Below are 54,818 nucleotides of genomic sequence, written 5' to 3' on the forward strand. Positions count from 1 at the left end.
TCGAGTCGTAACCCAACATCACTGAGCTCGCAGAACCACCGTGTGACGCAGAGCGTCACGACCTGCATACCGACGCAGAGCGTCGGCACGATAGTCAGGGGCGAAAAGGTGCCCTGAGCCGTAAACAACCATCACTGCCACCGCAGAACCGCCCTGCAACGCAGAGCGTCACGAACTGCATGCCGACGCGGAGCGTCAGCACGATAGTCGTAATCGAGATGGCCCGTTTCAGGGCCGCTTCGCAGCCATCGCAGCCGTCGTAACCTCCTGAAGCTCCCGCGCCCTCCGGGCAGAAGCCCGCAAAACGGGCGCTTCAGCCATTTACGTATAACGTGCTAGACCCGAATATCCTGCGGCCCACGGATCTGCGCTTCGATCCGTGTACCGGTCAGGCGCTCTTCGTTAGAAAAGCCATCGTAGCTGGACAGGTCGCCAAAGCGGATACCGGTAAGCTGTTCGATCTGCGCGACGCTACGTTGCCATGTTCTAAGCGGGCCGAAAATGATGTCCAGCTTACCCAGCTCGCTAGTCTGATCAATCATATAGGCACTGGCCGACGGCTTGCCGTCATCACCGAGAAACGCCACAACCTTCCAGAATGCCGACGGAATCCGGATATTCCGGTAACTACGGTCGTCGTCGCGCAACACCGGCCCGGTAAACACGGTCACCCGCGATTTCCAGCGTCGCGTGTTCTCGAGGATGTAATCCTCAAGTTCCAGCCAGGTTTTCTGATTGAACGCACCCATCTGCGGCGAGCAGTTAGTGAAATGAAATGTGTCGCTGTTGGCCACCTCGGCTTCCTTGCCCCAGTTAGGGTCCTGACGCCTGACCAGATGACCGCGGTCGAGCAGATTGTCGGCGTACACACTTTCACCAATCTGCGCCTCGGCAGGCAGGCGACCGTCGAATGACCAGGAATCCTTGCTGCGTTTGACCTCAACGCTGCTGGCACCGTCGATGTTGACGCCGACATACAGCGCCAGGCGTCGGCTGCGCGACATGGTGATGGAAAAATGCGTGTAATCGAGGCGATCGCCAGCGTTGTCCAGCGGATACACATCCGGCGCCAGTTCTTCGTCCACAGCGGGCCATGGCACAATGAAATCACCGAGGAAGTTGTCGGCGTAGCCCTTGCGCTTTTTCAAGTCACTTGCCGGCGTGGTACGTGGTGCGGCAAGCGCCTGGGGCGCGAGCAGAGCGCTTGTGGCGGTCAGAGGTTTGAGGTCGGCAAGACGGGGACGATAAGCCAGGTCGGCGGTTAACTTCTTGTCAGGCACTGTACTTACTCCTTCGGTAGGCTTGAGTTTTGTTACAGTTCACCATAGACGCGTTACAGGCTGGCGTCAGGGAGGACAAATGCACAGGCTCATACGCTAAAGCTTTGGCCTCAACAGACGTTAACCATCGCAAGTGAATCACCTTCCACCCCCAGGAGCAGCTGAATGCAGACGTTAAAGGCTTTGTACGAGTCAGTCGAAAAACAGTTTTTCGACACACTGACCAAGAAGCTCTCAAGCCTTTTCCTGCTGGTTGTGGTCAGCGCACTGCTGTATTGGGTGGCCTTGAACATCCGTGGCGAAATCATGCTGCAATTGCGCGGCACGCCCATGGACGCTGCCGCTCTGGGCCAGATCCAGAGCCGGCTCGACGTGCTGAGCAACGCGATTCTGCTGAGCACGCTGTTCACGCTGGTCATGGTCAGCTTCATGGTCTGGTACTTTCGTCACTTGATCGTGCGCCCGGTCCTTTCCATGACCCGTGCACTCGAGGAAGTCGCCAGCGGCGAGGGTGACCTGTCCAAGGATTTGCCGTTGCTCACCCATGACGAGATTCGCGTGCTAGCCAGCACCTGCAATCGCTTTCTGGCCAAGCAGCGCGAGGTCATCAGCAGCATTCAGGGGCTGACCGTGCAGATCGCCGTCGAGTCGGCGCGGTCGCTTAAAAACATCAGCGGTTCCAGTGACAGCGCCACCGATCAGGCGCGTTTCGCCCGAGAGGTCATGGACCAGAGCAACATGGCCGTGGGTAGTATCGAGGGCGTGTCGCAGCAGACTCAGGGCATCTCCAGCACCACCGCGCAGAACCTGAGCATGGCCCGTGACTCATACGCCGAACTGCTGGAAGTGACCGGTAACATCAGCCAGATATCCAGCAGTCTCAACGAATTCGGCACACTGGTATCGGGGCTGAATCAACGCTCCTCCAGCATCAAGTCCATCGTTGGGCTGATTCAGCAGATTTCGGCACAGACTAACCTGTTGGCGCTCAATGCGGCCATCGAGGCAGCGCGGGCCGGGGAGAGCGGTCGTGGTTTTGCCGTGGTGGCGGACGAGGTGCGTACCCTGGCTCAGAATGTAAGCCGTGCGACTGAGGACATTTCCCGTAACATCGACGCGATGCTCGAGGAGGTCAGTTCCACTCACCAGCAGACCATTCAGATCAGCCACAGCGCCCGGGAAACCCAGATGGTGGTAGAACGCGCTTCTGGTCACTTCGAAAGCATGATCGGCGACTTTGAGTCCACTAACGACAAACTGGCCGACATCGCTGAGCATATCCAGCAGTTTGCCTCCACCAACACGGGCATCAACGAGCGGGTCACACGTATCTACTCCGACAGCCAGGCCATCGACCAGCGCATGCAGCATTCCGCAACGGCGACCCGCGATCTGTCCGGTGTCGCCGAGCAAGTGCAGGCACTGCTTGGGCGCTTTGTGCTCGGCCATGGTGAGCTGGACGCGGCGATCACCCGGGCCAGCCAGTGCCGGGACATTCTGCAGGTACGTCTGGCTGAGCTGCACAAGCAGGGCGTCAACCTTTTCGACCAGAGCTACAAGCTGATTCCAGGCACAGACCCCAAACAATACACCACCCATTACAGCGAGCGTTTTGCGCAAGTTTGCCAGGAAGAATGTGACAAGTTGACCAAAGGGACGCGGGGCGGGAAGGTGACGTTCATCGTCGACAGCAAGGGTTATTGCCCGGTCAACAACAGCTGGGTGTCGCAGAAACCGACCGGCAATCGCGAAATCGACCTGCCAGTCTGCCGTAACAAACGCATGTTCTCCGACCCGATCGGCTTGCGCGCGGCAGGTAACAAGCAGCGTTTCCTGTTACAGACTTACTTGCGTGACACCGGCGAGATCATGACCGAAATCGATGTGCCGTTCTTTTTCGAGGGGCGCCACTGGGGCAACCTGCGGATGGGGTTCGATGCGGCGCTGTTGTTAGGCAAGTAACTGATTCGCTTGTGGGAGCGAGCAAGCTCGCTCCCACAAGGGACCCTGCCAGTGACGCTCCGTGTCACAGATATGCGTCACTGATGCGGCCTGATCACGCACCCGGGCTTGCGCGAGGCGCAGCTATGCAGCAGTGATTAGCCCAGCAGATGTTGCGAGATGTACCTGGATATCTGGACAACCGACGTTTTACCGGTGAATTCGAATTTCACCTTGCCGATCGCCGAAAAGTAAATTTCCAGCTCGGAGTCCAGGTCGAAGGTGCCTGAAGTTTCAACCGACCAGGCCACGATGTTTTTGTACGGCAGGGAAGTGAAGTCTTTCTTGCTGCCGGTCAAACCCTGCACGTTGACCGAAATAATGCGCTTGGTGGTAAACACCACGCCGTCGCGCATGGACTTGTAAGAGTCAATCACTTCTTCGTTATCCAGCAACAGATCCTTGACCCGGTCGGCATACTCGTCATTCTGTTTGAGTTTGAAGAAGCCCTTGTTATTGAAATCAATCATTTGTCTATCCTTGAGTGTTCGTTTTGGAAGGGGTACGGAGCGTGCGCCTGGTGGCGGCTCAGGATAGCATTGGCCGTGGCGCTTTATTCTGCAGTGATGCAGGAGGATTGCGCCGGACGGACTTGAAACAACTGAACGTTCACGCAGGCAAAGGCTCAATTTCTACAAGGCGCTGATTTCCAGATCGCCCGCGGAGGTGTGACTTTGAACATTCAAGACCTGACAAAGCATGTGAAAGACGGCAAGGTTCGCGAACTCGATCTGTTCTCCATGGAAGGCGGATCCTACGTGCTCCACGCTTTAGTGGACGGCAAGTCTGTACCGATAGAAGATTCGACCGGCAAGACCCTGCACATTGCCTCGGTAGAAGAGGCACGCAAGGTGCTGTCTTCGGTACCGGACGTGAAACTGTTCATGGCCCAGGCCGTGGCTCACGACGAGATGGTCGGGCTGGACAGCGTTCAGCCCGAATCCTCGCGTCACGAGATTCTGCTGCGTTCGAGCCTGTGATCGCGAGGTCAGTCGCTACGTCTGACCGCGATGCATTTGATCTCCAGCAGCAGGCCGGGATGGGCCAGTTCGGCGACACCTATGCAGGTCCAGGCACATTGCCCGCGCGGGAAGATGCGGTTCTTCACTTCGCGGAATACCGGCATGTGTTCGCGCATGGCGACGTGATAGGTGGTCATGTCGACAATATCGTCGAATGTACAGCCGCCTTCAGCCAGTACGGTGCGCAGGTTTTCCCAGCAGGCTACGAACTGCGCCTCCGGGTTGAGGATGACCTCCATGTCCCGTGTGCGTCCCACTTGGCCGGCGCAATAGAGCGTGTCACCCACCCTGACGGCAGGCGCATAGCCTGCGCGGTCCATGATCGACTGCAGGGTGGGCGGGACGATGATTTCGCGATCTGACATGTGTAGCACCTGTGTGTAACGTTCAAGTCTGTAATTTCCAGGCGTGTAGCATTTGAAACGTGCAACAGCGCCTTTTGTCCTGCGGGTCAATTACCGCAATTGTTCAGTTTTTGACGGCGGGTTTGGCCGCACGACGCGGTTTCTTCACCGTACCGCCCGCAGAAGCAGCAGCTGCCGTAGTGCTGCGCTTGGCGGTCTTGCGTTTTTTCTTCCAGGGCGGCGCAACGCCTGCCGGGCTGGCCGGGCCGCTGATGGTCATGCGCATGCCGACGCAGCGACTGACCTGTTTGCTCATCCATGCCGCCTGTTTGGCGACGAATTCTTCAAGGCTCATCTCGCCGCTCTGCACCATGTCCAGTGCCTGTTCCCAGATCGCTGTAGTGCCAGGGTCAGCGATGGCGCGAGGCACCGCGTCGATCAGGCTGAAGGCTGCCGGTGTGGCGCACAGTGCCTTACCTTGCTTGGTCAGATAGCCCCGATCCAGCAGACCCTGAATGATCCCGGCGCGAGTGGCTTCGGTGCCGATGCCGGTGGTGTCCTTGAGCTTTTGCTTGAGCAGCGGGTCTTCCACCAGTTTGGCGACGTTCTTCATCGCTTTGATCAGGTCGCCTTCGGTGAACGGCTTGGGCGGCTGGGTCCAGAGGTCCTTGAGCATGACTTCGGCCACACCGCACTCGCAGCCTTGAAACAACGTGGGCAGGGGCTGCGGTGCAGGCGCTTCGCGACCTTTGGCAGGGGCGAGGGCTTCGGGCATGGCGCGTTTCCAGCCCGGCTCGACGATCTGCTTGCCTACCGCGCGCAAGGCATGGCCTGCGCAATCGAAGTCGGCCTGGGTTCGGTCGTATTCATGATTGGGCAGAAACTGCGCCAGATAGCGCGCCCTGATCAGGGTATAGACCGCCCGGGGTTTGCCGGTCAGGCGTTCGACGCCACGCACGGCGGCAGTAGGAATGATGCCGTGGTGAGCCGTGACTTTTGCGTCGTTCCAGGCGCGCGAACGGCGTTGCGGATCAAGGTGTGGCAACAAGCCAGCCAGCGCAGGGTCCGCCTTGCCCAGTGCGGCAATGATGCCCGCCGCTTCGCCATGCTGACTGTTCGGCAAATAGCCGCAATCACTGCGCGGGTAAGTGATGACCTTGTGGGTTTCATACAGCGACTGGGCGATATCGAGGGTTTCCTGTGCACCGAGCCCGAGCTTTTTCGAGCAGATTTCCTGCAGGGTGCCAAGGTCGAACGGCAGTGGTGCGGCCTCACGTATCCGCTCGGTGCGCAGCTTGACCAGCCTGGCGCTGGCAGCAGTGCGCATGGCCTCGGCGGCCTGTTGCGCCAGTGGCTGATTCAGGCAGCGGTCCTGATCGTCACAGGTATCCGACGGCGCTCGCCACTGGGCGATGAACGCCTGATCGTCGTGCAGCAGTTTGACGTCGATGGCCCAGAAGGGCGCCGGCACGAAGTCGGCGATGCTGCGATCCCGGTCCACTACCAGCCGCAGGGTCGGGGTTTGTACGCGGCCGACCGGCAGCACGCCCTGGTAGCCGGATTGTCGGCCCAGCAACGTGAACAGACGGCTCATGTTCATGCCGATCAGCCAGTCGGCGCGGGAGCGGCCCAGCGCCGAGTGATACAGGCTGAAAGTGTCGGCCCCCGGCTTGAGCGCCGCCAGCGCCTTGCGTATCGAGGCGTCATCGAGTGCCGACAGCCACAGCCGCTGGATCGGGCCGCGATAGCGACAGTGGTCGACCAGCTCGCGGGCGATCATTTCGCCTTCGCGGTCCGCGTCCGTGGCGATCACCAGTTCCTGAGCCTCGCCCAGCAATCGCTTGACGGCCTTGAACTGGCTGGCGGTGCGGGGTTTGACCAGCATCTTCCACTTTTCCGGGACGATGGGCAGGTCTTCGAGGACCCAGCGTTTGTAACGTGCATCGTAGGCATCCGGCGGGGCGGTTTCCAGCAAATGGCCGATGCACCAGGTCACGGTCGCATTGGCCCCCACCCAGCAGCCGTCGCCACGTCGGGTAGCGCCTAGCGCAGCCGCAATGTCCTTGGCCTGGGAAGGTTTTTCGCAAAGAAACAGCCGCATGACTACCGTCGTCGATTACCGGTGTGAGGCTGTAAGGATGAACTTTGAACGGACGCGGAGCAAGTTTTATCTGTATGGATATACAGATAAAAAGGTTTCAAGTGCTGTCATGCGGATTGCCACAGGCACGACAGCGCCGCATATCGAGGACCGTGTTTGATGCGCGATCAGCGAGTCTCGTTCAGCTCAGCAGCTCCGAGAACGCCTTGTCGGCTTCCAGTACGGCGGGCAGCCCGGCAAACAGGACGTCTAGATCGATGCCTTCCATCAGCGGTCCGCCAGATGCTTTTTGCGCCGCGGGCGTGGCACCGCCGTGGGTTTCCAGCGCGTCCGAAATGGTGATGGCCTGGGCAACGATCCGCGGTAACGGTGCATTGTCGGGGGCCTGCATCGGTTTGGCCTGATAAGCGATGGCCTGCAGAATCACGTGCGGAAACTGCCAGCGACGGGCCAGCTCAGCGCCGACTTCCGGATAGCTGAAACCCAGTTGCAGGGTTTCTCCGGCACCGCGTCCCGGTGTATTGGCCTTGGCGGCATTGTTCAGACGCTCTGCAACCTCAGGGGCGCCGGTCTGGATCAGCAGCTCGCCGATGTTGTGCATCACACCGCAGGTGAAAGCAACTTCCGGATCGACAGAGCTCTGCCGGGCCAGCATCCGGCAGATACCTGCAACCTGAAAACTCTTCAGCCAGAAGCCTTTCAGGTCAAAACTCTGCCCGGCCTTGAACGCGCCGGTCACCGCCGAGGCCATAACCAGCGTGCGCAGGGTGTTGAAACCCAGGCGCATGGCGGCGTCTTCGATACTGGCGGAATCCCGCGAACCACGAAATCTTGCCGAGTTGGCCAGGCGCAACACTTTAGCGGCAATCACCGGGTCCTTCTCTATATTGCGGGCAATGCTTTCCAGGTTAGAGGAGGGGTTGTCGAACTGCAGCATCAGGTCCTGAGCCACTTTGGGAATGCTTGGGAGACTATGCAAATCGTGAAAAAGCTTTTCGATACTCAGCATGGCATGGCCATCCTCTGCAGGGCGGGGATGATTTCACCATAGCCAGTTTTTTAGGCTCTGCACGTTTTGCAATCGTTTGTGGGACAGGTATCTCACGCGTCACAAAAAAAATAATCAAAGACTTGTCGGTGCCTGCCGATATGACGACACAAGCGATTCTGTAAGTGTCGATGCCTGATCCTGGTTGTTGGTTTCAGGACAGCCGTCAAGCCTGTCGACCCCGGGTGCTGAACGGCCAGTATTTTGCGCTGTTGAAAAGACAGTGCAGTTGTGACGTTTGATTGACGATCCAGAGATCGTCCTAATTGGTTTTTGCCGTGGAAGTAACCGCTATGAAAAGTCTGGGTTTCAGCAAAAAAATCCTTCTCGCCGCTGCACTGATTGTGGTCATTGCGTTCAGCGTGTTCATTGTCGTCAATGACTATCGACAACGTCAGTCGCTCAAATCCAGCGTCAAGGCCGAGTTGCAACAACTGGGAACATTGACCACGCAGAATATTCAGACGTGGCTGGAAAGTCGTATTCAATTGCTGCAGTCGATGTCGCAACAAATCGCCGTGGACGGCAAGGAATTACCGCAATTGCAGCGTGCAATTGGGCTGGCAACGTACAGCGACAACTTTCAGCTGAGTTATTTCGGCAGTACCGAAGGCGTGATGTTCTCGGTCCCGGCCGGCAACCGCCCGGCCGATTATGACCCGCGTGCGCGTGGCTGGTATAAAGCCGCGCAAAATGCGCCGGGCACCATTGTGACCGAACCGTACATTGCGGCATCGTCCGGCAAACTGGTCATGACCCTTGCCACGCCGGTCAAGATCCAGAATCAGTTTGCCGGGGTAGCCGGCGCCGATATTTCGCTGGATAACGTCACGAAAATCATTAACTCGCTGAACTTCGATGGCCACGGCTATGCGTTTCTGGTCAGTGCCGACGGCAAGATTCTGGTGCATCCGGACAGTAAACTGGTGCTCAAGAACATCAGCGAGGCCTACCCGACCAACACGCCGAAAATTGCCACGGGTGTGACCGAAATCGATTCCGGCAAACAGCCCGAAATCATTTCTTTCACTCCGGTTCAGGGCGTTTCGACTGCCAACTGGTACGTGGCGCTGGTGCTGGAGCAGGATTCTGCCTACGCGATGCTGAGCGAGTTCCGCACCTCTGCCATCACCGCAATGGTGGTTGTGGTGATGGTGATCATTCTGCTGCTGGGCCTGCTGATCCGCGTGCTGATGCAGCCGCTGCACCAGATGGGCCGTGCGATGCGCGATATTGCCGACGGTGAAGGTGACCTGACCAAGCGTCTGGCCATCACGTCACAGGATGAATTTGGTGCTTTGGCTGAGTCGTTCAACCATTTCGTCGAGCGTATTCATACCTCGATTCGCGAAGTGGCCTCGACGGCGGCGCAACTGGGCGAAGTGGCCACACGCGTGGTCAAGGTCTCCAACGCGTCGATGGGTAACTCCGACCAGCAGGCCAACCGCACCGAAAGCGTGGCCGCGGCGATCAATGAACTGGGCGCGGCGGCCCAGGAAATCGCGCAAAATGCTGCGCGCACGTCGCAGCAGTCGAGTGATGCCAGCGGCCTGGCCAGTGATGGTCAGAACGTGGTGCAGCAGACCATCAAGGCGATGAACGAGCTGTCCGGCAAGATCAGTGAGTCGTGCGTGAACATCGAAAGCCTGAATGGCAAGACGGCCAACATCGGGCAGATCCTAGAGGTGATCACCAGCATTTCCCGGCAAACCAACCTGCTGGCGCTCAACGCAGCCATCGAAGCGGCGCGTGCCGGTGAGGCCGGGCGCGGCTTTGCGGTGGTCGCGGACGAAGTACGTAATTTGGCGCATCGCACCCAGGATTCAGCACAGCAAGTGCAGAAGATGATCGAAGAGTTGCAGGTCGGTGCCCGTGAAGCGGTGACCAACATGACCGAAAGCCAGCGTCAGAGCGAGGACAGCGTCGGTATCGCCAACCTTGCCGGTGAGCGCCTGAGCAGCGTGACCCGCCGCATCGAAGAGATCAACGGCATGAACCAGTCGGTCGCGGCGGCAACCGAAGAGCAGACCTCGGTGGTCGAGTCGATCAACGTCGACATCACCCACATCAACACCCTCAACCAACTGGGCGTCGACAACCTGCGCCAAACCCTGGAAGCCTGCAACTCCCTCGAAGAACAAGCCGCCCGACTGCAACAACTGGTCGGCAGCTTCAGGATCTGATAATGCACCTCTGCGCCGCTGCCCGGATTTTGGGGCGGGCGCAGAGGTTGGTGGGATGATGCCTCGTGCCACACTTTTGTTCTGCCTTGCTTGCTAGGGTCTGTTCCCGTTTCATCGCGGCTCGTGATGAAACGGGAACAGACCCTATTCGCTGCCAACGAAGTGCTTTTCGTACGCAGTGGTACTGACGACGCAGAGTGCGACGTAAGTGACGGATCAATGTCAGGGTGAAGGAACCCGACGAAGTCGGNGCCGAGGGGCGAAAAAGTGCCCTGAGCCGTAAACAACCATCACTGAAATCGCAGAGCCGCTGTGTGACGCGGAGCGTCGGCACGATAGCAACTCCCCTCGTCGCGCCACTCCGTCCAGCGGACAAGAATCCCATGTGCGCATTGCAACAACACCCGCGACAAACTGTTATCCCCCCGTCATGTGCGGTTCATGCGGCTGCAACACCGCGGGCCCAGTCTGGCTGACAACCGAATACGACCTGTCCCGGGTCGTGCCCAGACCGAGAAGCCTCATGAACGCAGCCATTCATGTCCAGGGCCTGAACAAGACCTTTTCGCACAAAAGTGCGCTCGTCGACCTCGCGTTGTCTATACAACCGGGAGAAATGGTTGCCTTGATTGGCGCCTCCGGCTCCGGCAAGTCCACCTTGCTACGCCACCTCGCGGGCCTTGCCTGTTGTGATCGTGGCACTGGCGGACACGTTCAGGTGCTGGGCCGCGAGGTTCAGGCGGCAGGGCGTCTCAACAGCCAGGTGCGACGTCTGCGCGCCGACATCGGCTACATCTTCCAGCAGTTCAATCTGGTCAATCGCCTCAGCGTCATGGACAACGTGCTGATCGGTTGTCTGGGCCGCATGCCACGCTGGCGCGGCAGCATGGCGTTGTTCAGCCGTGAGGAAAAACAGCGCGCCATGGCCGCACTTGACCGCGTCGGGCTGGCCGACCTTGCCAGTCAACGCGCCTCGACCCTGTCGGGCGGCCAGCAACAACGTGTGGCCATTGCCCGGGCGCTGACGCAGCGCGCCGAAGTCATTCTTGCCGACGAACCGATTGCCTCGCTCGACCCCGAATCAGCCCGGCGAGTGATGGAAATTCTCGCCGATATCAACCGCCGCGACGGCAAGACGGTCGTGGTGACCTTGCATCAGGTCGATTACGCCGTGCGTTATTGCCCGCGTGCCGTCGCCCTCAAAGGCGGGCGCATTCACTACGACGGCCTCGCAAAGGACCTCAGCAAGCAGTTCCTCAATGAGCTGTACGGCGCAGACGAGGATGCCAGCCTGATGATCACCGAACGCAGCCGCCAGGTCCGCCAGACGTCGCGTCTGACGCTGACGCTGGCGAAAGTCTGACGATTCAACCCTTAACTGCCGTTGCATCAACCTCATTATCAGGAGAGCTAGCATGTTCAACCGTATCGGTCGCGTCCTCGCGTCTGCCGCTTTGCTGACCGCCTGTGCGTTGGGCACTGCCCACGCAGAAGAGAAAGTCATCAATTTCGGCATCATGTCCACCGAATCGTCGCAGAACCTGAAAAGTATCTGGCAGCCGTTTCTCGACGACATGAGCAAGAAAACCGGCCTCAAGGTCAACGCCACGTTCGCTTCGGACTACGCCGGTCTGATTCAGGGCATGCGCTTCAACAAGGTCGATGTGGCCTGGGTCGGCAACAAAGCCGCAATAGAAGCCGTGGATCGCTCCAACGGCGAAGTCTTCGCTCAGACCGCCGCGGCCGACGGTGCGCCGGGTTACTGGAGCCTGTTGATCGTGCGCAAGGACAGCCCGATCAATTCGGTTGAAGACATGCTCAAGAACGCTAAAAACCTCACGTTCGGCAACGGTGATCCGAACTCCACCTCGGGGTATCTGGTGCCCGGCTACTACTTATTCGCCAAAAACCACGTCGATGCGTCCACCGCGTTCAAGCGCACGCTGAACTCCAGTCATGAAGTCAACGCACTGAGCGTCGCCAAGGGCCAGCTCGATGTCGCGACTTTCAACACCGAAAGCTGGGATCGCCTGGCGGTGACTCAGCCGGACAAGGTCAAGGAACTCAAGGTGATCTGGAAGTCGCCGCTCATCCCGTCCGACCCGATGGTCTGGAACAAGGCCCTGTCGGACGACAACAAGGCCAGGATTCGTGAGTTCTTCGCCAGTTACGGCGATACCGACGAAGAGAAAACCGTGCTGAAGAACATGCAACTGGGCAAGTTCCTCACCTCCAGTGATGACCAGTTGTTGCCGATTCGCCAACTCGAACTGTTCAAGCAGCGCACTGAAGTCGCCGCCAGCACGACCCTCGATGCTCAGGAGAAAGCCACCCGTCTCAAGGACATCGACGCCAGCCTGAGCAAGTTGCAGGAACGCATGACCGAGCTGAACCCGAAAACCGCAGCCAGCGCCGCCGGCTGATCGCAGTCTCCCGACAGGAGGTCTTCATGACCACTCAAGCTGCATACTCACGCGTCGCGGGCAAGCACAACTGGCCGCGCTATCTGGGCTGGGGGCTGTTGCTGGCTGCCCTGGCCTGGGCCTGGCAGGGCGCGGAAATGAACCCGATGGCGCTGGTGCGCGACTCGTCGAACATGGCGACTTTCGCCTCGGATTTCTTCCCGCCGGACTTTCGCGAATGGCGCAGCTACCTCAAGGAAATGCTGGTAACGATTCAGATCGCCCTGTGGGGCACCGCGCTGGCGATTGTCTGCTCGATACCGCTGGGCATTCTCTGCGCCGAGAACATCACACCGTGGTGGATTCATCTGCCGCTGCGGCGCTGCATGGATGCGTTTCGCTCGATCAATGAAATGGTTTTCGCCATGCTGTTCGTGGTCGCGGTCGGTCTCGGGCCGTTCGCCGGGGTGCTGGCGCTGTGGATCAGCACCACCGGGGTGCTGGCCAAGCTGTTCGCCGAAGCCGTGGAAGCCATCGAACCCGGCCCGGTCGAAGGCGTACGCGCCACCGGGGCCAGTGCCTTGCAGGAAGTGATCTACGGCGTGATTCCCCAGGTCATGCCGCTGTGGATCTCCTATGCTCTATACCGTTTTGAATCGAACGTGCGCTCGGCAACCGTGGTGGGCATGGTCGGGGCAGGGGGGATAGGGGTGATTCTCTGGGAAAACATCCGTTCCTTTGCCTTCGTCCAGACCAGTGCCGTGCTGTTGGTCATCATCGTTGTGGTGAGCGTGATCGACATTGTGTCGCAGCGCCTGCGCAAACAATTCATCTGATCGAAGAGGGGTGTTCCGATGAACACTTTTTTTAACCATGCAGTTGTCTAGACAAATAAGCCCGATGTACCGCGAACTGGCCAACACCTTGCGTGAGGAGCTGGCCACTTATCAGCCTGGCGACTTTCTGCCAGCCGAGTTTCAACTGGCCGAGCGTTTCAGCGTCAATCGCCACACCATCCGCCGCGCTGTCGATGAGCTGGTGCGTGAGGGCAGTGTGTTGCGTCGGCAGGGCAAGGGCACTCAGGTGCTGGAACGCCCGCTGATTTATCCGATGCAGGCCGACAGCGCCTACAGCAAATCGTGGTCGGCACAGGGGCTTGGCGTGGAAGCGATTCTGCTGCGCCGTCGTGACTGTGAGGCCACTCGTGAAAATGCCCTGCACCTTGGGCTTGAAGAGCAGGCGCCGCTGATTGAGCTGCAGACCTTGCGCAAGCTGGACGGCCAGGCGGTGAGCCTGATCTTCCATCGCTACAGCGCCCGTTACAGCGAGTTGCTGGCCGATTACAAAGGCGGCTCGGTGCGCCAGTACCTGGCCGAGCGCGAGCTGCCGCTGAGCCGGGTACAAAGCCTGATCGGGGCGCGACTGCCGTCCCGTGAAGAAGCCGGCTGGCTGTTGATGCCACGGCACATGCCGGCGCTGACCGTGCTGACCGTTTCCTGCGATGCGGCGGGGCAGCCGGTGGAGCTTTCGCGCTCGGTCAGCCGCGCCGACCGCTTCCAGTATCAGGTAATGACCCCTTTAGCGACCCCGATCAAGACGACCTGACCCTGAGGTGTGCCATGCAGACAACTCCCGAAATCGCCGCGCGCCAGCACTGGTTGGGCGTATTGGCCCGCGCTCATGTCGATCAGCCGAGCCGCGAGCAGTTGAGTCGCCATGAAGCCGCGCTGCGTGATACCGAATACCAGATGATCCGCGCCCCGGAAATCGGCATGACCCTGGTGCGCGGTCGTATGGGCGGCACCGGCTCGGCGTTCAACCTGGGCGAAATGAGCGTCACGCGCTGCGTGGTGCGCCTGTCCGACGGCCGCACCGGCTACAGCTATCTGACCGGTCGTGACAAGCGCCACGCCGAACTGGCCGCCCTGGCCGACGCGCACCTGCAGGGCGCGCAACAGGCTTGGTGGCTGAGCGAGCTGATCGAACCGCTGGCGCGTGCGCAAGCCGAGCGCCGGGCACGCAAGGATGCCGAAACCGCTGCCACCAAAGTGGAATTCTTTACGCTGGTCCGAGGAGAAGACTGATGAACGCCGTTCTTCTGCAACCTGCTTTCACCGATCCTGTACTGGACGCGCAACGCAGTTTTCGTGTGGCGCTCAAGGCGCTGGCCGGCCCCGGCGTGATTCAGACCCTGCCCGCCGGGCATCAGCCGCCGGCGTTGCAGGGGCTGGACAGCGCAACCCATGCGCTGTGCCTGGCATTGCTGGACCTCGACACACCCGTCTGGCTGGCACCTGCCTTCGACACGCCAGCGATTCGCGCCAATATTGCCTTTCATTGCGGCAGCCCGATTGTTGCTGATCGCAACGCTGCGCGCTTTGCCTTGCTCGATGGGCCGACGGCTCAGAGTCTGGACGGTTTCGACATCGGCAACGACCGTTACCCGGATCAGTCCTGCACCCTGTTGATCCAGCTGCCGAGCCTTGAAAGCGGGCGGACACTGAGCTGGAGCGGTCCCGGTATCGAACGAGAAAACAGCGTGGCGTTGCCTCTGGAGAACAGCTTCTGGAGTGAGCGTGAATCGCGTAACCCGTTCCCGTGCGGGCTGGACATGTTCTTTGTGTCGGGCAATCAGCTGCTCGGCTTGCCACGCAGTACCCGCGTGAAGGAGTGTGTCTGATGTACGTTGCCGTCAAAGGTGGTGAACAGGCCATTGATAACGCTCACCGCCTGCTGGCCAACAGGCGCCGAGGCGATTCAGACATCGCCGAACTCGACGTCGAGCAGATTCGCCAGCAATTGCCGCTCGCTGTTGCCCGGGTCATGAGCGAAGGCTCGCTGTACGACCCGCAACTGGCCGCGCTGGCGATCAAACAGTCGGCAGGCGATCTGGTCGAGGCGATCTTCCTGCTGCGCGCCTACCGCACGACCCTGACGCGCTTCTGCGCGAGCCGGCCGATCGACACCTCGAACATGCAACTGAACCGGCGCTTGTCGGCCACTTTCAAGGACTTGCCCGGCGGCCAGTTGCTGGGCCCGACGTTCGACTACACCCACCGCCTGCTGGATTTCACCTTGCTGGCCGAAGGCGAGCATCCCGGCCCGACTGTCGATCCGCAGGCCACGCTGGAACCCTGCCCGCGCGTGTCGGGGTTGCTGGCCAACGAAGGGCTGATGAAGCCCGAAGTCGATGACGGCGAGCGCGTGGCGGATATCACCCGCGAGCCGCTGGAGTATCCGGCCAGTCGTGCCCAGCGCTTGCAGGCACTGGCGCGGGCAGACGAGGGTTTTCTGCTGGCGTTGGGTTACTCGACTCAGCGCGGCTATGGCCGCAATCACCCGTTCGCCGGGGAAATCCGTATCGGCGAGGTCGAGGTCTGGATCGAACCCGAAGAGCTGGGCTTTCCAATCCTGATTGGCGACATCGAAATCACCGAATGCGAGATGGTCAACCAGTTCGTCGGCTCGGCCAGCGAACCTGCGCAGTTCACGCGCGGTTACGGCCTGGCGTTTGGCAACGCGGAGCGCAAGGCGATGGGCATGGCGCTGGTGGATCGTTCATTGCGCGCCGAGGAATTCAACGAAGAAATCCGCTCGCCCGCCCAGCAGGAAGAGTTCGTGCTGGCGCACTGCGACAACGTCGAGGCCGCAGGCTTTGTCTCGCACTTGAAACTGCCGCATTACGTCGACTTCCAGTCTGAACTCGAGCTGATCCGCAAGCTGCGCAAGTCCGCACCGAATCCGGAGAGCGACCAATGAGGACTGCACCCATGAGCACCGCACCGCAACGGCCTGCACGGGATGAGGCCTACAACTTTGCTTATCTGGACGAACAGACCAAGCGCATGATTCGCCGTGCCTTGCTCAAGGCCGTCGCGATTCCCGGTTACCAGGTGCCATTCGGCGGGCGCGAAATGCCGCTGCCTTATGGTTGGGGGACGGGTGGCATGCAGCTGACCGCCACGATTCTGGGTGACGATGACGTGTTGAAAGTCATCGACCAGGGCGCTGACGACACCACCAATGCGGTGTCGATCCGGCGTTTTTTCGCGCGCACCGCAGGCGTTGCCACCACCGAGCGCACCCCGGAAGCCACGGTGATCCAGACCCGTCACCGGATCCCGGAAACACCGTTGCACGCAGATCAGATCATGGTTTATCAGGTACCGATCCCCGAGCCGCTGCGTTTCATCGAACCCTCGGAAACCGAAACCCGCACCATGCACGCGCTGGATGATTACGGCGTCATGCACGTCAAACTCTACGAAGACATCGCGACCTTCGGCCACATCGCCACCAGTTACGCCTACCCGGTGATGGTCGATGAGCGTTACGTAATGGATCCGTCGCCGATTCCGAAATTCGACAACCCCAAGCTGCACATGAGCCCGGCGCTGATGCTGTTCGGTGCCGGTCGCGAAAAACGCCTGTACGCCGTGCCGCCGTTCACTCAGGTGGTGAGCCTCGACTTTGAAGACCACCCGTTTGAAGTGCAGCGCTGGGAGCAATGCTGTGCCATCTGCGGCAGCCACGATTCCTTCCTCGACGAACTGATTCTCGATGACGCCGGGACCCAAAGCTTTGTCTGTTCCGACACCGACTACTGCGCCCAGCGCGTCAAACAGCAGGAGAACGCCCGATGATCAGTGGCCTTTCATTGAATCCCGAGGGCATGCGTCAGGCCGAACCCGCGCAGCCGCTGCTCAAGGTGCGTGGCCTGACCCGTCTGTATGGCGTGCAGAAGGGTTGTCAGGACGTCAGTTTCGACCTGTACCCCGGCGAAGTGCTGGGCATTGTCGGCGAGTCCGGGTCGGGCAAGTCCACCTTGTTGTCGCTGTTGAGTGGCCGCTGCCCGCCGGATCGCGGCAGCATCGGCTATCGCGGTAAACATGGCGACTGGCTCGACCTGTACAGCGCCAGCGAGGCGCAGCGTCGCACGCTGTTACGCACCGAATGGGGCTTTGTCGAACAGAACCCGCGTGACGGTTTGCGCATGGGCGTGTCGGCCGGGGCCAATATCGGCGAGCGTCTGATGGCCCAGGGCGTGCGCAATTATCAGCAACTGCGCGGTGCAGCGCTGGACTGGCTGACCCAGGTGGAAATCGATCCGCTGCGCATCGATGACCTGCCGCGCACCTTTTCCGGTGGCATGCAGCAGCGTTTGCAGATTGCCCGCAATCTGGTCTCCAGCCCGAGGCTGGTGTTCATGGACGAGCCCACTGGCGGGCTGGACGTGTCGGTGCAGGCGCGCTTGCTCGACCTGTTGCGCGGGCTGGTTCGCGAGCTCGATCTGGCCGTGGTGATCGTCACCCATGATCTGGCAGTCGCGCGGCTGCTGGCTGACCGGCTGATGGTCATGCGTCGCTCGGAAGTGGTGGAAAGCGGCCTCACCGATCAGATCCTCGATGATCCGCAGCACCCGTATTCGCAGCTGCTGGTGTCCTCGGTGTTGCAGCCATGAGCCGCACATCCCACATAGAAAAGGTGAAACCGATGACAACCTTGATCGAGGTTCGCGACCTGTCGAAAACCTTCACCCTGCATCAGCACAACGGCGTGGTCCTCAATGTGCTGCGCGGCCTCAATTTCTCGGTGCGCAGCGGCGAATGCCTGGTGCTCAGCGGTCAGTCCGGCGCGGGCAAAAGTACGCTGTTGCGCACCTTGTACGGCAACTATCTGCCTGCTGCGGGGAGCATTCGTGTGCAGCACGAGGGTGAATGGGTCGAGCTGGTCGGAGCGAGTCCGCGCCAGGTGCTTGAGGTACGGCGCAGGACGCTGGGCTACGTCAGCCAGTTTCTGCGCGTCATCCCGCGGGTGTCGAGCCTGGATGTGCTGATGGAGCCTGCGCTGGCAAGAGGCTGGTCCCGCGAGCAGGCGCTGGAGCGTGCGCAGCTGTTGCTGACCCGTCTGAACATTCCGCAACGCCTGTGGCCGTTGGCACCCAGCACGTTCTCCGGCGGTGAACAGCAACGCATCAACATTGCCCGGGCCTTCATGGTGCCGTGGCCGGTGCTGTTGCTCGATGAACCGACGGCTTCGCTGGACGACGCCAATCGCAACGTGGTGCTGGAGCTGGTCGATGAGGCCAAACAGGCCGGCGCTGCATTGATCGGCATCTTTCATGACCGTGACGCCCGCGAGTCGGTCGCCAACCGTCAACTGGACATGACCCCGGTGGACCTCACCACCAAGGAGTTGCTGCAATGCTGACTGAACAGATTTTCAGTAATGCCCGCGTGGTGACCGCCGAACAGGCGTTCACCGGCACGGTAGTGGTTCGCGATGGGCTGATTGCCGACGTGCAGACCGGGCGCAGCCAGTTGAGTCAGGCTCAGGATCTGCAAGGCGATTACCTGCTGCCAGGACTGGTGGAACTGCACACCGACAACCTGGAAAAGCACCTGTCGCCACGGCCGGGTGTCGATTGGCCATCGACTTCAGCGGTGATCAGTCACGACGCGCAGATTGTCGCGGCCGGCATTACCACCGTGTTCGATGCGCTGTCGATTGGCGACATCAATCCCAAGGGCAAACGCATGCAGCAACTGCCCGCAATGTTGCAGGCGATTGCCGACGCCAACGCGGCAGGCCTGACTCGCGCTGAACATTTGCTGCACTTGCGCTGCGAAGTCAGCCACCCGGACACCCTGAATGTGTTCCGTGATCTGGTGGACCAGCCGCTGGTGCAACTGGTGTCGGTGATGGACCATGCGCCCGGCCAGCGTCAGTTCGCGCTGGAGTCCAAGTACCGCGAGTACTACATGGGCAAATACCAGATGAGCCACGAAGAGATGGATCGCTTCATCGTCGATCAGGTAGCTAACTCCTGCGAATATGCTGACCGTTATCGCCGGGCGATTGTCGAGTTGTGCCTGGCGCGCGGCCTGTCGATTGCCAGCCATGACGACGCGACCATGGCGCATGTCGAGGAGTCTGCGGGCTTCGGCATGAATATCGCCGAGTTCCCGACCACGCTGGAGGCGGCTCAGGGTTGCCGGCGCCTGGGCATGAGTGTCTTGATGGGCGCGCCGAACATCGTGCGCGGCGGCTCGCACTCCGGTAACGTGGCGGCGGCATCATTGGCCAGGCAAGGGCTTCTGGACATTCTGTCCAGCGACTATTATCCCGCCAGCCTTTTGCAGGCCGCATTCATGCTGGTCGAGCAGGACAATGAATGCGAGCTGCCGCAGGCGATAAACATGGTCAGTCGCACCCCGGCGCTTGCCGCCGGGCTGGCGGATCGCGGTGAAATTCGCGTCGGTCTGCGCGCGGACCTTATTCAGGCGCGCAGTCATGGCGGCTTGCCGGTAATCGACAAGGTATGGCGACAGGGCAAGAGGGTGTTTTGATGGTTGGCAGGTTGATTTATCTGATCGGGCCGTCGGGTTCCGGCAAGGACAGCGTGCTGGATGCCGCTCGGGAAACGCTGGCGCGACGCGCTTGCCGGGTGATGCGCCGGGTGATCACCCGCTCCGCAGAAGCGGTGGGCGAGGCGGCGCAGGCGGTGACGGTCGAACAGTTCGAGCAGATGCGCGAGCGCGGCGCGTTTGCCCTGTGCTGGCAGGCCAATGGCTTGCACTACGGGATTCCCATCGAGATCGATCAATGGCTGCTGGAAGGCCATGACGTGCTGATCAATGGCTCGCGGGCGCATTTGCAGAAGGCGCAGATGCGTTATCCGAACCTGCTGGCGGTGCTGCTGACGGTCAATCAGGAAGTGTTGCGTCAGCGCCTGCTGGCACGGAATCGCGAAACCTTGGGGGAAATCGAGGAGCGCCTGGAGCGCAACGCGCGTTTTGCCGGAGACGTGCTGGCCAACGATCCGCAGGTTTTTTTCCTGGACAATTCCGGCGATTTGCAACAGACCGTTGCCACCCTGATCGGTTTACTGGACAAGCTTCACGCATGCGCCTGACGCTGCTGGGCACCGGGGATGCCCGACAAGTGCCGGTCTACGGTTGCCAGTGCGTGGCGTGTCTGGCGGCGCGCGCCGATCAGGTCTTGCGGCGTTTGCCGTGCAGCGCGTTGATCGAATGCGCCGGCCAGCGCTGGTTGATCGACAGCGGCCTGACCGATCTCACCGAACGTTTTCCGCCACACAGCCTGAGCGGCATTCTGCAAACCCACTATCACGCCGACCATGCGCAAGGCCTGCTGCATTTGCGCTGGGGCCAAGGGCTGGTGATTCCGGTCCACGGCCCGGCGGACCCGGAAGGGCTGGCCGACCTGTATAAACACCCCGGCATTCTGGATTTCAGCCAGCCGTTTGCCGCCTTCGAAACCCGTGCACTGGGCGAACTGCAGGTCACTGCGCTGCCGCTGACGCACTCCAAACCGACATTTGGCTACCTGTTCGAAGGCGATGGCCAAAGCATGGCGTACCTGACCGACACGGTCGGCTTGCCCGACGTGACCTGCGAATTCCTGCAACGCCAACCGCTGGACCTATTGGTTCTCGATTGCTCCATGCCGCCGCAGCCTCAGCCGCCGCGCAATCACAATGACCTGACCCTGGCGCTGGGAACCATCGACCAACTGCGACCGGCCAAGGCGGTGTTGACGCACATCGGCCACACGCTGGATGCCTGGTTGATGGAGTCGCCCAGACATTTGCCGGGCAATGTGGTGATCGGGCACGACGGAATGACGGTGAGTTGAGAGGTGTTACATCGCCCCCACCTCCGGCTTACCGTCCCTCGACCCGCCATAAACCGGTGGATGGGTAACGATGTGTGTCAGATCGACCGTCGAGGCCAGCAGTTTCTGCAGGTCCGGGCGCGGGCGGGACAGACGCGGATCATTCGCCGTCGCGTGTTCAAGTGCCTCGGCGCAGGCCAGCAGCTTCGCATCGCCCCGAAACCCGCCAATGACCTGTAACCCGAACGGCATGCCTTGATGGTCCGTGCCGCAGGGCAGCGACAACGCCGGATTGGTGGTCAGGGTGATGGTGTAGCACAGCGCCAGCCAGCGGTAGTAATTGTCCAGTGGCACGCCGTTGACTTCGCGCAGGTACAGCTCGCTCCAGGGGAAGGGCGACACCGGCGTGGTCGGTGCAAGGATCAGGTCGTAGTGCTCGAACTGTTTCTGGAACTCGCGAAAAATCCGGCTCTGCTCGCCATGCGCCTTGACGCAGTCTTGCAGCGACATCGCCGCGCCCATCTCGAAGTTGGCGCGGGTGTTGGGGCCCAATGCGTCCGGATCGCGGTCGTGAGCGTCCTGTAGACCGGCGACGAAGGCTTCGGCGCGCAACACGTCGAAGGTGCGGTGGGCGCTGGTCAGGTTCAGGTCGATGGCTTCGCAGGACTTGAACAGCGGTCTCAAAGCGTTGATCTTGTCGCGGAAGACTGCGCGGATATGGGTGTCCACCGCGCATGTACCAAAGTCTTCGCTGTAGCCGACCCGCAGCTGGCTGAGGTCGACTGTGCGTGGCGCGAACTCGTCATCGGCAACGGCGTAGCTCAATGGGTCGGACTGCCCCAGCCCGGCGCTGGCACGCAGTTGCAGCAGGGTGTCAGCGACATTGCGGCCCATCGGGCCGACTACGGAAATCGGCGTCCAGCCGAGTTTCTTGCGCTCGCTCGGCACCAGCCCCGGCGAAGGGCGCAGGCCGACGATGCCGCACAGCGCGGCTGGAATGCGCAGCGAGCCACCGGTGTCCGAGCCGCTGCATAACGGCACCATGTCCACCGCCAGCGCGGCGGCCGAGCCACCCGAGGAACCGCCGGCATTCAGCTCTGGGTTGAACGGGTTGCCGGTCGCGCCCCACACCACGTTGCGGGTGTTGGCGCCTGCGCCTAGTTCTGGAACATTGGTCTTGCCGACCATGATCGCCCCGGCAGCGCGCAGGCGGGCCACGAACAGGTTGTCCTGCGCGGGTATGTTGTCGCGAAACAGTTGCGATCCGTAGGTAGTGAGCACTCCGGCGGTTTCTTCCAGGTCCTTGATGCCGATCGGCAGGCCGTGCAGCAACCCCAGCGGTTTGCCTTGCAGGACTGCCTGTTCGGCGATCACAGCCTCGTCTCGGGCGCGCTCGAAGCAGGTTGCGGCGAAGGCATTTATTTTCGGATTCAGGCTTTCAACGCGCTCAATACAGGCGTCGAGCAATTCCACTGGAGAGACCTGTTTGTTGCCGATCAGCGCCCGTAATTCGGTGGCGGATTTACCGAGCAGTTCGGATGGATTTTGCATGGGGTTCCTCATAGTGGTGATAGTACTCACGCTCCACATTTACGGCTATACACGAATCTGCTTTTGATTCTGGCCGGAGGCCGTGGGAGATTCAGGAAGTTACGACGGCTGCGATGGGCGCGCGAAGCGGCCCNGCGGACAAGTCCGCTCCCACACGAGCGAAGCGTCGCCCGGTCTGCTCCCACGGCCTGCGGCCAGAATCAAAGGCAGGTGGTGACGATACATCTTCAAACATCCCCCAACGCCAGTATCGTCGCCACCAGCGCCTGGCCTCTGGGTATCAGGGTGTTCAGCTCCAGATACTCACGGTCAGTGTGTACTTTGCCGCCCACCGGGCCGAGGCCGCACAGGGTGGGGATGCCGAGGCTGGCGGTGAAGCCCGAGTCGGCGCAGCCGCCGGTGAATTCGCCTTGCACGCTGAAGCCCAGTTCCTGCGCGAGGCGCTGATAAATACTTAGCAGTTCGGTACTGTGCCGGGCTTCCATCGGCAGAAAGGTCGTGGCTTCCAGCAGCCTGGCCGATGTGCCGGGCAGTTCCTCTTCGGCGACGATGGCCTGGACGGCTGCGAAAATTTCATCCCACTGCCTGAGTTCGACAAAGCGCACATCGAGCTTGGCCGTGGCGCTGGGCGCGACGGTATTGCTGGACGTACCGCCCGAGATCAGCCCGACATTGGTGGTGATGCCTGCTGCATAATCTGTCAGCGCGTGCAGCTTGATCACCTTGTGCGCGAGAGCCTGAATTGCGCTGGCGCCTTCGGCGTGATTGACCCCGGAATGCGCCGCACGGCCGCTGACTTCGATGATCAGCGTTGCACCGCCTTTGCGGGCGCTGACCACGTTGCCGCTGGCGCGTCCCGGTTCCGGGTTGAGCACCGCGCGCGCCTGACGGGCGTATTTTTCGATGTGAACACGGGCGCTGGCGGAGCCGATTTCTTCGTCGCCGGTGTACAGGATCTGCACCGGAAACGGCAACGGGCCGAGGCGTTTCAGTGCCTTAAGGGCAAAGCAGTTGAGCACCAGTCCGCCTTTCATGTCGGCCACACCGGGGCCGTAGGCCAGCTCGCTGTCGTTTGTGTAGCCGCGTGTAGTGGTCGTGCCTTTCGGGAACACCGTGTCGCGGTGACCCAGCAGCAATACCGGTTTGCCGGGGCCGCCGTGCAGTTCGGCGAGCAGCACATCGCCGAAACCCTCGACCGGAATGCGCTCGACGCTGATCCCGTCGGCCTCCAGCTGTGCGGCGAGCAGATCGCCGACCGCATCGACCCCGGCCTTGTCGTAACTGTTGGAATCGGTATCCACCAAACGCTGCAAAAGCGACTCCATCGCCTCGTACTGCCCGCTCAGCCAGTCGGTTGCCTGCCGTTGTGCGTTATTCATTCACTCTGCTCCCGTGCCCGGTGCTCGCGGGTCAGCCGTGCGCCGTCGGTGCCCAGGTCCCAGAACAGTCCGGCCATGATTTGCAGGCTTTCTCTGACCACCGGCGCCAGCAAGTGCTCGTCGGGTGCATGCTGCGAGCACGCCGGGTATGAGTGTGGCACCCAGACTGTCGGCAGGCCCAGCACTTCAGCGAACACATCGTTGGGCAGCGAGCCACCGAGGTTGGGCAGCAGTGCTGGCTTCTTGCCCGTGGTGGTGGCCAACGACTCCAGCGCCCAGCCGACCCACGGGCTGTCCGGTGACAGGCGGGTGGCGTGCATCACGTCCATGCGCGTCTGCCGGACCTCGACCTGATTGAAACCGTGGGCGTCCAGATGAGCGCGCACCGCCGGGATAAAGGCGTTGTAGTCGCTGTCGACCACAAAACGTATGTGACACAGCGCGTGGGCCTTGCCGGGGATCGCGTGCACCGGCGCATCCGGGTTGCCGGTCTTGAAGGCGAGGATGTCGAGGGTGTTCCAGCCGAAGACCTTTTCGCTGAGCGACAGCGCCGGGTCGCCCCAATTCGGGTCGATTTCCGGATCGCCGGGGCCGCCGCCGACTTCAATATCTGCCAGCGCGGCCTTTACTGCTTCAGGAATGGCCTTAGGCATGAGCCCTGCGACTTTCACCCGACCGTGTTCATCGACCATGCTGGCAATCGCATTGGCCAGAATGATGCCGGGGTTGGACAGCAGCCCGCCCCAGTTGCCGGAATGGTGCGCGCCTTCGCGCAGGTTCACCGTCAGCTCGAAGTTGAACACTCCTCGCGAACCGAGAAACAGGGTAGGGCGCGCGGCTGCCAGACGCGGGCCGTCCGAGGCGATGAAAATATCCGCCGCAAGCTCTTCGGCATGCGCCTGGCAGAACGCATTGAGGCCGGGTGAACCGTCTTCTTCGCCCATTTCCAGCAGCAGTTTGACGTTGAAACCCAGCTTGCCTTCGCGCGCCTTGAGGGTCTGCTCAAGGGCGGTCAGGTTGATCAGGTGCTGGCCTTTGTTGTCCGGCGTGCCACGACCGTACCAGCGATCACCGCGCTCGGTCACCTTCCAGGGTGACAGGCCCGCTTGCCACTGCGCGTCGTAACCGCGCACCACGTCACCATGGCCGTAGCTGAGCAGGGTCGGCAGCGCCGGGTCTTCGATGCGCGTGGCGATCATCAACGGCCCGCGCCCGGCCACCGGGTTGTCGTGCACCTTGACGCTGAAACCCAGGCGCTCGACGTGCGGGGTGATGAATTCGTTCAGATAACGATAAAGCTCCGGCAGGCTGGCGGCCTCCTGGCTTTGGGTCGGGTACGCGACGCTGTCGCCAAGCAGGGCGAAAAAGGTGCCGTTGTCGAACTGCTCGGTGGCGTTTTCGATGGCATGTGAACGGCTACTCATGAGGGCATCAGCTCCAGGGTTTTCGAAGTGTCGCGCAAGTGGCAACGGACGGTTCCGCCTTCCATGCGCCCAGTGGCCGGATAATGTTCTTTGCACACCGCCATGCAGCCGGGGCAGCGCGGATGAAAAGCGCAGCCCGAAGGCGGCGACATGGGGTTGGGGAAGGTGCCGTGCAGGCCCAGGTCAGGAATGCCCAGGTGCGGGTCGGGGGTCAGTACCGAGTCCAGCAGCGCCTGGGTGTAGGGATGCCCCGGTCGAGCGAACAGCGATTCGCGGCTGCGTTCCTCGACGATGCGGCCCAGGTACATCACCGCCACCCGGTCGGCCAGATGTTCGATGACCGCCAGGTTGTGGCTGATCAGCAGGTAGGTCAGGCCGAACTCCTGTTTGAGGTCCTGCAACAGGTTGAGAATCTGCGCCTGCACCGACACGTCCAGCGCCGAAGTCGGTTCATCGCAGATCAACACGTCGGGGCGCATCACCAACGCCCTGGCAATCGCTACGCGCTGGCGTTGGCCGCCGGAAAGCTGGCTGGGGTAGCTGTCGATGACTCGTTTCGGCAAGCCGACCACGTCCATCATCGCTTCGACACGCTGGCGACGTTCGGCCGGGGTGCCGATGCCGTGCACGATCAGCGGCAGCGTGACGATTTCGCGCAGGGTCTTGCGCGGGTTCAGCGACGAGTAGGGGTCCTGGAAAATCGGCTGGATGCGCCGCGCCATTTCCTTGCGGTCGGTGCCTGCCAGATGCTTGCCGTTGACCAGCACGTCGCCGCTGCTGGGTGCGAGCAGGCCGAGCAGCATCTTCGCCAGGGTGCTTTTGCCGCAGCCGGACTCGCCGACCAGCCCGAGGGTTTCGCCGCGCATCAGGCGCAGCGACACGCCATCGACTGCTTTCAAGGTGGCATTGGGTTTGAAAAAGCCTCGGCTGATGCTGAATTCGCGACGGATGTCGCACAGCTCCAGCGCAATGTCCTTTTTGACGCTGGTATTCAGGGCTTGATTAGTCATGACGTCATGCCCTCCCGGTGCAACACAGGTTCGGCGCCCGCCGAGGCAAACAGGCAGCGGGTCATGTGGTTATGGCTGTGAACGGGCGGTACGTCATCGGCGCAGGCTGTAATCGCCTGCGGGCAACGGTTGCGGAAGGCGCAGCCGTGTTGTTCACCGACCAGGCTGGGCACCAGCCCCGGAATCGAACCCAGTGGCTGGCCCGGCTGAGTGCGTCCGGGGATCGGGATGCTCGCCAGCAGACCACGCGTGTACGGATGTTGCGGGTTCTCGAACAGCTCGACCGCCGGGGCGGTTTCGACGATCTGCCCGGCGTACATCACCGCCACCCGGTCGGCTATCCGCGCCACCAGCCCCAAATCGTGAGTGATGAAAATCACCGCCAGACCGAACTCTTTCTGGATGTCGCGGATCAGGCGCAGAATCTGCGCCTGAATGGTCACGTCCAGCGCAGTGGTCGGCTCGTCGGCGATGATCACGTCCGGTTCACACATCAGTGCCATGGCGATGATCACTCGCTGACGCAGTCCGCCCGACAACTGATGCGGGTACTGGCGCAGGCGCTCGCCGGCGTTGCTGATGCCGACCTTCTCGAGCATCTGCGCCGCACGTTGCAAGGCTTCCTTGCGCGACACCTTGCGGTGCCGGGTCAGCACTTCGCTGAGCTGATCGCCGATGCTGTACGCGGGGTTCAGCGAGGTCATGGGCTCCTGAAAGATCATCGCCAGACGATTGCCGCGCAGGTCGCACATCTGCCGTTCGCTCTGGGTCAGCATGTCGATGCCGTCCAGGCTCAGGGTGGTCGCGGTGCGCCGGGCTTTGCGCGGCAGCAGGTCCATGAGTGCCAGCGAAGTCAGGGATTTGCCGCAGCCCGATTCGCCGACGATGCACAGCATTTCGCCGCGCTCGACCTGAAAGTCCAGGCCGCGCACTGCGTGGAGCGTGTCTTGCCCGAGCGGGATCTCGACACGCAGGTTTTCAACATGCAACAGCGCCATGTGCGGATCTCCTCTGTCAGTTGCGCCCGTCGGGCAGAATCAGGTCGCGCAGGCCGTCACCGACCAGATTGATGCCCAGCACCAGCACCATCAGGGCGACGCCGGGAATGGCGATGACCCATGGGGAAAAGAACATGTACGGTTTGCCCTCGGCGATCATCAGTCCCCAGGACGGAATCGGTGGCTGCACGCCGACGCCAAGGAACGACAGTGCCGATTCCAGAAGGATCGCGTGGGCCATTTCCAGGGTGGCGACGACGATCAGCGCGCCGACCAGATTAGGCAGGATTTCGCTGGCCAGAATGCGCAGCGTCGAGCAACCCAGTGCCTGCGCCGAGGCGACGTATTCGGCGTCGCGAATTTGTTGCACGGCAGCTCGCACCACCACGGCGAAGCGGTCCCAGAGCAGGCAGCCGAGCAGGATGATCACGACTTTCAGCGAACCGCCGATCAACGATGCGGAAGCCAGTGCGACCATCACCACCGGCATCGCCAGGCGCGTGGTGATCAGGTAGCTGATCAGCGCGTCGGTCTTGCCGCCGAAGTAGCCTGCCAGCAGGCCCATGATGGTGCCGATGACGCCAGAGATCAGCGCTGCCGAGAAGCCGATGAACAATGAAATACGCGCACCGTAGAGCAGGCGCGACAGGTAATCGCGGCCCAGTTTGTCGGTGCCGAGCACGTAATCCCAAGTGCCGTTGGCCATCCACACGGGAGGTTTCATGCGCAGCATCACGTCTTGCGTGTAAGGGTCGTAGGGCGCCAGCCAAGGGGCGAACAGTGCGCCGAACAGGATGATCAACAGCAGCACCGCGCCGATGGCAAAGCCGCGATGGGCGAAGCTGTTGCGCAGCGTGCGCCAGACGCTGCGCGCTGGCGGCTGGTAGTCGTTGATGACCAGCGGCGATGAGGTGGTTGTGCTCATGGGGCCTCCTATTTCACGCGGATGCGCGGGTCGAGCAGTGCGTTGAGCACGTCGGCCAGCAGCGTGAGGACGATGTAGATCACCGCGATCAGCAGCACGACCGCCTGCACCACCGGAAAGTCGTCGCGGGCAATCGCGTCCCAGGCCAGCTGGCCGATGCCTTGCAGCGAGAAGACCGTTTCGATGACCACCGAACCGCCGAGCATGAAGCCGAATTCCACGGCGGCCAGTGCCACCACCGGAATCAGAGCATTGCGCAGTGCGTGTTTGAACAGCACGGTGGCCGGGCGCAGGCCCTTGGCGCGAGCGGTGCGGATGTAGTCGGAATTGAGCACGTCGAGCATGCCGGCACGGGTCAGGCGCATGATCGCTGGGGTGGCGTAATACCCCAGCGCAATGGCCGGCATGACGAAGTGCGCCCAGGTCGAGTTGCCTGACACCGGCAGCCATTTCAGAGTGACCGAGAACACCACGATCAGCATCAGCGCGAACCAGAAACTCGGCATCGCCTGGCCCAGCACCGCGATGCTCAGCGCCAGGCGGTCAACCCAGGTGTCGCGCTTCACCGCCGCCAGCACACCCAGCGGAATGGCGATCAGCAGCGCGATACTCAGGGCCATTGCACCCAGCCCGAGAGTGATCGACAGCCGCGAGGCGATCAGGTTGTAGACCGACTCCTGAAAGAAGAACGAGTCGCCAAAATCAAGGCGCACCACGTCGGCCAGCCATTCGAAATACTGCGTAACCAACGGCTTGTTGAGGCCGTACTGCACACGGATCTGTTCGATCTGCTCGCTGCTGGCTTCCGGCCCACCGATGGCCGTGGCCAGGTCGCCGGACAGGTGCAGCAGGGAAAAGCTGATCACCGACACGGTAATCGCTACGCACAGGGCAATACCCAGGCGGCGCAAGAGAAATCCGAACATGGCAAGTGACCTTGTGTTCAGGGAGTGACGGGGTGGCTGACCCGACTGCAAGGCGCGTCATGCGCCCTACAGCCAGGTTCGCCAAGCGCTTATTTCCAGCTCGACAGCACGAAACGCGGCAGCTCGTCCGGGTACGGCTTGAAGTTAAGGTCCGAGACGTAGGCGTAGTTCATCGAGTAATTGAACAACGGTGCCCAGTACGCCTGCTCGCTGATGCGCTGCAAGGCCTTGCGGTAGTTGTCCTTGCGCACTTGCGGGTCCAGCGCGTTGTCGGCGGTCTGCAGCCAGCCCTGGACTTGCGGGTCCTTGATGTTGTCGTCGGGGTTGCCCTTGAACCAGGTGCCGGCCGAGGCCGAAGTGTCTAGGATCGAGAACGAGCCCCAGGCTTGAAACGACATCGGCACCTTGCCGCCACGCTGCTGGTCACGCAGGGCGGCGTATTTCAGGTAACGCAGCTTGGCGTTGATGCCCACGGCGCGCAGGTTGCCGATGATCGCTTCGACGTAGTCGCGATCCCGGTAGGCGAAGATTTCGGTCTCGAAGCCGTTCGGGTAACCGGCTTCGGCAAGCAGCGCTTTGGCCTTGGCCGGGTCGTAGTTGTAGACCGTGGCGGCCGTGGTGTCACAGCCGAACTGGCCGGGGTAGCAGGCGACTTGCAACGGCTTGCTTTCGCCGCCGACCAGTTGCGAGGCCAGACCGTCACGATTAATCGCGTAGTTGATCGCCTGACGTACTTTCAAATGCTTCATCGGTGAATCGGCGCTGGACGTGCCGCGCGCATCCAGAATCAGAAAGCCGATGCGCATGGTCGCACCGCTGGTGACCATCAGATTGGGCATGGCCTTGAGGTTTTCCGCCTGATCGGGTGCTACGCGCCAGGTCCAGTCGATGCCGCCGGTCATCAGCTCGGCCAGGCGCGTTTCGGCGTCGGCGATCACCCGGAAGTTTATGTGACCGATCTTCGGCTGGCCCTGCGGGCTGTCCTTGAAGTAGTCGGGGTTCTTGTCCATCTTCACGCCTTCGCCGGTGGCGATGGCTGTGACCTTGTAAGGCCCGGTGCCAATCGGCTTGCGACTGAATCCGGCGATTCCGACCTGTTCGAAATACTTTTTCGGGAACATCGGTACGGCGTTGGACAGGTATTCCAGCGCAGGCGGGAAAGGCTTTTTCAGGTGCAGGCGCACGCTGTAGTCACCGAGCTTTTCGGCGCTCTTGATCCAGTCGACGTTTTGTACCGTGACCACTTTGGCGTCGGGCGACACCACGTAATTGAGGGTGAACACTACGTCATCAGCGGTGAACGGGTCGCCGTTGTGAAACTTCACGCCCTCGCGCAGCTGGAAATCGATAGTGGTGTCATCGACCTGCTTCCAGCGGGTGGCCAGCATGGGTTCGTACTGACCGCTGTCGGGGTTGCGATAGACCAGATTGTCCCAGATCAGGCGGCCGAGAATCACGCCTTCGCGCAAGTCATTGTGATAGGGGCTGATGTTTTCCGGTTCGCTGTCGGAGGCGTAGACCAGCGTGTCGTCGGCCTTGCCGGCCAGAACGGGAAAACTGCTGAACAGGCTCAATAGCGCGATGCTGCGAGCGAAACCCTTGATGCCCATGCCGTCGTCTCCCTAAGGCAAAGTGGATATATCAAAGGGCAGTGGGGCGCAAATGCGAAAGGGGGGTAGCAACGAGGCCGCGATGTTCTTTTGATTAGGTGAGGCCTCGACACGACTCTAGGCAAAGCGTATCAATGCCACAAGCACAATATTTCGAACCTTTCATTGCCGAAAAAGCAACGTAGGAGCATCGATGCAACTCTACGGCGTTCAATCCACCGCTTTGCGCTATTTTCTCGAAGTGGCGCGTTGCGGTTCAATCAGCGAGGCGTCGATCCGTCTCAATGTCGCGTCTTCGGCGGTCAGTCGACAGATCAGCAAACTGGAGCGCGAGCTTGATGCGCTGCTGTTCGAGCGTCAGGCACGTGGCATGATGCTCAGCGAGGCGGGCATTCGTCTGGCCGCTTATGCGCGCAAATCACAGCTTGAGGCCGAGCAGGTGGTGCTGGAAATCACCGAGCTGCAAGGCTTGCAGCGTGGTCATGTGCGCATCGCCTGCTCCGAGGGCTTTGCCCTGGATTTTCTGCCGCAGTGCATCGCGCGGTTTCGGCGGCAGTACCAGGGCATCCATTTCTCGATGGAGGTCTGTGCCCCGGCCCAGGCCACCGAACGGGTGCGCTCTGGCGATGCCGACCTGTGCCTGACTTTCAGCCTGACGCCGCAGAACGAAATCAAGGTCGAGCACATTCACAGCGGCGCAATCTGTGCGGTGGTCAGTTGCAACCATCCGCTGGCGTCGCGCAAGGAGGTCACCCTGGCCGAGTTGCAGCCTTACGCCATCGCTCTGACCAACACCGATACGACGCTGCGCCAGTTGTTCGATATCTGCTGTGGCGTGCAGGGCCTGATGTTCGATCCGGTGCTGACCAGCAACTACATCGGTGCGCTGCTGAGGTTTGTCAGCGAGGAGGGCGGTATCAGCCTGTCCAGCGAAATGACTCTGGACAAGCGCGCGCATGAAAAGCAGCTCAAATCCCTGTCGATCAGCGATGAGGGTATGAAGGCGCGGCGCATAGAACTGCAAAGCATGGCGGGGCGCACCCTGCCGGCGGCCGTCGCGGCGTTCCGGGATTTCCTGATCGACGAGCTGGCAAAGACCTGAAACGCTGATGGCGTCGATGCGGTGAGTTGCTAATGGCAGGTTGATGAAATTCACAGGCATGATGTTATAGTGTAACGAATTTGCGACTGCATACTGTACAGTCGTAAGCCGCCAACATCAGGCTTCGCCCACTCGGCGAGGTTCGCCAACGAGACGACTGACGCACATGAACAACCCTCTACCAGACGTTGCCCTGACGGAAGTTTCCTCGGCCCTGGTTTCACTTGACTGGGTCGGCATGCAGGGCGTCGAAGTACCCGTCAGGCTGGCCGAAGCGGGCGTCCGACACCCTGTCCATGCGCATGTCGATCTGCAAGTCGACCTGGCCGATCCGAGTGTCAAGGGTATCCATATGTCGCGGCTCTACCGGCTACTCGACAGGTATGCCGAGCACCAGATACTGAGCCCCGAGACGATGTCGGCCTTGATGGAAGCCATGGTCGAAAGTCACCTGGATTGTCATTCCAGCCGCGCCCGGCTCACCCTGACTTTCAATCTGCTGTGCCGTCGTGCGGCACTGGTCACCGAAGGGCTCAGCGGTTGGAAATCCTATCCGGTAAAGCTTGACGCAACCTGGCATGCCGGTCGTTTGTGCCTCGACGTTTCAGCCGACATTACCTATTCGTCTACCTGCCCGTGCTCGGCGGCGCTGTCTCGACAACTGCTGGAAGAGGCATTTGCCGCACGCTTTGGCCGGCAGCCGTTCGTCGACCCGATGCAGGTCGCGGCCTGGTTGCGGGAAAACGCGTCGTACGCCACGCCGCACAGCCAGCGCAGTGTGGCAACGGTGCGCGTGCGGGCGACCGAGCAGGCCAGCGAACTGGGCCTGATGGCGCTGATCGATGCGGTCGAGCAGGCGCTGGGCACGCCGGTGCAGACTGCCGTCAAGCGGGCCGACGAGCAGGCTTTCGCCCGGCTCAACGGCCAGAACCTGATGTACGTCGAGGACGCCGCACGCAAGATCCAGCAGGCGCTTGAGGGCCGCTACGCATCCTCCAGCGTCAGTGTGCGTCACTTCGAAAGCCTGCATCCCCACGATGCAGCCGCGCAGACTTCCAACTACCTGTCCTGAGGCTTCCTACCGTGATCCGTAAAAATCCGTCTGGCCATTTGCCGGTTATCGCCGAGTCTGCCTACATCGACAGCACCGCGATCATCTGCGGCAAAGTGATCATCAAGGACAACGTGTTCGTCGGCCCGTACGCGGTGATCCGCGCCGACGAAGTCGATGCCAGTGGCGACATGGAGCCGATTGTCATCGGCGCCAATTCCAATATTCAGGATGGCGTGGTCATTCACTCCAAATCCGGGGCTGCGGTGACGATCGGCGAGTTCACTTCGATTGCCCACCGCTCCATCGTGCACGGACCTTGCATGGTCGGTGATCACGTGTTCATCGGCTTCAACAGTGTGGTATTCAACTGCCAAGTCGGTAATGGCAGTGTGGTCAGGCACAACTCGGTGGTCGACGGGCGTGATTTGCCGGAGAATTTCTACGTGCCGTCCACCACCCGGATAGGGCCCGCTACCGATCTTTCGCAATTTCCGCCGGTGAGCATCTCGGCGTCGGAGTTTTCCGAAGATGTGGCACACACCAACATCGACCTGGTGCGCGGCTACAAGGCACTGCAGAACGAGTTTTGAAGCAGCGCTGCGCGCCAGTTGCAAGCGGCAAGTTACAAGCTGCAAGCTTGCGGCTTGCAGCTCTAAACAATTGGCAACCCCCAAACAATGGACCTGAATCTTTCATGACGACAGCTGTTCAACCAACCCGAGCGCCGGCCTCCCGGCTTCGCTCGATCGATGCTCTGCGCGGGCTGATCATTCTTTTCATGTTGCTGGACCATGTGCGGGAAACGTTCTTTCTGCACCGTCAGGTACTGGACCCGATGGACATCACGACCACCGAGCCGGAGCTGTTCTTCAGCCGCACTCTGGCGCATTTGTGTGCACCGCTGTTCGTGCTGCTAACCGGGCTTTCCGCCTATCTGTATGGCGAGAAATACCAGGGCAGAAGCGACGTTTCGGCGTTCCTGCTCAAGCGCGGGCTGTTTCTGATCGCGCTGGAATTCACCTTCGTGAGCTTCGCCTGGACCTTCGAGTTCCCGCCAACCGTCATCTACCTGCAAGTGATCTGGGCTATCGGCCTGAGCATGGTGGCGCTGTCGCTGATGGTATTCCTGCCGCGCTGGGCGCTGGTGGTCATCGGTGTGGTGATCATTGCCGGGCACAACCTGCTGGACTCACTGCATTTCGACGTCGAGTCTGCCATGCATATCCCGTGGGCGATTCTGCATGATCGCGGCTGGATCGAAGTGTCCGATAACCTGCGCTTCCGTACGTCCTACCCGTTGTTACCGTGGATCGGCATCATCGCGCTGGGCTACGCTGCCGGGCCTTGGTTTGTGGCGGGTTACAACGCAGCAAAGCGTCGGAAAAATCTGTGGACCTGCGGGCTGGGTGCGCTGCTGGGCTTCGTGGTGCTGCGCATGATCAACGGCTATGGCGAAAAGCCGTGGAGCGTTGGCGAGACGACCATGCAAACGGTCATGAGCTTTTTCAACATCACCAAGTACCCGCCATCGCTGCTGTTCATCAGCCTGACGCTGGGCATCGGCATGCTGATCCTGATCGGGTTCGAGCGCAGTCAGGAGAAAAGCTGGTTGCGGCCGTTGGTGGTACTCGGTTCGGCGCCGATGTTTTTCTACCTGCTGCACCTCTACGTGCTGAAGATTCTGTACCTGATCGCGCTGGCTATCTGGGGTGCGAATCAAGGCAAATACTTCGGCTTCGACCACATGTGGGGTGTCTGGCTGACGTCGGTCGCACTGGCCGTGGTGCTGTTTCCGGCGGTGCGCTGGTTCTCCGCACTCAAGGCGCGTCGCCGGGATATCAGCTGGTTGAAGTATTTGTAACTGCTGCACAGCGGCATGCCGACAGGTGTGCCGCCTCCCGCCTGATTTCAATCCCCCTGCGCACCGTAGTTCATGATTGACAGCAGTTTGATCGGCACTTGCACCAGTTGCTCGGGGCCGTGGGGGATGTCGCCGTCGAAGGTCAGGCTGTCGCCGGCCTGCATCGGGTACAGCTGATTGCCGTGCCGGTAGATCAGCTCGCCTTCCAGCAGGTGCAGAAACTCGGTGCCAGGGTGCGAGAAGGTCGGAAACTCCTCGCTGGCATCGTCCATCGTCACCATGTACGCCTCGAAACTCTTCTTCGGCCCACGGGTGTGGTTGAGCAGGTGATAGGTATGGCCTTTCTCCGTACCTCTCCGGACCACCTCCAGCCCTTCATCGGCCTTGACCAGCAGCGCGCTGCTGCCTTGCTGATCGTACTGGCTGAACAGCTTTGACATGGGCATGCCCAGCACGTCGCACAGGCGGCTGAGGTTGTCGAGGCTGGTGGACACCTGCGCGTTCTCGATCTTGCTCAACATGCCCTGACTGATCCCGGCGATACGCGCGACATCGGCCAGTTTCAACTCCTGCGCCTGGCGCTGGCGCTTGATCTGTATGCCCAGGTATTGCTCGAGCTTCAATTTGGGATGCGGTTCGTTCGGCATATTCATCGGCTGTGCACGGTTTCCGTTCAATAATTTTTATTTCGCACTGGGAATGTGCGTCCTGCCACTGCAAGCGTAGCTGGCGTTCCGGATTATTCCCTGAAGGAAACAAGCTTTCCACAAAAACAACCCATGCAGGCAGCGGGATTGCGCTCGCTGCGCATTTCGAAGTGTCTGGCATGGTGGATTGGCAAGCGCCTTGCATTCTTAATGGGAAATTAACTTTCTTTTTCGGAATATAGATCGGCGGGCGGTGAAACCGCGGTTCCTCCCTGAAACGTTTTGCCCATGCCAGGAGACAAGCTCATGTTGCCACCCGAAACACAGCGTCTGATCGAACAGCACGGCATCAAATACGTGCTGGCTCAGTTCGTAGATATTCATGGCTCGTCGAAGACCAAATCGGTCCCTGTGTCCGGCCTGGAGATGGTTGCCGAAGACGGCGCCGGTTTTGCCGGGTTTGCGATTTGTGGCATGGGCATGGAACCTCACGGCCCTGACTTCATGGCCAAGGGCGATCTGGCTTCGCTGACCCCGGTGCCGTGGCAGCCGGGCTACGGGCGGGTGGTGTGCATAGGCCATGTGGAGGGCAAACCCTGGCCTTATGACAGCCGCTACGTGCTGCAAAAGCAGGTCGAACGCCTCAGCCAGCGCGGCTGGACCCTGAACACCGGGCTGGAGCCCGAGTTCAGCCTGTTCAAGCGCGATGCCGCTGGCAGCCTGCAAATGGTCGACGCCAGCGATACCCTCGACAAACCGTGCTACGACTACAAAGGCCTCTCGCGCTCCCGGGAGTTTCTCGAGCGCCTGACCGAAGCCTTGCAGCCAGTGGGTTTCGACATTTATCAGATCGATCACGAAGACGCCAACGGTCAGTTCGAGATCAATTACACCTACAGCGACGCCATGGAGTCGGCTGACCGTTTTACCTTCTTCCGCATGGCCGCCGGCGAGATCGCCAATGATATGGGCATGATCTGCTCGTTCATGCCCAAGCCGGACCCCAAGCGTGCAGGCAACGGCATGCACTTTCATCTGTCGATTGCCAGCGCCAGCAACAAGAACCTGTTCCACGACGCCAGCGACCCGAGCGGCATGGGCCTGTCGAAGATGGCCTATCACTTCGCGGCCGGGTTGCTGGCTCATGGTCCTGCGTTGTGTGCCTTCGCCGCGCCCACGGTCAATTCCTACAAACGCCTGGTGGTAGGCAATTCGCTGTCCGGCGCGACCTGGGCACCGGCCTTCATCGCCTTTGGCGCGAACAACCGCTCGGCGATGGTACGTGTGCCGTATGGCCGCCTGGAATTTCGTCTGCCGGACGCGGGCTGCAATCCGTATCTGGTCAGCGCCGCGATCATCGCCGCAGGGCTGGACGGCATCGACCGTCAGCTGGAAATCGATCACGTCTGCAACGAGAACCTTTACAAACTGAGTCTGGAAGAAATCGCCGCACGGGGCATCAAGACCCTGCCGCAATCACTCAAGGAAGCCTGCGATGCGCTGGAAGCCGACCCGTTGTTCGCTGAAGTGCTGGGTGACGAAATTGTCCGCGAGTTTATCCGCCTCAAGCGCATGGAATGGGTGGAATACAGCCGTCACGTGAGCGACTGGGAAGTGAAGCGCTAAATCGAATTCTTTTAGCTGCAAGCTTCAGAGAGCAGCTGCAAGTTTCAAGCGGCAAGCTGCAAGAGGAAGCTGGATTGCGGCGTATTTGATTTCTCTGTCTATGCGGTTGGTTTTAGCTTGCAGCTTGCAGCTAAAAAGCTTGCCGCTCCCGAACAAGGTGAGGCTTATGTGCGGAATCGTTGGTTTGTATCTGAAAAATCCGGCGCTGGAGTCGCAGCTCGGCAAGCTGTTCGAGCCGATGCTTGAGGCCATGACGGACCGTGGACCAGACAGTGCCGGGTTTGCGATTTATGGCGATGAGGTTGCGGATGGCTGGGTCAAGCTGACCTTGCAAGCCACCACTGAACAGTATGATTTCAAGGCGCTGATAGCGGCGCTGGAGGACAAGTTGAGTGCACCGCTGGACTGGTTTCAGAATGCCAGCGCCGTAGTGCTGAAGATTCAGGCTGAAGAGGCCCCGGTGCGCGCTGCGCTGGCGGAACTGGCACCGAGCGTGCGCATCATGAGCGCCGGGCAGAGCATCGAGATTCTCAAGGGCATGGGCCTGCCGAGGGAGATCTCTACCCGCTTCGGCCTCGCGTCGATGAAGGGCAGCCACATTATTGGCCACACCCGCATGGCCACTGAAAGCGCAGTGACCATGGAGGGCAGCCATCCGTTTTCCACCGGTTCGGACCTGTGTCTGGTGCACAACGGCTCGCTGTCCAATCATTTTCGCCTGCGCCAGAACCTGCGCCGCGAAGGCATTCATTTCGAAACCGAAAACGACACTGAAGTGGCCGCGGGTTATCTGGCCTGGCGTCTGCAACAGGGCGATAGCCTCAAGCAGGCGCTCGACAAGTCGCTGGAAGACCTTGATGGCTTCTTTACCTTCGCCATCGGCACACGCAACGGGTTTGCGGTGATTCGCGATCCGATTGCCTGCAAACCGGCGATTCTTGCCGAAACTGATGATTACGTCGCCATGGCCTCGGAATATCAGGCGCTGTCCAGCCTGCCGGGGATCGAAAACGCCAGGGTCTGGGAGCCGGTCCCGGCCACCATGTACATCTGGGAGCGCGAACCAGCGCAGGGAGCACGCCCATGAAAACTGTCGATCTTTCCAGCGCCAGCGTGCGCGATCTCAATCAGGCGCTGCACGATCAGGTCAAGGACCTGCAGGATCGCGAGTGGCTGGTGACCCATCCCGATGGTGCTCATAACCTGGCGGTCGGCGTTAACGAAGCCATCTCCATCGATATTCAGGGCCACGCGGGCTACTACTGCGCGGGCATGAACCAGAAAGCCTCGATCACCGTGCACGGCAACGTCGGCGTCGGCTGCGCGGAAAACATGATGTCCGGCGCCGTGCGGGTTAAAGGCAGCGCGTCGCAGGCCGCAGGTGCCACGGCACATGGCGGTTTGCTGGTGATCGAGGGCGATGCCGGTGCCCGTTGCGGGATTTCCATGAAGGGTATCGACATCGTGGTCGGCGGCAGTATCGGCCACATGAGCTGCTTCATGGGCCAGGCCGGTCGGCTTGTCGTCTGCGGCGATGCGGGGGATGCGCTGGGCGACTCGCTGTACGAAACGCGTATCTACGTCAAAGGCAAGGTCGAGTCGCTGGGCTCCGATTGCATCGCCAAGGAGATGCGCGCAGAGCACCTGCAAGAGTTGCAAGAGCTGCTCAATCGCGCGGGCTTTAACGAGAAAGCCACGGATTTCAAGCGCTACGGCTCGGCCCGTCAGCTCTACAACTTCAAAGTCGATAACGCCTCCGCGTACTGATCCAGGAGCACTACCATGAGCGACCCCATCAGCAACAAACCTGCTCCAGTCCTGCGCGAGTCGGCCACCTTCGATCGTCTGACCATTCAGGAAATCCAGCGCGCCGCAGAAACCGGCATCTACGACATTCGTGGCGGCGGCACCAAACGCAAACTACCGCATTTCGACGACCTGTTGCTGCTTGGCGCCAGCGTCTCGCGCTACCCGCTGGAAGGCTACCGAGAGAAGTGCGGCACCGACGTGGTGCTCGGCAATCGTTTTGCCAAAAAACCTCTGCACCTGAAAATCCCGGTCACCATCGCGGGCATGAGCTTCGGTGCCTTGTCGGCTAACGCCAAGGAAGCGCTGGGCCGGGGTGCGACTATCGCGGGCACCAGCACCACCACCGGCGATGGCGGCATGACCCCGGAAGAACGCGGCCAGTCGCAGCATCTGGTCTATCAGTACCTGCCGTCGCGTTACGGTATGAACCCGGACGACCTGCGCAAGGCCGATGCCATCGAAATCGTCCTGGGGCAGGGCGCCAAACCCGGCGGTGGCGGCATGTTGCTGGGCATGAAAGTCACCGAACGCGTGGCGGGTATGCGCACCTTGCCGGTCGGCGTCGATCAGCGCTCGGCGTGCCGTCACCCGGACTGGACCGGCCCGGACGACCTGGCGATCAAGATTGCCGAAATTCGCGAAATCACCGACTGGGAAAAACCGATCTACGTGAAGATCGGTGCCAGCCGTCCTTACTACGACGTCAAGCTGGCGGTGAAAGCCGGTGCAGACGTGATCGTGCTCGACGGCATGCAGGGCGGTACGGCGGCGACTCAGGAAGTCTTCATCGAACACGTCGGCATCCCGATTCTGCCCGCCATCCCGCAAGCCGTTCAGGCGCTGCAAGAGATGGGCATGCACCGCAAGGTGCAACTGATCGTCTCCGGCGGCATTCGCAACGGTGCCGACGTCGCCAAGGCCATGGCGCTGGGCGCGGATGCGGTGGCGATCGGCACAGCGGCGTTGATCGCGCTGGGCGACAATCATCCACGTCTGGACGACGAACTGAAAAAAATCGGCTCGGCGGCCGGTTTCTACGACGACTGGCAGAACGGCCGTGACCCGGCCGGCATCACCACCCAAGACCCGGAACTGTCCAAACGTCTCGACCCCGTCGAAGGCGGGCGACGCCTGGCCAACTACCTGCGCGTACTGGTCCTCGAAGCCCAGACCATGGCCCGTGCCTGCGGCAAATCACACCTGCACAACCTCGACCCGGAAGACCTCGTGGCGCTGACCGTCGAGTCTGCGGCCATGGCGCGCGTGCCACTGGCCGGAACGTCGTGGATACCGGGTTCGGGGTATTGATCGTCATGCTAGCCGTTGTAGTGCTCCGTTATGACGCTTGTAACACTCTGTGGCGCAGCGTAACGTCATGACTTGCTCATAGTCACTGCACATAAACAAAAGCGCTTTTTTACCGCGATGTCACTGACGACGCAAATTGCGACGTAAGTGACGGNCCGCCGTGTGACGCGGAGCGCCACAAATACAAAGAGGACGCAGAGCGTCCAGAACGGCATGCCGACGCGTAGCATCGGCACGATAGTTAAACCTCAATCCAACTGACAAAGAAAAACCGCCGAGCGACGCAGAGCGTCACGAAATGCATTACCACGCGGAGCGTAATAACGATAAACAATCGAGGTCACCGTTTTCAGGGCCGCTTCGCAGCCAATCGCAGCCGTCGTGACCTCCTGAATCTCCCACGCCCTCCGGGCAGAAGCGGTATCTTCCGGACCCCTCAGACACTCTCAACACTCAACGAAACGCCGGCACCACGTGCTTGATAAACAACTCAAGCGACTTCTTTTTCTCGGCGTGCGGCAGACTGTTGTCACACCAGAAACTGAACTCGTCAACCCCCAACTCCTGGTAATAACGGATACGCGGGATGATCTCTTCCGGGGTGCCGATCATCGTGTTCTTGCGGATATTCTCCAGCTCGAACTCCGGACGATCCTTGAACTTCTCCTCCGGGCTCGGCGCCAGAAAGCCGTTAACTGGCGCCTGCTTATTGCCGAACCATGCGTCGAAGGTGCGGTAGAACTTCGCGATGGCGCTGGCACCGACTTTCCAGCCTTCAGGATTGTCCGCCGCATGCACATGCGTGTGGCGCAGTACCATCAATTGCGGGCGAGGCACTTCAGGGTTATTGACCAGAGCGGCTTCGAACTTGTTCTTCAGATCGACCACTTCCTCGTCGCCCTTCATCAACGGCGTGACCATCACGTTGCAGCCGTTCTGGACCGCGAAGTTATGCGAATCCGGGTCGCGTGCGGCAATCCACATCGGTGGGGTGTTGATCGGCTTGGGCACGCAGGTCGACGTGGGGAATTTCCAGATATCGCCATCATGCGCGTAGTCGCCTTGCCACAAGGCGCGGATCACCGGAACCATCTCACGCAGCGCCTTGCCGCCTTCAGAGGCCGGCATGCCGCCTGCCATCCGGTCGAACTCCACTTGATAGGCACCGCGCGCCAGACCCACCTCCATGCGCCCGTTGCTGATCACGTCCAGCAGTGCGCATTCACCGGCTACCCGCAGCGGGTGCCAGAACGGCGCGATGATCGTGCCTGCGCCCAGATGAATACGTGTAGTTCTGGCGGCCAGCCAAGCGAGCAGTGGCATCGGGCTGGGCGAGATGGTGTATTCCATCGCATGGTGCTCGCCGATCCAAACCGTGCTGAAACCGCCTTGCTCGGCCATCAGGGCCAGTTCGGTCAGGTCTTCGAAAAGCTGGCGATGACTGACGCTTTCATCCCAACGCTCCATGTGCACGAACAATGAAAACTTCATGACACTTACCTCGTTCAAATCGTGGCGCTTGCGCAGGTTGAACCGGCGTGCGGGTTTTGTCTGTCTGATGGTATACCGTAATATTGATGGTGCAAGTCTTTTTTGCAGACGGCCGCAAAGGATGCAACGGGCAATGGCCGGTCACGAAAAAGCGCCCGGTGCGGGCGCTTTTTGAAGGAGGGGTCAGGTAGCGGTGGCAGGTCAGCTGCAGGCTTCGGAACCAATGTAATCATCGGTGGAGTCTTGAATGATCGGCGCCATGCCTCTGACCGCATGGGCTTGTTCCATGATCTCCAGTGTCGAACCGGTGCCGACCAGATTCACCATGTGTTTTTCACAGTTATAGAGGCGCTTGGAATAGATCACACCGATCAGACCTTCCCGACGGGTCACCACCACTCGCAACTCTGCGCTGCCGCTTTTTTCCAGCAAGGCGTGCTGGCCGGCAGGGTCCTGCGGAACCGGAATGGTTTTCCCTTCGGCATGTGCCGCCAGGGTGGGAATCAACAAGGTCAAAAGACAGGCATTAAGCTTCATCGGTGCTCCTGCGGATGAATGCAGATTTTTTGGATCCGAATTTACGCCAGTCAAGTGCTTCTGAATAGCCACTATGGGCAGCCTTTCGTCGGCCTGTTTACCTTTACTGACTGTTGCCCCGGCAACAGCGGCTCGACAGCTTGCCAGCGTGCAGACAGTTGACGCGGTGAGCAGGATTTCTAACTGATTGATAGTGCTGGTTTTATCCGGATGGCACGGTTGCTGCTCTGTCGAGAATGCAAACCCGTTCGATTCCTGCGCTCGGGAGTTTCGTCGTCAGAGGAGTACTGATATGAGTCAGCCGTCCATCAAATTTGCGTACTGGGTGCCGAACGTCAGCGGGGGACTGGTCGTCAGCAAGATCGAACAGCGCACCAGCTGGACGATCGATTACAACCGCAAGCTGGCGCAGATTGCCGAACAGTCCGGATTCGAATACGCACTGACGCAGATCCGCTTCACGGCGGGCTACGGTGCCGAACACCAGCATGAATCGGTAGCGTTCAGCCACGCCTTGCTGGCCGCGACCGAAAAGCTCAAGGTCATTGCCGCGATTCTGCCGGGCCCGTGGACGCCGTCCGTAGCGGCCAAGCAACTGGCAACCATCGATCAGCTCACCGCCGGGCGCGTGGCGGTCAACATCGTCAGCGGCTGGTTCAAGGGCGAGTTCCAGGCCATTGGCGAGCCCTGGCTGGAGCACGACGAGCGTTATCGCCGCTCGGAAGAGTTCATTCGCGCCCTCAAGGGCATCTGGACCACCGATAACTTCACGTTCAAGGGCGATTTCTATCGCTTTCACGACTACACCCTCAAACCCAAACCGATTCAGCGCCCGCATCCGGAAATCTTTCAGGGCGGCAGTTCGCGAGCTGCGCGCGACATGGCGGCACGAGTGTCGGACTGGTACTTCACCAACGGCAATACCGTCGAAGGCATCAAGGCGCAGGTCGATGACATCCGCGCCAAGGCTGCTGCCAATGGCCATTCGGTAAAAGTGGGTGTCAACGCGTTCATCATTGCCCGGGATACCGAGGAAGAAGCGCGCGCCGTGCTGGCCGAGATCATCGACAAGGCCGACCCGGAAGCGGTCAACGCGTTCGGTGATGCAGCAAAGCAAGCCGGCAAAGCCAGCCCGGAAGGCGAGGGTAACTGGGCCAAATCGACTTTTCAGGATCTCGTGCAATACAACGACGGTTTCAAGACCAACCTGATCGGCACACCGCGGCAGATTGCCGAACGTATCGTCGAGCTGAAGTCAGTCGGCGTCGATCTGGTGCTGTCTGCGTTCCTGCATTTTCAGGAAGAAGTCGCTTATTTCGGCGAGCGGGTGTTGCCGCTGGTCCGTGAGCTGGAAAACGCCGCCCAACGCGAACCCGCTGTCGCCTGACCCTCCATAACACGTCCTCAATCCCTGCCTTGATCGCCGTGGGCACTTGCTGCTCACGGCCCGATTCAGAAAATCAGCTGCCGCTGTGATCCAGAGTGCCTCTGCGCGCGTACGTTGAGCCCCGAACAAGCAACTGTCATTCATAAGTGGCATTGTAATGCCACTATCTGGCGTGCATTCTTCCATACCGCTGGGTGCTCGACATTCAGGCAAGGCTGTGTGCCCTGCCTAAAGCGATAGTGGATGGCAAAAAGGCGTGTCGAGGGTCCCTGAGCAATCGGGTCCGGTTTTCAGAAAACCAGAGACACTGGTTCTCAATTGTTGTGGAGGAAGGTTTTGAAACGCGACCTTCGGCTTGCGTCATGGCTGATCTTCGTAGTGTGCGCCTGCGTGGTGATGCTGATGGTCTGGCAGGCATGGACCGCGCGCCGTAACACGCTGGAGAACATCCAGACCAGCACAGTGAACCTGGCTGCGGCGCTGAGCACTTACACCGACGGTATCTTCAAGCAGAGCGAGTTGATGCTGATCGGCCTGACCGAGCGTGTCGAAAAGGACGGCGTCGGGCCTGAGCAGATCGAGCGGCTCAGGTGGGTCATTGCCCGTGAAATGGGCGCGTTACCGCAGATCGATACGGTCACACTGTTTAACGCGGACGGCATTTCGATCTTTTCGACCAATCCCAAAGCCGTAGGCGTCAACAGCGCCGGGCGTGAGTTTTTCAAACATCACCTCGAGGACCCCGGCCGGGCGACGTATATCGGCCCGACGATTCGCAGTCGCGTCTCCGGTGAGTGGGTGATCTCGGTCAGTCGGCGTCTCAATAATCCCGACTCGAGTTTTGCCGGGATCATGGTCGCGACCATTGGTATCAAACATCTGTTGAAGTTCTACTCGGGTATTCAGGTCGGAGACACCGGTGTGATCAGTCTGACCACGCCAGCCGGGCATCTGCGCGCAAGGTATCCCCACCTGGAAGCTGAAATCGGCCGTGATCTGTCATCGACGCCAGTCTTCACCACCCGGCGTAACGAGTCGTCCGGCACCGCGCATTTTGTCTCCAGAATTGATGGTGTGGCGCGTTTCTATGCGTTCAAACGTAGCGATGTGTACCCGATTGTGACCGTCGTCGCGCTCGGCCAGAAAGAAGCCATGCTGGCCTGGCTGGGGCAGACCCGTCAGTCGCTGGTGGTCATGCTGTTGTTGCTGGGCCTGGTGATCGGACTGGGCGTCCGGCTGATCAGGCACATCCACAGCCGCATACGCGCCGAGGACCAGTTGCTGGATTCTCAGGCAGCGCTCATCCAGCTTAACCAGCATCTGGAATTGATCGCCTCTGAAGACAAGCTCACCGGGCTGGCCAATCGCAGGCGCTTCGATCAATTTCTCGATGTGGAATTCAAGCGTGCCCGGCGCGAGCGCAGCATGCTGTCGTTGATTCTGATCGATGCCGACCATTTCAAGCGCTACAACGACCATTACGGTCATCTGGCTGGCGACGAATGTTTGGTAACCCTTGCCCGGCTGGTCGAGCAGTGCATTCGCAGGCCGTGTGATGTGGCTGCCCGTTATGGCGGTGAGGAGATGGCGGTGGTGCTGCCCGATACAGACGAGTCCAGCGCGCGTCAGGTGGCCGAAAGCATTTTGAAATTCATTCAGAACGAGCAGATACAGCATCCCGACAGTCCTTACGGGATTGTTACGGTGAGCCTCGGCGTGGCGACCTTTATCGGCACGGATCGACAGCAGGATCAGCGCGGCCTGATCGAACTGGCCGACCGGGCGCTGTATGCCGCCAAGTCTCAGGGCCGCAATCGGGTCAACGTGGCATCAGAAACCGCCATTGGCACGCTGCCCGCCTGGACTCAGGTCAAGACCAGGGCTGATCAGGAATCCGGATTGCCCAAGTGATTGACCGCGGGGCGTGAACCCCGCGGGTCGGGCGTTCATTCTTTGCCCGGCAGTTGCTCTGCGTCGGCATTTTGCTGCGCGTTGTGCGGTTTGCGGCGCAGCACCGACAGCACCCAGACAAAGAAGATCGGCACCAGAATCACACCCAGCAATGTCGCGCTGAGCATGCCGCCGATCACCCCGGTGCCGAGAGCCCGCTGGCTGGCAGCGCCTGCGCCAGTGGCCAGCGTCAGCGGCACGACGCCGAGGATGAACGCCAGCGAGGTCATGACAATCGGCCGGAAACGCAGCCTTGCCGCCTGCAGCGCTGCATCACGCAGTGAATGGCCCTGATCCCACAGTTCCTTGGCGAATTCGACGATGAGAATCGCGTTTTTCGCGGCCAGCCCGATGATGGTGATCAGCCCGACTTTGAAATACACATCGTTGGGCATGCCCACCGCCGTGACCGCCAGCACCGAACCCAGCGCGCCCACCGGGACGATCAGCATCACCACCAGCGGGATCGCCCAGCTTTCGTACAGCGCGACCAGCAACAGAAACACCACCACCAGGGCGAGTGCGAACAGCCCGGCTGCCTGACCGCTGGCGACTTTTTCCTGATACGACAGGCCGGTCCACTCATAGCCGATGCCCGCAGGCAATTCGGAAACAATGCGTTCGATCTCGGCCATGGCCTCGCCGGTACTGACCCCGGGTGGTGCGTCGCCTGCGATGCGGAACGTGGGGTAGCCGTTGTAGCGGGCGATCTGCACCGGGCCTTCTTCCCAGTGCGTCGAAACGAATGCGCTCAGTGGCACCAGTGTGCCGCTGCTGTTGGGCACATACAGCTTGAGCACGCTTTCCGGCGTCATCCGCGCACCTTGTTCGGCCTGCACCACGACCCGCTGCTGACGCCCGGCATTGGCGAAGTCGCTGATCACCGAGGAGCCGAATGCGGTGGACAGGGCGCTGCTGATCGACTCGAAGCTGACGCCCAGCGCGCGCGCCTTTTCACGGTCGATATTCAGGCGTAACTGCGGCGCTTCGGCCAGGCCTTCCATCATCGCGTAAAGGATTTTCGGATTGCCGTTGGCTTTGCCCAGCAGCTCGTTGCGCGCCGCCAGCAACGCTTCGCGGCCCAGACCTGCACGGTCCTGCAGGCGCAACGCGAAACCGCCCGAGGTGCCCAACCCCTCGATGGGGGGCGGCGTGACGGCCATGACCGTACCGTCGCTCAGACCGGCAAAGTGCTGATTGAACGCAGCGGCTTCTTCACCGGCGGATTGTCCGTCGCCACGCACTGACCAGTCTTTTAGGGTCGGGAATGCCAGACCGGCGTTTTCGCCCATGCCGGAGAAGCTGAACCCCAGCAGCATGGTCACGGCACCCGTGGCTTCGCGGGACAGCATGTAGTTTTCCAGCAACTGCGCAGTAGCGTCGGTACGCGCCCGCGTCGCTCCGGGCGGCAATTGCACGTCGATGATCAGATAGCCCTGATCTTCGACCGGCACGAATGACTCCGGCAAGCGCAGGTAGAAAAAGCCCAGCAGACCGACGATGCCGACGTACAGCAACATGTAGCGACCGGCGCGCTTGATCATGCTGGAACTGACGCGTTCGTAACGGTCGGTAAAGCGACCGAACAGACGATTGAACCCGCCGAAAAAACCGCGCTTTTCGTGCTGACCGGCGGGGATCGGCTTGAGCAGGGTCGCGCACAGCGCCGGGGTGAAGGTCAGGGCCAGTAAGCCCGAGAACAGAATCGACACCGCCAGCGACAGCGAAAACTGCTGGTAGATCACACCAACCGAGCCACCCATGAAGGCCAGCGGCAGAAACACCGCAGCCAGGACCAGCGTGATGCCGAAAATCGCCCCGGACACCTGTTGCATCGCCTTGATCGTTGCAGCGGTCGGCGAGAGGCCTTCTTCGGCCATGATCCGCTCGACGTTCTCGACCACTACAATCGCGTCGTCGACAAGAATGCCGATGGCCAGCACCATGCCGAACATGGTCATCATGTTCACCGAGAACCCCAGCAGGTACATGATCGCCAGCGTACCGGCCAGACACACCGGCACCACAATCGTCGGGATCAGCGTGTAGCGGATGTTCGGCAGGAACAGGTACATCACCAGGAATACCAGAACCATGGCTTCGATCAGGGTGTAGATTACCTTGTCGATGGCCACGTCGACAAACCGCGAGGTGTCATACGGGACCGAAAATTCGACGCCTTCCGGGAAGTTGACCGACAGCTCGGTGAGACGCTGCTTGACTGCCTTCACGGTTTCGATCGCGTTGGCACCTGGTGACAGCTGAACGGCACCGGCCACGGCGCGCTTGCCGTCCAGGCGTGATTCGAAACTGTAGTCCTGACTGCCAATGGCGACCCGAGCCACGTCGGAAAGGTGCACCGCAGAACCGTCTTCATTGGCACGCAAAACGATGCGCCCGAATTCTTCCGGGTTGTCCAGGGTGCCCTTGACTGCCAGCGTTGCAGTCAACTCTTGTAACGATGTACCCGGACTGCTGCCGAAGCTGCCCGCAGGAACCTGTACGTTCTGGGCGCGAATCGCCGCGTTGACATCGTCGATGGACAGCCCGAAACCGACCAGCTTCTGCGGATCGATCCAGACCCGCATGGCGGCTTCGGCGGCGAAGAACTGCAGCCTGCCGACGCCATTTACCCGGCTGATTTCATTGTTGACGTTACGTGCCGCGTAATCGGCCAGGGCGACCGTGTCCTTGTTGGCCGAATCGCCGCTGTAGTTCAGGGTGAAGATCATCAGGAAGCCGGAGCTGGCCTGCTCGACTTGCAAACCCTGGCTGAGCACGGTCTGCGGCAAGCGCGCTTCGGCTTTCTTGATGCGGTTCTGCACTTCGACCTGGGCCATGTCCGGGTTGGTGCCGGGCACGAAGGTGACATTGATTTCGGCGCTGCCGGTCGAGTTGCTGGTCGACTCGTAATACAGCATCCCTTTGGCGCCGTTGAGCTCTTCCTCGATGACGCTGGTCACCGAATCCACCAGCACCTTGGCCGATGCGCCGGGGTAGGTGGCGGTGATGGTGATTTGCGGCGGCGCCACGTTCGGGTATTGCGCCACCGGCAAGGCGGGCAGGGCCATCAGCCCGGCCAGCAGAATGAACAGGGCCAGCACCCAGGCAAAGTTGGGCCGCTTGATAAAGAACAGGGACATGGACGGTGATCCTCGATCGCGCTGAAGGCGGCGTTATTGAGCCTTGGTCTGCTGCTGGGCAACTGGCGATTTGGCGATGACCTTGTCGCCTGGATTGAGCCCGGTCATGTTGCCGACGATCACCTGTTCGCCTGCTTTCAGCCCCTCTGTGATCTGCCAGCGCGCGTCCTGCATGGTGCCGGTCTTGACCGGACGGGCTTCGACTGCGCCGTCCTGACCGATCAGCAGTACGCGGGCTGCGCCATCACTGGAACGCTGCACGGCCCGTTGCGGCACCAGAATGGCGTTGGCGTCGACTCGCTGGGGCGTGCGCACACGGACATACATGCCCGGCAGCAACACGCCTTTGGGGTTGGCAAAGCGGGCGCGCAACGAGACCTGGCCGGTGGTCCGGTCGACGGCAACGTCGGTAAACAAAAGGGTGCCGGTGCTTTGGTAATCGGTGCCGTCGACGCTCAGCGACAAGGCATCCTCACCGCCCTTTGGCAGTCGGCCGTCCTGAATGGCCGCGCGCATCTGCAACGCCTCGGCCGCTGGCTGGGTGAAGTCGGCATAGACCGGGTCCAGTTGCTGAATGGTCGCCAGCTGCGTGGTTTCGCCCTGACCGACCAGCGCGCCTTCGGTGACCATCGCGCGACCGATGCGCCCTGAAATCGGCGCTCTGACCGTGGCATAGCCCAGGTCCAGCCGGGCCGTTTCCACGTCAGCCTGAGCTGATTTTCTGGCGGCGGCGGCGTTTTGCAGTGCAGAGCGGGCGGTGTCGAACGTCTGGCGGCTGACCGCTTCGATTTCCACCAGCGACTCGTAACGTTTGACCGTGGCCTGCGTTTCAAACAGCGTGGCCTCGGTGCGCGCCAGATCACCCTGGGCCTTGGACAACGCCGCCTTGAACGGTGCCGGGTCGATCTGGAACAGCACCGCGCCGGCTTTTACGTCTGCACCTTCCTCGAAGTTGCGCGTCAGCACGATGCCGGCCACGCGGGCGCGCACCTGTGCGACACGCACCGGCTCGATACGGCCGGGCAACTCGTCGACAACGGTGAATGATTCGGCTTTGACCGCAAGCACTTGCACTTCTTTGGGTGCCGCAGTTGCCGCGTGGTCCTGCTGCGGTTTCTGCTCGCAACCGGCCAGGCCAAATGCGCCCAACAGGGCTATCGCAGGCAGAACACGCCAATTGCTGAAATTACTCATCATTCACCCGGCCGTAGCCCATCAGACGCTAAAGGCGCGAATGATCCGCTTTTGTACAGCGATGAGTCAATATTGGCTCATATGAGACTTTCGTGACTAATTGTGTATATGCTTTGCGAATAAACAGGCGTTCTGCACAATGCGCGGCACCCAATCTACGACGAGGTAAAGACGCACCTGATGGACGTACCTGCTGCTGACGAAAAATTCCTGAAAGCGCTGGCCGTTGCGCTGGTCGACCACTCCAACGGGACATTCAAGGACATTGCCGAAGCGGCGGGCGTGAGCAAAGCCACGCTCAATCGCTTCTGTGGCACCCGCGCCAACCTGATCGAAATGCTGTTGATCCACGCGTCCGAGCTGATGAATAAGATGATTGCCGACGCCGACCTACAGAACGCGCCACCGCTTGAGGCGTTGCAGCGTCTGGTCGACAACCACCTGACCCATCGGGAAATGCTCGTCTTTCTGGTTTTCCAGTGGCGTCCGGACACCATGGATGAAAACTGCGGCGGCTTGCGCTGGCTGCCGTATTCCGACGCACTGGATGCGTTCTTTCTGCGCGGCCAGCGCGAAGGCCTGTTTCGCATCGACATCAGCGCCCCGGTGCTGACCGAAACCTTCGCTTCGCTGCTGTTCGGCCTGGTCGACGCAGAACGCCGCGGCCGGGTTGCGCGCACGGGAATGGGTGCAGTGTTGCTGCAGATGTTCATGCAAGGCGCGGCGTCTGTTAAGTGACAATGGCGTTGCACGAGCTGCCCCGTGCTGTTTTGTCGCACCCGGCCCGGCACCCCTTTAGATCAACGTTTAGACGCTTGCTCATGACTTGATACAGGATTGTCAGTATTCCCCACCGCCCTCGAGTGGTAAATTCGCCGCCTTTGAATTTGTCTGAACCCACGCGCCTAATCCTCCAGGGGACGTAAGACATGACGTACCAACCGACACGCCGCGAGGTGGTCACGGGCCTCTCCCTGCTGAGCCTTGGTCTGCTGGCTGGCTGTGGCAATTCCAATGCCCTGCCGTTCAAGCACGGCAAGGACATGAGCAACGAGATTGTCGGCCGCAATTTTCGGCTCAAGGATTCGCAAGGCAACGTCAAGACGCTGTCGAGTTTTCGCGGCCTTATGCCGATGATCTTCTTCGGCTTTACCCAGTGCCCGGCGATTTGCCCTACGACGCTGGCGCGTGCTGCGCAGATCAGGAAGCTGATGGGCGAGGAGGGCAAGACGCTGCAGGTGGTGTTCATCACCCTGGACCCTGAGCGCGATACGCCCGATGTGATCGACGCCTACGTCAAGGCCTTCGATCCAACCTTCGTCGCGCTGTCTGGCACCCTTGAAGAAACGGCTGCCACTGCCAAAGAGTTCGGCGTGTTTTTCGAGAAAGTCCCGCTGGGCGACACCTATACGATCTCCCACACGTCCACCAGTTACGTTTATGACACGCGTGGCGTCCTGCGTCTGGGCCTGTCGCACCGGCTGTCCGCGCAACAATGCACTGAAGACCTGCTCACCTTGATGGAAGTATGCTGATGACCGTTCTGATTCGTCACGCCGTAAAGCCTTTGTTTTTGACCCTTTCGCTGTTGGGCATGAGCGCTCAGGCACTGGCCGACACCAAAGTCGATGACGCCTGGGTGCGTGCTACCGTGCCGGGCCAGTCAGCGACTGGTGCGTTCATGCACATCACTTCAACGACCGACAGTAAGCTGATCGATGTTACATCGGCTGTCGCCAAGACTGTGCAGATCCACCAGATGAGCATGAAAGACGACGTGATGAGCATGCAGCGCGTTACTGCTGTCGACCTGCCTGCGGGCAAGCCAGTGGTGTTCGATGCCAACGGCTACCACGTCATGTTCATGGGCCTGGCGGCGCAGGTCAAAGAGGGCGACAAAGTGCCACTGACCCTGACCGTGGAAGATGCCCAGGGCGTCAAAGAGTCGATTCAGGTCACCGCCGTGGCCAGATCGCTGACCACTGACGAGCACGCCGGGCATGGCGACCACAGCGTTCATTGATGGATTGACGCAGAGCGTCGCACGATAGTTGAAATTATCGTTCCGCACGCTTGTCGATGACCCCACCGGGCTGGGTATCAACTACGCCGGGTACGTGATCCACAGCGCCATTCACGCGGCGCGCCACGACCTGCAAGCGGTGTTGCATACCCACGCGCGCGACGGCATCGCGGTGTCGGCACAGACAGACGGCTTGTTACCTATTTCCCGGCACTCCATTGCCTTCTCCGGGCGTGTGGCCTGCCACGGTTACGAAGGCATCGCGCTGGACCTGAGCGAGCGCGAACGACTGGTCGCCGACCCGGGCGACAAGAGCGTGATGATCCTGCGCAATCATGGCTTGCTGACCGGTGGCGTGAGCGTAGAGCACGCCTTTCAGTAACTTCACGCACTTGAATATGCCTGCAATATCCAGATCGCCGCGCAATCAGCGGGCAATGCCGAGCTGGTGTTTCCTCCGCAGGAAGTCATCGCCAAAGTCGAGGAACAGGCCAAAGTCATCAAGGACGGACACGGCCCGGGTGTCGCACGGCACTGGAATGCGTTGATTCGCGAGCTGGAGCGCAGCGGCACCGATTACCGGGACTGAGTCTGCAATGCAGTGATGCGAGGCAGCAACGGTTGGTGTAGTGTGCGCACCCAAAACTAGGGGCGCATACATGCAAGACCTGCTGAACGAAATCCTCGATGAAGTAAGGCCTTTGATCGGTCAGGGCAAAGTGGCCGACTACATTCCGGCGCTGGGCGGCGTCAGGCCCGATCAACTGGGCATCGCCGTCTATGGCAACGACGGCCAGATGTTCAGTGCCGGGGATGCCGAAACATTGTTTTCCATCCAGAGTATTTCCAAGGTGTTCAGCCTGGTGCAGGCCATCGGCCATTCCGGTGAGGACATCTGGCAGCGTCTCGGTCACGAGCCTTCCGGCCAGCCGTTCAATTCGCTGGTGCAGCTCGAGTTCGAGCGGGGCAGGCCGCGCAACCCGTTCATCAATGCCGGCGCGCTGGTGATTTGCGACATCAACCAGGCACGTTTTGCCGCACCTTCTTTGTCGATGCGCGATTTCGTCAGGCGCCTGTGCGACAACCCGGGCATCACTTCCGATTCCAAAGTCGCCGAATCCGAATACCAGCATCGCTCTCGCAACGCAGCGGCTGCCTACCTGATGAAGTCTTTCGACAATTTCCATGGCGATGTGGAAGACGTGCTGCGCAGCTATTTCCACCATTGCGCACTGAGCATGAGCTGCATCGATCTGGCGCGTGCCTTCGGCTTTCTGGCCAATCAGGGTTTTTGCGCCCACAGTGGCGAGCAGATTCTCAGCGCCCGCCAGACGACTCAGGTCAATTCGATCATGGCCACCAGTGGTCTTTACGACGAAGCCGGCAACTTCGCCTATCGTGTCGGTTTGCCCGGCAAGAGCGGGGTAGGCGGCGGAATTGTGGCTATCGTTCCGGAGCGTTTTTCGGTATGTGTATGGTCCCCGGAGTTGAACGCGGCCGGCAATTCTCTGGTCGGTATGGCTGCGCTGGAAAAACTCAGTGCGAGGATTGACTGGTCTGTCTTTTGAAGTGAGAAGTGCTCTGGAGCGCAGATGATCAGGAGTGACGGATTGAATAGCAGGGTGTGCAGATCACTCATGATGAGCATCGGGCTGCTGGTGCTAGCAGGTTGTGCAAGCCAGCGCTTCGAAGAGCCTGAACTGAGCCCGCAGCAGGCGCGCGCGCAGATCGTGCGGCTGATGCCGGCCGATGTCAGTGACCGGCAGGCGTGGGCAACCGATATTCATGCCGCGTTTGCCGCGCAGAAAATTCCGTTGACCACCGAAAACATCTGTTCGGTGCTGGCCGTGACCGAGCAGGAATCCACCTTTCAGGTCGACCCTGCAGTGCCGAACATGGGCCGGATCGCCCGCGCGGAAATCGACCGGCGTGCTGCGCGACTGCACATCCCCAACGCGCTCATCGCCACCGCGCTGCGAGTGCGTTCGCCAAACGGCAAAACCTATGGCAAGCGACTCGACTCGGCTCACACCGAGAAAGACCTGAGCGCCATTTTCGACGACTTCATCGGTATGGTGCCTCTGGGCCAGGTGTTGTTCGGCAACTTCAACCCGGTCAAGACCGGCGGGCCGATGCAGGTTGCCATTGCCTTCGCCGAAAAGCACGCCGAGGATTATCCCTACCCGATTGACGGCTCCATCCGACGCGAAGTGTTTACCCGTCGCGGCGGCATGTATTTCGGCATCGCCCACTTGCTGGGCTACCCGGTGAGTTATACCCAGTCGCTGTACCGCTTTGCCGACTTCAACGCCGGTTGGTACGCCAGCCGCAATGCGGCGTTTCAACAAGCCGTGAGCCGCGCGGCCGGCATCGAGTTGGCACTTGATGGCGACCTGATCCGTTTCGACTCCACCTCACCCGGCGCCACCGAACTTGCCGTGCGCACGCTGGCTGACCGGTTGGGCATGAACAAATCGCAGATATGGAACCAGCTCAAGCAGGGCGATACGCTGGAATTCGAGGAAACCGATCTGTACCGCAAAGTGTTTGCGATGGCCGACAAAGCAGCGGGCAAGCCCTTGCCACGCGCCATCCTGCCCGGCATCACCCTGAAAAGCCCGAAAATTACCCGCAACCTAACCACCGCCTGGTTCGCCGAACGCGTGGACGACCGCCGCGAACGCTGCGTACTGCGCGCGCCGAAGGGTGTTTGAGTGAGCGCAGATGCTGGCCATCTCTCGCTTCAGCGTCGGAATGCACCATCATTGCCATCGCAGAACCGCTGTGTGACGCGGAGCGTCACGAACTGCATATCGACGCGGAGCATCGGCACGACAGTCAACTG

General features: G+C 60.6%; 49 protein-coding genes and 2 pseudogenes. 33 read left to right on the plus strand and 18 right to left on the minus strand.

The window, feature by feature from the left end; genetic code table 11:
- Positions 1-335: 335 nt before the first annotated feature.
- Positions 336-1,280: a DNA/RNA non-specific endonuclease gene (locus ABJ99_RS18095; RefSeq protein WP_054086987.1), complete on the minus strand. Its 945-nt coding sequence runs from the start codon at positions 1,278-1,280 to the stop codon at positions 336-338.
- Between the two features lie 165 nt (positions 1,281-1,445).
- Between ABJ99_RS18095 and ABJ99_RS18100 the strand changes: the two genes are divergently transcribed.
- A complete protein-coding gene (locus ABJ99_RS18100; RefSeq protein ID WP_054086988.1) occupies positions 1,446-3,242 on the plus strand; it encodes a methyl-accepting chemotaxis protein in 1,797 nt (598 codons plus the stop codon).
- A gap of 137 nt (positions 3,243-3,379) precedes the next feature.
- Here ABJ99_RS18100 and ABJ99_RS18105 read toward each other — a convergent pair whose 3' ends face one another.
- Positions 3,380-3,751 (minus strand): PH domain-containing protein, encoded by a 372-nt coding sequence (locus ABJ99_RS18105; RefSeq protein WP_007249709.1) that lies wholly within the window; start codon positions 3,749-3,751, stop codon positions 3,380-3,382.
- A gap of 198 nt (positions 3,752-3,949) precedes the next feature.
- Between ABJ99_RS18105 and ABJ99_RS18110 the strand changes: the two genes are divergently transcribed.
- Complete coding sequence (locus ABJ99_RS18110) at positions 3,950-4,261, plus strand: DUF6482 family protein (RefSeq protein WP_054086989.1); 312 nt, start codon at positions 3,950-3,952, stop codon at positions 4,259-4,261.
- A gap of 8 nt (positions 4,262-4,269) precedes the next feature.
- Here the strand turns inward: ABJ99_RS18110 and ABJ99_RS18115 are convergent, their stop codons facing one another.
- The 3 genes from ABJ99_RS18115 to ABJ99_RS18125 all read right to left on the minus strand — a co-directional run bounded on the left by ABJ99_RS18115 (position 4,270) and on the right by ABJ99_RS18125 (position 7,757).
- Entirely contained in the window at positions 4,270-4,668 is a 399-nt protein-coding gene (locus ABJ99_RS18115) for a RidA family protein (RefSeq protein WP_054086990.1), read from the minus strand.
- A gap of 103 nt (positions 4,669-4,771) precedes the next feature.
- Positions 4,772-6,748: a DNA topoisomerase III gene (locus ABJ99_RS18120; RefSeq protein WP_054086991.1), complete on the minus strand. Its 1,977-nt coding sequence runs from the start codon at positions 6,746-6,748 to the stop codon at positions 4,772-4,774.
- 181 nt (positions 6,749-6,929) lie between these two features.
- Complete coding sequence (locus tag ABJ99_RS18125) at positions 6,930-7,757, minus strand: HDOD domain-containing protein (RefSeq protein WP_054086992.1); 828 nt, start codon at positions 7,755-7,757, stop codon at positions 6,930-6,932.
- A gap of 332 nt (positions 7,758-8,089) precedes the next feature.
- Between ABJ99_RS18125 and ABJ99_RS29940 the strand changes: the two are divergent.
- The 15 genes and pseudogenes from ABJ99_RS29940 to phnP form a co-directional block, all read left to right on the plus strand.
- Positions 8,090-9,121, plus strand: a pseudogene (locus ABJ99_RS29940) (HAMP domain-containing protein); the annotation flags it as partial.
- A gap of 93 nt (positions 9,122-9,214) precedes the next feature.
- Complete coding sequence (locus ABJ99_RS29945; RefSeq protein ID WP_375232743.1) at positions 9,215-9,979, plus strand: methyl-accepting chemotaxis protein; 765 nt, start codon at positions 9,215-9,217, stop codon at positions 9,977-9,979.
- Between the two features lie 523 nt (positions 9,980-10,502).
- Positions 10,503-11,342 carry a phosphonate ABC transporter ATP-binding protein gene (gene phnC, locus ABJ99_RS18135; RefSeq protein WP_054086994.1) on the plus strand — a complete coding sequence of 280 codons (840 nt, stop codon included), beginning with the start codon at positions 10,503-10,505 and terminating at the stop codon, positions 11,340-11,342.
- 52 nt (positions 11,343-11,394) lie between these two features.
- The gene (gene phnD / locus ABJ99_RS18140) at positions 11,395-12,402 is read left to right on the plus strand and encodes a phosphonate ABC transporter substrate-binding protein (protein WP_054086995.1); all 1,008 of its coding nucleotides are present in this window, start codon (positions 11,395-11,397) and stop codon (positions 12,400-12,402) included.
- Positions 12,403-12,428: 26 nt separating this feature from the next.
- On the plus strand, positions 12,429-13,217 hold the full coding sequence (gene phnE / locus ABJ99_RS18145; protein ID WP_054086996.1) for a phosphonate ABC transporter, permease protein PhnE: 789 nt from the start codon (positions 12,429-12,431) through the stop codon (positions 13,215-13,217).
- Positions 13,218-13,254: 37 nt separating this feature from the next.
- The gene (gene phnF, locus ABJ99_RS18150) at positions 13,255-13,986 is read left to right on the plus strand and encodes a phosphonate metabolism transcriptional regulator PhnF (protein WP_054086997.1); all 732 of its coding nucleotides are present in this window, start codon (positions 13,255-13,257) and stop codon (positions 13,984-13,986) included.
- 14 nt (positions 13,987-14,000) lie between these two features.
- Positions 14,001-14,465, plus strand: coding sequence for a phosphonate C-P lyase system protein PhnG (phnG, locus tag ABJ99_RS18155; RefSeq protein WP_054086998.1), 465 nt, complete (start codon positions 14,001-14,003; stop codon positions 14,463-14,465).
- The gene (gene phnH / locus ABJ99_RS18160; RefSeq protein ID WP_054086999.1) at positions 14,465-15,061 is read left to right on the plus strand and encodes a phosphonate C-P lyase system protein PhnH; all 597 of its coding nucleotides are present in this window, start codon (positions 14,465-14,467) and stop codon (positions 15,059-15,061) included. The genes phnG and phnH overlap by 1 nt, the downstream gene beginning before the upstream one ends.
- On the plus strand, positions 15,061-16,140 hold the full coding sequence (locus ABJ99_RS18165) for a carbon-phosphorus lyase complex subunit (protein WP_054087000.1): 1,080 nt from the start codon (positions 15,061-15,063) through the stop codon (positions 16,138-16,140). Before phnH ends, ABJ99_RS18165 begins: the two co-directional genes overlap by 1 nt.
- Positions 16,141-16,151: 11 nt before the next feature.
- Positions 16,152-17,024, plus strand: a complete 873-nt coding sequence (locus ABJ99_RS18170) for an alpha-D-ribose 1-methylphosphonate 5-phosphate C-P-lyase PhnJ (protein ID WP_162491521.1) — start codon at positions 16,152-16,154, stop codon at positions 17,022-17,024.
- Positions 17,021-17,842 (plus strand): phosphonate C-P lyase system protein PhnK, encoded by an 822-nt coding sequence (gene phnK / locus ABJ99_RS18175; RefSeq protein WP_080378205.1) that lies wholly within the window; start codon positions 17,021-17,023, stop codon positions 17,840-17,842. The genes ABJ99_RS18170 and phnK overlap by 4 nt, the downstream gene beginning before the upstream one ends.
- Before the next feature lie 32 nt (positions 17,843-17,874).
- Positions 17,875-18,591, plus strand: a complete 717-nt coding sequence (phnL, locus tag ABJ99_RS18180) for a phosphonate C-P lyase system protein PhnL (protein WP_054087002.1) — start codon at positions 17,875-17,877, stop codon at positions 18,589-18,591.
- A complete protein-coding gene (locus ABJ99_RS18185; protein WP_054087003.1) occupies positions 18,585-19,730 on the plus strand; it encodes an alpha-D-ribose 1-methylphosphonate 5-triphosphate diphosphatase in 1,146 nt (381 codons plus the stop codon). The genes phnL and ABJ99_RS18185 overlap by 7 nt, the downstream gene beginning before the upstream one ends.
- Positions 19,730-20,296: a phosphonate metabolism protein/1,5-bisphosphokinase (PRPP-forming) PhnN gene (gene phnN, locus ABJ99_RS18190; RefSeq protein ID WP_054087004.1), complete on the plus strand. Its 567-nt coding sequence runs from the start codon at positions 19,730-19,732 to the stop codon at positions 20,294-20,296. The genes ABJ99_RS18185 and phnN overlap by 1 nt, the downstream gene beginning before the upstream one ends.
- Positions 20,287-21,039: a phosphonate metabolism protein PhnP gene (phnP, locus tag ABJ99_RS18195; protein WP_054087005.1), complete on the plus strand. Its 753-nt coding sequence runs from the start codon at positions 20,287-20,289 to the stop codon at positions 21,037-21,039. The genes phnN and phnP overlap by 10 nt, the downstream gene beginning before the upstream one ends.
- 6 nt (positions 21,040-21,045) lie before the next feature.
- Here phnP and ABJ99_RS18200 read toward each other — a convergent pair whose 3' ends face one another.
- The 8 genes from ABJ99_RS18200 to ABJ99_RS18235 all read right to left on the minus strand — a co-directional run bounded on the left by ABJ99_RS18200 (position 21,046) and on the right by ABJ99_RS18235 (position 30,841).
- On the minus strand, positions 21,046-22,569 hold the full coding sequence (locus ABJ99_RS18200) for an amidase (protein WP_054087006.1): 1,524 nt from the start codon (positions 22,567-22,569) through the stop codon (positions 21,046-21,048).
- Between the two features lie 227 nt (positions 22,570-22,796).
- A complete protein-coding gene (locus tag ABJ99_RS18205; protein ID WP_054087007.1) occupies positions 22,797-23,948 on the minus strand; it encodes a M20 family metallopeptidase in 1,152 nt (383 codons plus the stop codon).
- The gene (locus ABJ99_RS18210) at positions 23,945-25,372 is read right to left on the minus strand and encodes a M20 family metallopeptidase (RefSeq protein WP_054087008.1); all 1,428 of its coding nucleotides are present in this window, start codon (positions 25,370-25,372) and stop codon (positions 23,945-23,947) included. The genes ABJ99_RS18205 and ABJ99_RS18210 overlap by 4 nt, the downstream gene beginning before the upstream one ends.
- On the minus strand, positions 25,369-26,382 hold the full coding sequence (locus ABJ99_RS18215) for an ABC transporter ATP-binding protein (RefSeq protein ID WP_054087009.1): 1,014 nt from the start codon (positions 26,380-26,382) through the stop codon (positions 25,369-25,371). Before ABJ99_RS18215 ends, ABJ99_RS18210 begins: the two co-directional genes overlap by 4 nt.
- Entirely contained in the window at positions 26,379-27,380 is a 1,002-nt protein-coding gene (locus ABJ99_RS18220) for an ABC transporter ATP-binding protein (protein ID WP_054087010.1), read from the minus strand. Before ABJ99_RS18220 ends, ABJ99_RS18215 begins: the two co-directional genes overlap by 4 nt.
- A 16-nt stretch (positions 27,381-27,396) precedes the next feature.
- The gene (locus ABJ99_RS18225; RefSeq protein WP_054087011.1) at positions 27,397-28,305 is read right to left on the minus strand and encodes an ABC transporter permease; all 909 of its coding nucleotides are present in this window, start codon (positions 28,303-28,305) and stop codon (positions 27,397-27,399) included.
- Between the two features lie 8 nt (positions 28,306-28,313).
- Positions 28,314-29,231, minus strand: a complete 918-nt coding sequence (locus tag ABJ99_RS18230) for an ABC transporter permease (protein WP_005617711.1) — start codon at positions 29,229-29,231, stop codon at positions 28,314-28,316.
- 89 nt (positions 29,232-29,320) lie between these two features.
- Positions 29,321-30,841 carry an ABC transporter substrate-binding protein gene (locus ABJ99_RS18235; protein ID WP_054087012.1) on the minus strand — a complete coding sequence of 507 codons (1,521 nt, stop codon included), beginning with the start codon at positions 30,839-30,841 and terminating at the stop codon, positions 29,321-29,323.
- Positions 30,842-31,034: 193 nt separating this feature from the next.
- Between ABJ99_RS18235 and ABJ99_RS18240 the strand changes: the two genes are divergently transcribed.
- From ABJ99_RS18240 to ABJ99_RS18255, 4 genes are all read left to right on the plus strand, one after another.
- Positions 31,035-31,943, plus strand: a complete 909-nt coding sequence (locus ABJ99_RS18240; RefSeq protein ID WP_054087013.1) for a LysR substrate-binding domain-containing protein — start codon at positions 31,035-31,037, stop codon at positions 31,941-31,943.
- Positions 31,944-32,109: 166 nt separating this feature from the next.
- Complete coding sequence (gene folE2 / locus ABJ99_RS18245) at positions 32,110-33,015, plus strand: GTP cyclohydrolase FolE2 (RefSeq protein ID WP_054087014.1); 906 nt, start codon at positions 32,110-32,112, stop codon at positions 33,013-33,015.
- 11 nt (positions 33,016-33,026) lie between these two features.
- Positions 33,027-33,587 carry a gamma carbonic anhydrase family protein gene (locus ABJ99_RS18250; RefSeq protein WP_054087015.1) on the plus strand — a complete coding sequence of 187 codons (561 nt, stop codon included), beginning with the start codon at positions 33,027-33,029 and terminating at the stop codon, positions 33,585-33,587.
- A 104-nt stretch (positions 33,588-33,691) separates the two neighbouring features.
- On the plus strand, positions 33,692-34,858 hold the full coding sequence (locus tag ABJ99_RS18255; protein ID WP_054087016.1) for a DUF1624 domain-containing protein: 1,167 nt from the start codon (positions 33,692-33,694) through the stop codon (positions 34,856-34,858).
- 47 nt (positions 34,859-34,905) lie between these two features.
- Here the strand turns inward: ABJ99_RS18255 and ABJ99_RS18260 are convergent, their stop codons facing one another.
- A complete protein-coding gene (locus tag ABJ99_RS18260) occupies positions 34,906-35,511 on the minus strand; it encodes a helix-turn-helix domain-containing protein (protein WP_003381958.1) in 606 nt (201 codons plus the stop codon).
- A 300-nt stretch (positions 35,512-35,811) separates the two neighbouring features.
- On the opposite strand from ABJ99_RS18260, the gene glnT reads away from it, so the two are divergent.
- From glnT to ABJ99_RS18280, 4 genes are all read left to right on the plus strand, one after another.
- Complete coding sequence (glnT, locus tag ABJ99_RS18265) at positions 35,812-37,131, plus strand: type III glutamate--ammonia ligase (protein WP_054087017.1); 1,320 nt, start codon at positions 35,812-35,814, stop codon at positions 37,129-37,131.
- Between the two features lie 166 nt (positions 37,132-37,297).
- Positions 37,298-38,218 (plus strand): class II glutamine amidotransferase, encoded by a 921-nt coding sequence (locus tag ABJ99_RS18270; RefSeq protein WP_054087018.1) that lies wholly within the window; start codon positions 37,298-37,300, stop codon positions 38,216-38,218.
- A complete protein-coding gene (locus tag ABJ99_RS18275; RefSeq protein ID WP_054087019.1) occupies positions 38,215-38,898 on the plus strand; it encodes a GltB/FmdC/FwdC-like GXGXG domain-containing protein in 684 nt (227 codons plus the stop codon). Before ABJ99_RS18270 ends, ABJ99_RS18275 begins: the two co-directional genes overlap by 4 nt.
- A gap of 15 nt (positions 38,899-38,913) precedes the next feature.
- Positions 38,914-40,248 carry an FMN-binding glutamate synthase family protein gene (locus ABJ99_RS18280; RefSeq protein ID WP_054087020.1) on the plus strand — a complete coding sequence of 445 codons (1,335 nt, stop codon included), beginning with the start codon at positions 38,914-38,916 and terminating at the stop codon, positions 40,246-40,248.
- A gap of 453 nt (positions 40,249-40,701) precedes the next feature.
- Here ABJ99_RS18280 and ABJ99_RS18285 read toward each other — a convergent pair whose 3' ends face one another.
- Complete coding sequence (locus tag ABJ99_RS18285; protein WP_054087021.1) at positions 40,702-41,739, minus strand: LLM class flavin-dependent oxidoreductase; 1,038 nt, start codon at positions 41,737-41,739, stop codon at positions 40,702-40,704.
- A gap of 201 nt (positions 41,740-41,940) precedes the next feature.
- A complete protein-coding gene (locus ABJ99_RS18290; RefSeq protein ID WP_054087022.1) occupies positions 41,941-42,276 on the minus strand; it encodes a hypothetical protein in 336 nt (111 codons plus the stop codon).
- Positions 42,277-42,568: 292 nt separating this feature from the next.
- Between ABJ99_RS18290 and sfnG the strand changes: the two genes are divergently transcribed.
- Both sfnG and ABJ99_RS18300 read left to right on the plus strand, forming a co-directional pair.
- A complete protein-coding gene (gene sfnG / locus ABJ99_RS18295) occupies positions 42,569-43,663 on the plus strand; it encodes a dimethylsulfone monooxygenase SfnG (RefSeq protein WP_054087023.1) in 1,095 nt (364 codons plus the stop codon).
- Positions 43,664-43,999: 336 nt separating this feature from the next.
- Positions 44,000-45,574, plus strand: a complete 1,575-nt coding sequence (locus ABJ99_RS18300) for a sensor domain-containing diguanylate cyclase (protein WP_054087024.1) — start codon at positions 44,000-44,002, stop codon at positions 45,572-45,574.
- A 35-nt stretch (positions 45,575-45,609) separates the two neighbouring features.
- Here ABJ99_RS18300 and ABJ99_RS18305 read toward each other — a convergent pair whose 3' ends face one another.
- Both ABJ99_RS18305 and ABJ99_RS18310 read right to left on the minus strand, forming a co-directional pair.
- Complete coding sequence (locus ABJ99_RS18305; RefSeq protein WP_054087025.1) at positions 45,610-48,756, minus strand: efflux RND transporter permease subunit; 3,147 nt, start codon at positions 48,754-48,756, stop codon at positions 45,610-45,612.
- Between the two features lie 33 nt (positions 48,757-48,789).
- Positions 48,790-49,950, minus strand: coding sequence for an efflux RND transporter periplasmic adaptor subunit (locus ABJ99_RS18310; RefSeq protein ID WP_054087085.1), 1,161 nt, complete (start codon positions 49,948-49,950; stop codon positions 48,790-48,792).
- A 180-nt stretch (positions 49,951-50,130) separates the two neighbouring features.
- Between ABJ99_RS18310 and ABJ99_RS18315 the strand changes: the two genes are divergently transcribed.
- The 6 genes and pseudogenes from ABJ99_RS18315 to ABJ99_RS18340 all read left to right on the plus strand — a co-directional run bounded on the left by ABJ99_RS18315 (position 50,131) and on the right by ABJ99_RS18340 (position 54,687).
- On the plus strand, positions 50,131-50,688 hold the full coding sequence (locus ABJ99_RS18315; protein ID WP_054087026.1) for a TetR/AcrR family transcriptional regulator: 558 nt from the start codon (positions 50,131-50,133) through the stop codon (positions 50,686-50,688).
- Positions 50,689-50,879: 191 nt separating this feature from the next.
- Entirely contained in the window at positions 50,880-51,485 is a 606-nt protein-coding gene (locus ABJ99_RS18320) for an SCO family protein (RefSeq protein WP_054087027.1), read from the plus strand.
- Entirely contained in the window at positions 51,479-51,973 is a 495-nt protein-coding gene (locus tag ABJ99_RS18325; RefSeq protein ID WP_162491538.1) for a copper chaperone PCu(A)C, read from the plus strand. The genes ABJ99_RS18320 and ABJ99_RS18325 overlap by 7 nt, the downstream gene beginning before the upstream one ends.
- Before the next feature lie 46 nt (positions 51,974-52,019).
- Positions 52,020-52,562: pseudogene (locus ABJ99_RS18330) on the plus strand (class II aldolase/adducin family protein); the annotation flags it as partial.
- 70 nt (positions 52,563-52,632) lie between these two features.
- Entirely contained in the window at positions 52,633-53,541 is a 909-nt protein-coding gene (gene glsB, locus ABJ99_RS18335) for a glutaminase B (protein ID WP_054087028.1), read from the plus strand.
- 69 nt (positions 53,542-53,610) lie between these two features.
- Positions 53,611-54,687, plus strand: a complete 1,077-nt coding sequence (locus tag ABJ99_RS18340; RefSeq protein ID WP_054087029.1) for a DUF1615 domain-containing protein — start codon at positions 53,611-53,613, stop codon at positions 54,685-54,687.
- The last annotated feature ends 131 nt before the right edge of the window (positions 54,688-54,818 follow it).

The organism is Pseudomonas syringae pv. cilantro, from assembly GCF_001293775.1.
Classification (GTDB): domain Bacteria; phylum Pseudomonadota; class Gammaproteobacteria; order Pseudomonadales; family Pseudomonadaceae; genus Aquipseudomonas; species Aquipseudomonas syringae_P.

Bases quoted from the DNA above. Each gene is read 5' to 3' on its own strand.
- ABJ99_RS18100 (WP_054086988.1), top strand. From the start codon at position 1,446: ATGCAGACGTTAAAGGCTTTGTACGAGTCAGTCGAAAAACAGTTTTTC.
- ABJ99_RS18105 (WP_007249709.1), bottom strand. From the start codon at position 3,751: ATGATTGATTTCAATAACAAGGGCTTCTTCAAACTCAAACAGAATGAC.
- ABJ99_RS18115 (WP_054086990.1), bottom strand. From the start codon at position 4,668: ATGTCAGATCGCGAAATCATCGTCCCGCCCACCCTGCAGTCGATCATG.
- ABJ99_RS18120 (WP_054086991.1), bottom strand. From the start codon at position 6,748: ATGCGGCTGTTTCTTTGCGAAAAACCTTCCCAGGCCAAGGACATTGCG.
- ABJ99_RS18125 (WP_054086992.1), bottom strand. From the start codon at position 7,757: ATGCTGAGTATCGAAAAGCTTTTTCACGATTTGCATAGTCTCCCAAGC.
- ABJ99_RS29945 (WP_375232743.1), top strand. From the start codon at position 9,215: ATGGGTAACTCCGACCAGCAGGCCAACCGCACCGAAAGCGTGGCCGCG.
- phnC (WP_054086994.1), top strand. From the start codon at position 10,503: ATGAACGCAGCCATTCATGTCCAGGGCCTGAACAAGACCTTTTCGCAC.
- phnD (WP_054086995.1), top strand. From the start codon at position 11,395: ATGTTCAACCGTATCGGTCGCGTCCTCGCGTCTGCCGCTTTGCTGACC.
- phnE (WP_054086996.1), top strand. From the start codon at position 12,429: ATGACCACTCAAGCTGCATACTCACGCGTCGCGGGCAAGCACAACTGG.
- phnF (WP_054086997.1), top strand. From the start codon at position 13,255: ATGCAGTTGTCTAGACAAATAAGCCCGATGTACCGCGAACTGGCCAAC.
- phnG (WP_054086998.1), top strand. From the start codon at position 14,001: ATGCAGACAACTCCCGAAATCGCCGCGCGCCAGCACTGGTTGGGCGTA.
- phnH (WP_054086999.1), top strand. From the start codon at position 14,465: ATGAACGCCGTTCTTCTGCAACCTGCTTTCACCGATCCTGTACTGGAC.
- ABJ99_RS18165 (WP_054087000.1), top strand. From the start codon at position 15,061: ATGTACGTTGCCGTCAAAGGTGGTGAACAGGCCATTGATAACGCTCAC.
- ABJ99_RS18170 (WP_162491521.1), top strand. From the start codon at position 16,152: ATGAGCACCGCACCGCAACGGCCTGCACGGGATGAGGCCTACAACTTT.
- phnK (WP_080378205.1), top strand. From the start codon at position 17,021: ATGATCAGTGGCCTTTCATTGAATCCCGAGGGCATGCGTCAGGCCGAA.
- phnL (WP_054087002.1), top strand. From the start codon at position 17,875: ATGACAACCTTGATCGAGGTTCGCGACCTGTCGAAAACCTTCACCCTG.
- ABJ99_RS18185 (WP_054087003.1), top strand. From the start codon at position 18,585: ATGCTGACTGAACAGATTTTCAGTAATGCCCGCGTGGTGACCGCCGAA.
- phnN (WP_054087004.1), top strand. From the start codon at position 19,730: ATGGTTGGCAGGTTGATTTATCTGATCGGGCCGTCGGGTTCCGGCAAG.
- phnP (WP_054087005.1), top strand. From the start codon at position 20,287: ATGCGCCTGACGCTGCTGGGCACCGGGGATGCCCGACAAGTGCCGGTC.
- ABJ99_RS18200 (WP_054087006.1), bottom strand. From the start codon at position 22,569: ATGCAAAATCCATCCGAACTGCTCGGTAAATCCGCCACCGAATTACGG.
- ABJ99_RS18205 (WP_054087007.1), bottom strand. From the start codon at position 23,948: ATGAATAACGCACAACGGCAGGCAACCGACTGGCTGAGCGGGCAGTAC.
- ABJ99_RS18210 (WP_054087008.1), bottom strand. From the start codon at position 25,372: ATGAGTAGCCGTTCACATGCCATCGAAAACGCCACCGAGCAGTTCGAC.
- ABJ99_RS18215 (WP_054087009.1), bottom strand. From the start codon at position 26,382: ATGACTAATCAAGCCCTGAATACCAGCGTCAAAAAGGACATTGCGCTG.
- ABJ99_RS18220 (WP_054087010.1), bottom strand. From the start codon at position 27,380: ATGGCGCTGTTGCATGTTGAAAACCTGCGTGTCGAGATCCCGCTCGGG.
- ABJ99_RS18225 (WP_054087011.1), bottom strand. From the start codon at position 28,305: ATGAGCACAACCACCTCATCGCCGCTGGTCATCAACGACTACCAGCCG.
- ABJ99_RS18230 (WP_005617711.1), bottom strand. From the start codon at position 29,231: ATGTTCGGATTTCTCTTGCGCCGCCTGGGTATTGCCCTGTGCGTAGCG.
- ABJ99_RS18235 (WP_054087012.1), bottom strand. From the start codon at position 30,841: ATGGGCATCAAGGGTTTCGCTCGCAGCATCGCGCTATTGAGCCTGTTC.
- ABJ99_RS18240 (WP_054087013.1), top strand. From the start codon at position 31,035: ATGCAACTCTACGGCGTTCAATCCACCGCTTTGCGCTATTTTCTCGAA.
- folE2 (WP_054087014.1), top strand. From the start codon at position 32,110: ATGAACAACCCTCTACCAGACGTTGCCCTGACGGAAGTTTCCTCGGCC.
- ABJ99_RS18255 (WP_054087016.1), top strand. From the start codon at position 33,692: ATGACGACAGCTGTTCAACCAACCCGAGCGCCGGCCTCCCGGCTTCGC.
- ABJ99_RS18260 (WP_003381958.1), bottom strand. From the start codon at position 35,511: ATGAATATGCCGAACGAACCGCATCCCAAATTGAAGCTCGAGCAATAC.
- glnT (WP_054087017.1), top strand. From the start codon at position 35,812: ATGTTGCCACCCGAAACACAGCGTCTGATCGAACAGCACGGCATCAAA.
- ABJ99_RS18270 (WP_054087018.1), top strand. From the start codon at position 37,298: ATGTGCGGAATCGTTGGTTTGTATCTGAAAAATCCGGCGCTGGAGTCG.
- ABJ99_RS18275 (WP_054087019.1), top strand. From the start codon at position 38,215: ATGAAAACTGTCGATCTTTCCAGCGCCAGCGTGCGCGATCTCAATCAG.
- ABJ99_RS18280 (WP_054087020.1), top strand. From the start codon at position 38,914: ATGAGCGACCCCATCAGCAACAAACCTGCTCCAGTCCTGCGCGAGTCG.
- ABJ99_RS18285 (WP_054087021.1), bottom strand. From the start codon at position 41,739: ATGAAGTTTTCATTGTTCGTGCACATGGAGCGTTGGGATGAAAGCGTC.
- ABJ99_RS18290 (WP_054087022.1), bottom strand. From the start codon at position 42,276: ATGAAGCTTAATGCCTGTCTTTTGACCTTGTTGATTCCCACCCTGGCG.
- sfnG (WP_054087023.1), top strand. From the start codon at position 42,569: ATGAGTCAGCCGTCCATCAAATTTGCGTACTGGGTGCCGAACGTCAGC.
- ABJ99_RS18305 (WP_054087025.1), bottom strand. From the start codon at position 48,756: ATGTCCCTGTTCTTTATCAAGCGGCCCAACTTTGCCTGGGTGCTGGCC.
- ABJ99_RS18310 (WP_054087085.1), bottom strand. From the start codon at position 49,950: ATGAGTAATTTCAGCAATTGGCGTGTTCTGCCTGCGATAGCCCTGTTG.
- ABJ99_RS18315 (WP_054087026.1), top strand. From the start codon at position 50,131: ATGGACGTACCTGCTGCTGACGAAAAATTCCTGAAAGCGCTGGCCGTT.
- ABJ99_RS18320 (WP_054087027.1), top strand. From the start codon at position 50,880: ATGACGTACCAACCGACACGCCGCGAGGTGGTCACGGGCCTCTCCCTG.
- ABJ99_RS18325 (WP_162491538.1), top strand. From the start codon at position 51,479: ATGCTGATGACCGTTCTGATTCGTCACGCCGTAAAGCCTTTGTTTTTG.
- glsB (WP_054087028.1), top strand. From the start codon at position 52,633: ATGCAAGACCTGCTGAACGAAATCCTCGATGAAGTAAGGCCTTTGATC.
- ABJ99_RS18340 (WP_054087029.1), top strand. From the start codon at position 53,611: ATGATGAGCATCGGGCTGCTGGTGCTAGCAGGTTGTGCAAGCCAGCGC.